The organism is Ralstonia sp. Ralssp135 (assembly GCF_047304345.1).
GTDB lineage: Bacteria > Pseudomonadota > Gammaproteobacteria > Burkholderiales > Burkholderiaceae > Ralstonia > Ralstonia chuxiongensis.
Genome location: NZ_JBGLYZ010000028.1, coordinates 1 through 56815 on the forward strand (window position 1 = coordinate 1; position 56815 = coordinate 56815).

Genomic DNA, 56815 nt, shown 5'->3' on the forward strand with positions numbered 1-56815 from the left:
CCCCCACCCCCCGCCCCCCAACCCACCCCGCCGCCCCCCCCCCCCAAAAAAAAATCGCGCCACTCTCTTGGCCGCTTTTTTTTTTCCCCCACGCTCTGCCTTCAAAGCTGATGCGCGAACGTGCGGATGCCCTTGAGCAGCATCTCCACCGAGATCGCCACCAGAATCAACCCCATCAGCCGCTCGAACGCCATCACCGTGCGCTCACCCACGAGGCGCTGGATGTGCGTGGCGCTCAGCAGCACCACGGCGCACACGGCCATCGTCGCGCATAGCGAGCCGACCCACGTCCACATGCGCCCGGGCGCCTGTGACACCAGCAGCATCACCGTGGCCATCGCAGACGGCCCCGCGATGGCCGGAATCGCCAGCGGCACGATGAAGGGCTCGCCGGTGGGCTGCGACTCGGCAGCCCCCTCACGCGGGAAGATCATCCGCAGTGCGATGAGGAACAGCACGATGCCGCCCGCAATCTGCAGTGACATGTCGGTCAGGCTCATCATGCGCAGGAAGCTCTCGCCAAAGAACATGAAGACGAGCAGCAGCATGAACGCAATACCGACCTCGCGCAGCACGACGCGGTTGCGGCGTTCGGGCGCCACCGGCCGCAGCGCCGAGATGAAGATGGGAATGTTGCCGAGCGGATCGGTGATCAGCACCAGCAGGACGGTTGCGGAGAGGAACGTGTATTCCATCGCCTAACGTCGATCAGGCGCCGCGACGGTATGGGCGTTCACGCAGCCATTTGGTGGCGATCCACTTCTCACCGCGCTCGACCGGCAGCCCGGCATGCAGCGTGTCTTCGTCCAGGGTGCCGTCGGGGCGTTTGTAGACGAAGAAGACCGCATTGCCCTTGACCGGCGCCACCTCTAGCCCGAGCTTCGGAAAGCCCGTCGCGCCGCCGGCCTGCACGCTGTTCAGGTAGATGACCATGGTGGCCACGCGCTGGCCGCCGATTTCAAGCTGGCGCGCCTCGCCGCTGCGGCCCGGGTTGAAGAAGTCGAAGTGCGGCTGGTATTCGCCGCCGGGCTGGTAGTTCAGCACCTGGAAGCCTTCGCCGTGTTCGACCGGCACGCCCACGGCCTGCGCGATGCGTGCCTCGATCTTGGCGATCAAGGGATGCTCGCCCACCTGGAACATCCCGCCCTGGCTGGTGCGTGCCGAAATGAGATTTTCCTCGCCCGTATCGGGATTCACCACGGGCGAACGTTTGAGGCGGTTGCGCCCGATCGCGATCAGTTCGTCACACTCGGCGTCCGACAGAAAGTGCTGGAACAGCACGATGCGCGGCGTTTCGATCGCAAACAGGATGGGGATGTCGCCATCGGCGGTATGCACGGCGTTGCTGTTTTCGACCGCCTGATCGGCGACGGGTGTCGGCGCGGGCGCGGCAATCGGGGCAGGCGCGCGGGCCGTCAGCGCCTCATCGACGACACGGCGCGCGAAGGCGCGGTCGTAGCCGGATTGCACCATCGACGCCACCAGGGATTCGGCTTCGAAACCTTCGGTCACGTGACGCTGCAGCCAGTCGCGCAGCGCGTCAGACATCGTCGCGTACGGTTGGGTGGTGGACATGCGGGATGGAGATGCGGGCGAGCGAGAGATGGCCCTATTGTAGGCCCACCGTTCGCCGACAGAAGATCACGAACCGCCGGCGGGACCGCCAGCAATACGCAGCGGCGAGAACGGATTGCGCGCTGGCACTTCCGGCAACGCCTTGGCTCGCGGGGCGGGCCGAAGGGGCTCGGCAGGAACCGGTGCAGACACCGTCATCGCGCTCGATTCCTGATACTGCCAGCGCTTCCAGGCAGCCAGCACGGCATTCGGATATTGCGGCTGCCCGCGGCTGCCGTTGTAGCGGCCCAGCGCCAGGTACAGATTGCCGCCTTCCATGTCGAGGTAATGCCGCAGGATCGTGCAGCCATAGCGCAGGTTGCTCTGCAGGTGGAAGAGCTTGCGCGCGTCGTTGTCGCCGATGCTGCGTGTCCAGAACGGCATCACCTGCATCAGCCCCATCGCACCGGCACTGCTCATGGCGTACTTGCGGAAACCGCTTTCCACTTGGATCAGGCCGAGCACCAGCGCCGGGTCGAGGCCCGCACGCTTGGCTTCGTAATACGCCGTCTCGATCAACTCGACACGCACCGATGCCTGAGGAATCTTGCCCGACATGCGCACCGACATCTCGGCCAGCCAGCGCAGGTAGCCGAGTTGCTCGTCGTTGCTGGCAAATACCGGGCGCAGCGGGCGGCTGTCGGCCACCGCGGCAGACAGCGCGCTGCGCACGGAATCCGCCAGGTACTCCTCTTTCTGGGCACCCGCCCACGCCGCCTGCGTGCCCGCGAGCAACGTCCCTGCGCACAGCGCAGTGGCGATCAGGTGGGCGGAGAACAAGCGGGGCATGCGTGGCGGGTCCTGTCGTTGTGTTATTGCGCGAGACGCGCCTTCAGCGTAGCCAGCACGTCGGCCGGTGCCACGGCGGTGGCAGCTTCGTCGCGGCGGCCCTGGAATTCCAGCTTGCCTTCCTTCAGGCCACGGTCGCCCACCACCACGCGGAACGGCACGCCGATCAGCTCCCAGTCGGCGAACATTGCGCCGGGGCGCTCGCCGCGATCGTCCAGCATCACGTCGATACCGGCGGCAACCAGTTCGGCGTGCAGGCGGTCGGCTTCTTCGCGCACGGCGTCGGAGCGGTCGTAACCCACCGGGCAGATCACCACCTGGAACGGCGCGATCGACGCCGGCCAGATGATCCCGCGCGCATCGTAGTTCTGCTCGATGGCCGCACCCAGGATCCGCGTGATGCCGATGCCGTAGCAGCCCATCACCATCGGCTGAGTCTTGCCGTTTTCATCAAGGAACGTCGCGTTCATCGCCTCGGAGTAACGCGTGCCCAGCATGAAAACGTGGCCAACTTCGATGCCGCGGCAGATCGCCAGCGTGCCCTTGCCATCCGGCGACGGATCGCCCGCCACCACGTTACGCAGGTCGTAGACCTCGGGCTCGGGCAGATCGCGGCCCCAGTTCACGCCGGTGAAGTGGTAATCCTCTTCGTTGGCGCCGACCACGAAATCGCTCATGGCGGCTGCGGTACGGTCTGCCACCACCTTCACCGACAGCTTCGTGCCGATCGGGCCGAGATAGCCTGGGCGCGTGCCGAACGCACGCAGGATTTCGCCTTCGGTGGCAAAACGGAAGTCAGCCAGGCCAGGCACCTTCAATGCCTTGACCTCGTTGAGTTCATGATCGCCGCGCAGCAGCAGCAGCCAGATCTGAGGCTCTCCGCCCTCGACTTCGGTGGCCAGCACGATGGATTTGATCGTGCGCTGCAGCGCAATACCCAATTGTTCGGCCACGGCCTCGCACTTGGCGCGGCCTGGCGTATGCGTCTTGGTAAGCGCCTCGGTGGCTGCCCCACGCGGTGCAGCCGGGGCCAGGGCTTCGGCGGCCTCGATGTTGGCGGCGTAGTCCGAATCCGGGCAATAGATGATGGCGTCTTCGCCCGTGTCGGCAATCACGTGGAATTCGTGCGAGCCGGACCCACCGATGGCGCCGTTATCGGCCGCCACGGCGCGGAATTCCAGGCCGAAGCGCTGGAAGATGCGCGTGTAAGCGTCGTACATCTTCTGGTACGACACCTTCAGGCCCTCGGCGTCGCGGTCGAAGGAGTACGCGTCCTTCATCGTGAACTCGCGGCCGCGCATGATGCCGAAACGCGGCCGGCGCTCGTCACGGAACTTGGTCTGGATCTGGTAGAAATTGACCGGCAGTTGCTTGTACGAGCGGATTTCGGTGCGAGCGATATCGGTCACCACCTCTTCCGACGTCGGCTGCATGACGAAGTCGCGCTCGTGGCGATCCTTGAAGCGCAGCAGTTCGTCGCCCATCTTGTCCCAGCGGCCGGTCTCCTGCCACAGCTCGCCCGGCTGCACCACCGGCATCAGCACTTCCACCGCGCCGGCGGCATTCATTTCCTCACGCACGATCTGCTCGACCTTGCGGATCACACGCAGCCCCACGGGCATGTACGTATAGAGGCCCGCGCCAAGCTTCTTGATCATGCCGGCACGCATCATCAACTTGTGCGAGACGATCTCCGCGTCGGCGGGCGCTTCCTTGAGCGTGGAAATGAAGAATTGGGACGCTTTCATGCGACTGACAATAAGGGATGACGCGGCTAACCAAAGCCGCGAGAACAAGGGCAAAAGCCACCGGAATCAGGAGATGAGACGAGGCGCCTAGCGCACATTCGCGCAATCGACGCCCCTCCCCCAGGAGGCGCGAGTGAGCGGCAACATTTCGGCGTCTGTGACAGCCGAGCGACGGGCCGCTCTATAATCGGCGTAATTCTAAAGTATTCGAGGTGCAGTCATGCTCGATCGTGAAGGCTTCCGCCCGAACGTCGGCATCATCCTCATCAACGCAAGAAACGAGGTGTTCTGGGGCAAGCGCATTGGCGAGCACTCCTGGCAGTTTCCACAAGGCGGCATCAAGTACGGCGAGACGCCCGAACAAGCGATGTTCCGCGAACTGCACGAAGAAGTCGGCCTGTTGCCAGAACACGTCCGGATCGTCGGTCGCACGCGCGACTGGCTGCGGTATGAGGTGCCGGACAAGTTCATCCGCCGCGAGATACGCGGCCATTACCGGGGCCAGAAACAGATCTGGTTCCTGCTGCGCATGGTCGGTCGCGACTGCGACATCCAACTGCGCGCCACCGAGCATCCGGAATTCGATGCGTGGCGGTGGAGCCAGTACTGGGTGCCGCTCGAGGCCGTCATCGAGTTCAAACGCGAGGTGTATCAGCTGGCGCTGTCGGAGCTTTCGCGCTTCGTGCAGCGGCAGACTCGCGCACCGCTCTCGCCCTACGGGCGCGGCGGGCAGCACCGTGAGCGCGACGGACGTGATGCGCGCGATCACCGTGAACGTTCCGGCGGCCAGAGCGGCCGGAACGAGCCGTACGCCCAGCCGGCCCTGACCGTCACCACCACGACCGTCATCGTCGAAACGGTGAGCGTATCCGCACCTGCCCCCTCCTCTCCAAACCCTGACGACACGGCTCCCAAGGACAATTCGTGAATTTGATGACGACGACACGTGGAGCGCGCCGCGCTCTCGTGCCGCTCGCGCTGGCGGCTGCGCTGGCGTTGACGGCATGTAGCCATAACCGCACCGGCGACCTCGAAGACAAGCTGTTGATGGACCCGTTCAACGACAAGCCCTTCAAGGAAGACGCTGTGACCTTCCCGGCCCCGCCGGTCGATCGCGATGCCGTACCGTTCGACGTGGGTGGCCGCACTGATTCGCCGCTGCGTTTTGCCATCGATCCGAAATCGGTGTCGATCGGCAAGGACAACGTGGTGCGCTACACCGTGCTGATCACCAGCAAGACCGGCGCGCGCAACGTGAACTACGAAGGCCTGCGCTGCGACACGGCCGAGCGACGCATCTATGCGACGCTGCGCAATGACTCCAACCAGTGGGTCGGGAACCGCGCGGTCGACATGAACGAAACCGCGAATGCTGAATCCGCCAGCATGAACGCCTACAAGCCAGCCACCGATTGGCAGCGCGTGGGCAATGGCGGGCCCACGGACTATGCGTCGGCGCTGATGCGCTCTTACTTCTGCGACGTGCGCTCAGTAGCGGGAGATGGAAAGGCTTCTACGCTCGTGCAACGGTTGGGCGGCAGCGGGCGCTATTTCGGGCCGTAAAGGCCTGGAGATTTGGATTGGGCCTTCGTGGCCCATCCTCCCTTCGCCCCTAACGGGCCGAAGGGAGCGCGCCACCAACGCGCCTACTCAGAGCAAGACCAAATTATCGCGGTGCACCAACTCCGCAGCGCTTACGTACCCCAGCACCGCTTCGATCTCCGAAGACGACTTCCGCGCAATCAAGCGGGCCTCAGCTGACGAATAGTTCGTCAGCCCGCGGGCAACTTCCAACCCTGCAGCGTCCACGCAAGAAATCACTTCGCCGCGCGCAAACTCGCCCTGCACTTCGGTCACGCCAATCGGCAGCAACGACTTGCCACCGGCCGTGAGTTTTTCCACTGCGCCGGCATCCAGCACCACGCGACCGCGCAGCTGCAGGTGATCGATCATCCATTGCTTGCGTGCCGCCAACCGACCAGTCGGCGCGCGAAGTTGCGTGCCGATGGCCTCGCCATTCGCCAGCCGCGCAAGCACGTCGGGCTCGCGACCCGAAGCAATGATGGTGTGCGCACCCGATTTGGCCGCACGCTTGGCCGCCAGAATCTTCGTCAGCATGCCGCCCTTGCCGATACTCGAACCGGCGCCGCCGGCCATCTGCTCAAGGTCGGGTGTGCCGGCTTGAGCCTCGTCGACAAAGCGGGCGTCCGGGTCCTTGCGCGGGTCAGCGGTATACAGGCCGCGCTGGTCTGTCAGGATAATCAGCGCATCGCCTTCGATCAGATTGGTGACAAGCGCGCCCAGCGTATCGTTGTCGCCAAACTTGATCTCATCGGTGACGACCGTGTCGTTCTCGTTGATGATCGGCACGACACCGAGGCTCAGCAGCGTGAGCAGCGTGGAGCGCGCGTTGAGGTAGCGCTCGCGATCGGCCAAATCGCCATGCGTGAGCAGCACCTGCGCCGTGCGGATGCTGTGCCGCGCGAACTCAGATTCGTACACCTGCGCCAGCCCCATCTGCCCGACGGCAGCGGCAGCCTGCAACTCATGAATTTCCTTCGGACGCTTGGCCCAGCCCAACCGCTGCATGCCCTCGGCGATGGCGCCGGAGCTGACCAGCACGACTTCCTTGCCCGCCGCCCGTAGCGCCGCGATCTGCGCGGCCCAGCGGGCAATGGCTGCCTGGTCGAGGCCACGGCCATCGTTGGTAACCAGGCTGGAACCGACCTTGACGACAAGGCGGCGCGCATCGGCAATCAGCGAATGCAGGGCCATGGTGGACGTGTCTCCGAAGGATGTTGTGTTTAGGCTTGACCGTCGTGGTCGACGTTGTGCAGTGTCGGGTCCAGACGCTGATCGGGCGCGGCCGCTGCGGCGTCCTCTTCGGCGCGCAGCTCGTCGAGGTATTCCTGGATCGCGTGGACAAGCGCCTGCGTGCCATCGTGCGTCAACGCAGAAATGCGGTGCACCGGACCCTTCCACTTGAAGCGCTTCACGAAGTCTTTCACGCGCGCTTCGCGTTCGTCCTCGGGCACCATGTCGAGCTTGTTGAGTACGAGCCAGCGCGGCTTGTCGAAGAGCTCAGCGTCGTACTTCTTCAGCTCGCCGACAATCGCCTTGGCTTCGGCCACCGGGTCGACGTTGTCGTCGAACGGGGCGAGATCCACCACGTGCAACAACACGCGCGTGCGCTGCAGGTGGCGCAAGAACTGGTGGCCCAGACCGGCCCCCTCCGCTGCACCTTCGATCAGGCCGGGAATGTCTGCCACCACGAACGACTTCGATGGGCCACTCCGGACCACACCCAGGTTCGGGTGCAGCGTCGTGAACGGGTAGTCGGCAATCTTCGGGCGCGCATTGGAAATGGCGGTGATCAGCGTCGATTTGCCCGCATTGGGCATGCCGAGCAAGCCCACGTCGGCCAGCACCTTTAACTCGAGGCGCAGGTTGCGACGCTCACCGGCCTTGCCGTCGGTCTTCTGGCGCGGCGCGCGGTTGGTGCTCGACTTGAAGTGGATGTTGCCCCAGCCGCCCTCACCGCCCTGCGCCAGGCACAGGCGCTGGCCGTCGATCGTCAAGTCGGCAATCAGCTCTTCCGTGTCGGCATCGTAAATGGCCGTGCCCACGGGCATGCGCAGCGTGATGTCATCGCCAGCAGCGCCATAGCAGTCGGCACCTCGGCCGTTTTCGCCGTTGCGCGCGAGATGCTTCTTGGCAAAGCGGTAGTCGATCAGGGTGTTGATGTTGCGGTCAGCAACAGCCCACACGCTGCCGCCACGCCCACCGTCGCCGCCGTCCGGTCCGCCAAACGGGACGAATTTCTCGCGGCGCATCGAGGCGCTGCCGTTGCCGCCGTCACCAGCGATCACTTCAATCCGGGCTTCGTCGATGAACTTCATGGAGGTCTCCGCCCGTGCGGCGTACGCACGGCAGGTAAAAAGAAATCGGCGCCACTCGCGCCATCGCTAACAGAACGCGCCTGGAATCGTGCGCCAAGAAGCAGCGTACCGCCCAGGATCAGGGTCGCGTTTTGTTAGCGGCCAGAAACGAAAAAGCCCCGCACGGGTGCGGGGCCTTTCTACTACAAGGCTGAATCAGGCCGCCGGAACAACGTCGACGAACTGCTTCTTGCCTTCGCCGCGATTGGCGAACTTCACGTGGCCATCGACCAGCGCGAAGAGGGTGTGGTCCTTGCCCATGCCCACGTTCACGCCAGCGTGCGTGCGGGTGCCGCGTTGGCGAATGATGATGCCGCCAGCGTTGATGGCTTGGCCACCGTACACCTTCACGCCCAGGCGCTTCGACTCGGAATCGCGGCCGTTCCGTGTGGAACCGCCGCCTTTTTTCTGTGCCATGACTGAACTCCTATCCGGTTACGTAGACGACGCAGCCTTAGGCCACGATCGAGTCGATACGCAACTCGGTGTAATTTTGACGATGCCCTTGGCGCTTTTGATAGTGCTTACGACGGCGCATCTTGAAGATGTGCACTTTGTCGTGACGACCGTGGGAGATGACGGTGGCTTTGACGGCAGCCCCGCTCACCAGCGGCGCACCAACCTTGAGTTGGTCGCCGGCGCCCACTGCGAGCACCTGGTCAAGCGTGATTTCTGCGCCAACGTCCGCCGGTATCTGTTCTACTTTAAGTTTTTCGCCAGCAGCAACCTTGTATTGCTTACCGCCGGTTTTTACGACCGCGTACATTGTCGGACCTCGATAAAAGAACTAAAACATGACTCTTGCGCCACTTGTCGACCGCATGCGCAGACAACGGACACAGAGAACTCACAACTATACAAGAAAAACTCAAGCAAATCAAAGGCCAATCGCCTAATCGGGTGCTGCGCCCGCGCAACGGGCCGCCACGTCAAGCCTGGGGCGCCACGCCATCGGGCAAACCGCCTGGTTGCTCTATAATCTCGCGGTTTTTTGCGCGGCATCGTTCCCGCGCAAGTCGACCATTAGCCACACGCCTTCTGTCGGAATTCGCCTTGACTCAGACCTCCGCCTCCGTCCTGCTCGCTCCTGTCGCTGAAGACATGCGCGCCGTCGATGCCGTGATCCGCCGCCGCCTAGGCTCGGAGGTGGTACTGATCAATCAGATTGGCGAATACATCATCAGCGCCGGCGGCAAGCGACTGCGCCCGGTGATCCTGCTGCTGGTGGCAAATGCACTCGGCTACAAGGGCGAGCATCAGCACGAGCTGGCCGCCGTGGTCGAGTTCATCCACACGGCCACGCTGCTGCACGACGATGTGGTCGACGAATCCGACTTGCGCCGCGGCCGAAAGACCGCCAACGCCGTGTTCGGCAACGCGGCCAGCGTGCTGGTGGGCGACTTCCTGTATTCGCGCGCCTTCCAGATGATGGTGCAGGCCAACAGCATGCGCATCATGCAGATCCTGGCCGACGCAACCAACGTCATTTCCGAAGGCGAGGTTCTGCAACTGCTGAACATGCACGACCCGGACGTGACGGAGGAACGCTACCTGCAGGTCATTCGCTACAAGACCGCCAAGCTGTTCGAGGCAGCTGCCCAGATCGGCGCGGTGCTCTCAGGCGCGGACGCTGCCACTGAAGAAGCCGCCGCCGAATACGGCCGCCGCATCGGCACCGCGTTCCAGATCGTCGATGATCTGCTCGACTACACGTCCACCGCTGATCAAATGGGCAAGAACGCCGGCGACGACCTGCGCGAAGGCAAGCCGACCCTGCCCCTCATCCATCTGCTATCGAATGGCACGGAAGAACAGCGCGCACTGGTGCGCCAAGCCATCGAGCAAGGCGGCACGGAACATTTCGATGCAATCTTCGCCGCCATTCAGGCTTCCGGCGCGCTCGAGTACACGCGCCAAGCTGCCGAGCGCGAAGCCGCTGCTGCCGAATCAGCAGCAAACGCATTACCCCCTTCCCTTTTCCGCCAGACGCTGATAGACTTGTGTGCTTTCTCGCTGCAACGTCAGTCCTGACATGCACGAGATCTGCGAAGAAGCATCGGGGTGTAGCTTAGCCTGGTAGAGCGCTACGTTCGGGACGTAGAGGCCGGAGGTTCGAATCCTCTCACCCCGACCAGTTTCTCGTATTCAAGTCATCCCTGCGGTACGGTTTTCAGCATCGCCGCACAGTAGTTCCCACGCATTTTCCGCACCGTCCGCTTAATCCAGCGGGGTGTTGCGCTGTCCGCGCGACCAATGGCGATGTGCGCAGAAGCGGCAAACCCCTCTGTTATAGTGGGCGCTTCGCCGTCCCTCCCCTCCCGCTTTGGACTCTTGGCCGCTCTGGGCACAAATTGGCGCCGTCGTGCTGCTGTTGTGCTGCTCCGCCTTCTTCTCGATTTCCGAAACCGCGATGATGGCGCTCAACCGCCATCGCCTGCGGCATCTTGCCAAGTCCAACGTATCGGGCGCGCGCAATACGCAGCAGTTGCTCGGACAGACCGACAAGCTGCTCTCGCTCATCCTGATCGGCAACAACCTGATCAACACCGCCGTGCCGGTGCTGATTACGACGCTGGCCATCCATTACTTCGGCAACAACGGAACAACGCTGTCAATCGCTACGGCCATCGTCGCGTTTCTCATCATCGTATTCGCCGAGATTGCCCCCAAGATCGTGGGCGCGACCTACCCAGAACGCGTTGCTTTCCCGGCCAGCTTCATCATCAAGCCGCTGCTGCAGATTTCGACGCCGCTGGTCGCGGTGGTCAACGCGTTTGCCATGGGTGTACTGCGATTGGTGCGTATCAACACGCGCAAGGCGCCTGAGCAGCGCATGTCGACCGAGGAACTGCGCACGCTGGTGCTGGAATCAGGCAACTTCATTCCGCACAAGCACCGCAGCATCCTGCTCAACCTGTTCGATCTTGACGCCATCACCGTGGACGACGTGATGACGCCGCGCGCGCGGGTTGAATCGCTCGATTTGTCGCGCCCGATTGAAGAGGTCGTCCAGCAGCTCGAGACCTGCTATCACAACAAGCTGCCGGTGTTCGAGCAGGACAGCGATCAGGTAATCGGCATCCTGCATGTGCGCAAGGCCCTGTCACTGCTGGGGCACACTGAACTCACACACGACGATTTCCGCGGCCTGCTGGCCGAGCCGTATTTCGTACCGAGTGGCACGCCCGTTTTCCGCCAGTTGCAGTACTTCCAGGAAAATCGCCGCCGCATCGGCCTGATCGTCAATGAATACGGCGACATGCTGGGGCTGGTGACGCTGGAAGACATCATCGAAGAGATGATCGGCGAGTTCACCACCACGCTACCCAACGCCGGCAAGCTGGCCTGGGACAAGGAAGGCACTTATCTTGCGGATGCGGGAATGTCGTTGCGCGATTTGAACCGGCGCCTGGGCCTGAGCCTGCCAACCGACGGCCCGAAGACGCTCAACGGGTTGCTACTGGAAGTGCTGGAAGAGATTCCCGAGGCGACGGTCAGCGTGAAGATTGCGGGCTGCGTGATGGACATCGTCCAGATGGACAGCCAGTCGATCCGCACGGTGCGGCTGCATCAGCCACCGCAGCCAAAGCGCAGTTGACGCCACACTAGAGAGCAAGCGCTTCAGTTAGAAGCGTTTTCTGCCGATGTGGCACAAATGCAAGCTGCGCTTTGATGCGTGCTTTACAAATGCAGGGGCGGTCGGCAAACTGCCCCGGTTCCGGGCACCACCCCCCACGAATGGGTGGGGTACCGGCTGCAGAACATAAAACAATCGCCTTGGGGGGCGAGCGCACGCTTGAGGCGGTGGGGCCCGGCGCGCGCTGAAATGGTCAGCTTCAGCCTGACGGACTGGACTCATGACACTCGGACTCGCTCTAGCGCAGAGCCGGCGGATCGCGCCCACGCTACTCACCCAGCTCGAACAGAGCGCGCGTGAAAAACGCACGCAACTGATCGACGAACTGGTAGGCAGCGGGATCATGAGTGCGCACGACCTCGCCGTGTTCGTCGCCGGCAAGTACCAGATGCCGCTGCTGGACTTGGCCCAGTACAAGCTCGATACCGTGCCGGCCGTGCTGTCGGCCAATAAGCACTTCGCGCAGTTGCGTCTGTTGCCGCTGGGCCGTCGCGAAAACCGTCTCATCCTCGCCACGTCCGACCCGAGCGATCCGAAGCCAATCGAAGAGCTGCGTCAAAAGATGAACGTGGCTATCGAAACGGTCATCGTCGAGCACGACAAGCTGGTACGCCAACTGAGCCTTGCCAACGAGGCCCCGGCCGAGATCAAGTCGCTCTTCCCCAAGCAGGAAGCCACGCAGATCGAGTACGACCCGGGCGCTGCCGCCGCCACGCGCCGCACCACCACCGACGGCATCGACGATGCCCCCGTGGTTCGCTTCCTGCAGAAGCTCTTTACCGAAGCGCTGCTGCGCGGCGCGTCGGACTTGCACTTCGAGCCGTTTGAAACGTTTTACCGTGTGCGTTTCCGCATCGACGGCATCCTGGCGCAGGTCGCGCAGCCGCCGCTGGACATCCGCGACAAGATCGCGACCCGGATCAAGGTGCTCTCGCGCCTGGATATCTCGGAAAAGCGCGTGCCGCAAGACGGCCGCATGAAGCTGCTCATCACCGTTCCGAAAGACCGCAAGGACAAAGACAACAAAGAGACGATCGAGCGCGCCATCGACTTCCGGGTATCGACGCTGCCGACGCTGTTCGGCGAGAAGATCGTGATCCGGATTCTGGAGTCGTCCACCGAGCGGCTCGATATCGACCAGCTCGGCTACGAGCCCGAGCAAAAGCAGTTGCTGCTCGACGTGATCAAGCGCCCGTACGGCATGGTGCTCGTGACAGGGCCAACCGGCTCGGGTAAGACGGTGTCGCTGTACACCTTCCTGAACAGACTGAATCAGGGCGACATCAATATCTCTACCGCAGAAGACCCGGCGGAAATCCAGTTGCCCGGCATCAACCAGGTCAACGTGAACGACAAGGCGGGGCTGACCTTTGCGGCGGCGCTGAAGTCGTTCCTGCGGCAGGATCCGGACATCATCATGGTGGGCGAAATCCGGGATCTGGAAACGGCCGATATCTCGATCAAGGCCGCGCAGACCGGTCACTTGGTGTTCTCCACGCTGCACACCAACGACGCCCCGACCACGCTGACCCGCCTGATGAACATGGGGGTGGCGCCGTTCAACATCGCGTCGTCGGTGCTGCTGATTACGGCGCAGCGTCTGGCACGCCGGTTGTGCAAGGATTGCAAGAAGCCGGGGCCGCTGCCCAAGGAAACGCTGCTCGACGCGGGCTTTACCGAAGCGGACGTCGACGGCTCCTGGCAGCCGTATCACCCGGTCGGTTGCGAGACCTGCAACGGCAGTGGCTACAAGGGCCGGGTCGGCATCTACCAAGTCATGCCGATCACCGAAGCGATCCAGGAGATCATCCTTACGCATGGCACTGCGCTGCAGATCGCCGAGCAGGCGCGTAAAGAGGGCGTACTGTCGCTGCGCGAATCGGGCTTGCGGAAAGTGAAGCAGGGGCTGACTTCCCTTGAGGAAGTGCTGGCCACAACGAACCAATAACCTTCTCGATCAATCGTTCCCATACCGGGGGGTAGGAACCAACCATGGCCACACGAGCACCTGCCGCGAATCGCGCGGCCGCCGCGCCAGCGCGAAAGACCGCCAAGACAAAGGCGCCCACGCAGTACATCTTCGAGTGGGAAGGCAAAGATCGCAAAGGCAAGATCTTCAAGGGCGAGATGCGCGCCGAGAGCATCACCGAGGTGAATGCCGTCCTGCGCAAGCAAGGCTTGTCGATCACCAAGTCCAAGCGCCGTCGTGCGGCCCGCGGCAAGAAGATCACGCCGAAGGACATCGCCTACTTCACACGCCAGCTCTCGACCATGTTGAAGGCCGGCGTCCCGCTGCTTCAGTCGGTCGACATCATCGCGAAGGGCCACGCCAATCCGAATTTCACGCAACTGCTGACGGAAATCCGTTTCGATATCGAGTCGGGCAGCAGCATGGCGCAGGCCTTCCGCCGTCATCCGCAGTACTTCGACACGCTGTACTGCAACCTAATCGACGCTGGTGAGCAGGGCGGTATTCTCGATGCCCTGCTCGAGCGGCTTTCGCTGTACATGGAGAAGTCGATCGCGCTGAAGGCGCAGATCAAGTCGGCGATGATCTATCCGATCTCGGTGCTGACGGTGGCCTTCTTGGTGACGGTTGTGCTGATGATTTTTGTGGTGCCGGCGTTCAAGGGCGTGTTTTCCAGCTTCGGTGCTACGCTGCCGGCCCCGACGCTGGTTGTGATGGGCATTTCCGACTTCTTCGTGCAATGGTGGTACATCATCGTTTTTGCTCCCATCATCGGCATCGTGCTGTTCACGCGGGCGTTCAAGCGCTCGGAGAACGTGCAGCGCTCCACGCACCGATGGATTCTGCGCATGCCGATCTTCGGCAGCATCATCCGCAAGGCCACCATCGCCCGCTGGACGCGCACCCTGGCCACCATGTTCGCCGCCGGCACGCCGCTCGTGGAATCGATGGAATCGGTGGCTGGCGCAGCCGGTAACTGGATCTATCACGACGCTACGATCGAGATCCAACAATCCGTGCGCATCGGTACCAGCCTGACCAACGCCATGCAGGCAACGCATGTATTCGACAACATGGTGTTGCAGATGACCCAGATCGGTGAAGAATCCGGTGCTCTCGACAGTATGCTGCTCAAGGTGGCCGAGTTTTACGAGCGTGAGGTGGACGATGCGGTGGCCAACATCTCGGCGCTGATCGAGCCACTCATCATCGTGATCCTCGGCGTGCTGATCGGCGGCATGGTCGTGGCGATGTATCTGCCAATCTTCAAGCTGGGTCAGGTGGTCTGATGCCCGAGTTGTTTGTCATTCCCACGCTGGCGCAACTGCCGGCGTGGTTTGTCATTGCGGCCGGCGCGCTGGTGGGCTTGCTGGTCGGCAGCTTCCTCAACGTGGTGATCCACCGCCTGCCGCGCATGATCGAGCGAGAGGAAGCCAACTACATCGCCGAACTGCGCGAAGAGCCGTTGCCCCATCCCGACGCATACAACCTGATCGTGCCGCGCTCGGCGTGCCCGTCGTGCGGCCATCAGATCAAGGCGATCGAGAACATCCCCGTGTTGAGCTGGCTTGCGCTGCGCGGCCGGTGCAGTGCGTGCAAAACGCCCATCTCGTGGCGCTATCCTGCTGTGGAACTGGTCACCGGCCTGCTGACGGCGGCCTGCCTATGGCACTTCGGCCCGACGTGGGTGGCAGTCGCATCGGCGGTGCTGCTGTGGTTCCTGATCGCCGGCACGATGATCGACGCCGACACGCAACTGTTGCCCGACGCCATCACCCAGCCGCTGCTTTGGCTTGGGCTGGGCGTGAACCTGTTCGGCATGTTCACGCACCTACACGACGCGGTGATTGGCGCGATGGCCGGCTACCTGTTCCTGTGGTCAATCTACTGGGCCTACAAGCTGCTGCGCGGGCGTGAAGGCATGGGTTACGGCGACTTCAAGCTGATGGCCGCACTCGGCGCATGGTTCGGCTGGCAGGCGCTGCCTCTGCTGGTGCTGCTCTCGTCGGTCGTGGGACTGGTGTTTGGGCTCGTGCGCATTGCGCGCGGCGCGACCAGCGAATCGCCGTTCTCGTTCGGGCCATTCATTGCCGGGGCCGGCGTGATCGCACTGCTGGCCGGGCCGCAATTGCTCATGATGGCTGGCTTCGGCCCCCTGCTTGCACCATAAGGTCATGGCCAGCATGCGTGTGATCGGCCTGACCGGCGGCATCGGCAGCGGCAAGAGCTACGTGGCAGACCGCTTGGCGGAGCGCGGTGCCGCCATTGTCGACACGGACGCCATCGCCCACGAGATCACCGCACCGGGCGGTGCCGCCATCCCCAAGCTGGTCGAGACGTTCGGCGCCGGTATCCTGCGCGCCGACGGCGCGATGGACCGCGATGCCATGCGCGCTCTCGCCTTCTCCGATGCCACTGCCAAATCGCGGTTGGAGCAGATCACGCATCCGCTCATCCGCGAGATTGCGCTATCGCGTGGCGCAGCGGCGCGGGCGTCAGACGTGCATCCGTACCTTGTCTACGTGGTCCCCCTGTTGGTGGAGTCCCTCGCCGGGCATCACAGCTGGCGCACGCTGGTCGACCGCATTCTGGTGGTCGACTGCCCGGTTGAGACGCAGATCGCCCGCGTGATGGCCCGTAACGGGCTGCCGCGCGCGCAGGTGGAAGCCATCATCGCGCGCCAGGCTTCACGCGAAGCTCGCCTTGCCGCAGCCGACGACGTGATCGACAACAGCGGTACGCTGGCCGACCTCCTGCCGCAGATCGACCATCTGGACCTAACCTACAGGGCGAACTGAAACGGTCTGAAAGCGGTCGTCACAGCCCTTTGCATTGTGATGAACGAGGGTCTCGCATAGAATGCGGGCAGATCGAGGCCAAATGGGCTTCGGGGCCGCATATGCCAGCGGGCCAGCACACCGGGCACCCAAGTTTTGATCCTGTACGAATATCCCTTCAACGAACGCATTCGGACGCTGCTGCGCCTCGAAGACCTGTTCGAGCGGCTGGATTTCTTTCTCGTGCAGGAACATCCTCTGCAGCACCATGTAGCGCTGACCACCCTGTTCGAGGTGGTGGACGTAGCCGGGCGAGCCGACCTCAAGTCCGATCTCCTGAAAGAACTCGATCGCCAGCGCCAGACGCTCACCGCGCTGCGCGCCAACCCGCAAATCGATCAGGACGCGCTCGACGCCGTCATCAGCGAGCTGGAAACCGCCTCGGGCAATCTCACTGCCACACATGGCAAGGCGGGCCAGCTCATCGCCGATAACGAGTGGCTGACGAGCATCCGCAGCCGCGCGATCATTCCGGGTGGTACGTGCGAGTTTGATCTGCCAGCGTATTTTGCTTGGCAGCATCACCCCGCCGAGCGCCGCCGCGCCGACATCATCAAATGGGCCCAACCGCTGGTGCCGCTGCGCGACGCCACGATGATTGTGCTGCGCCTGCTGCGCGAGTCGGGCCAGAGTGGCAAGGTGATTGCTAACGCTGGCAGCTATCAGCAGATGCTGTCGGGCCGCGTGTACCAGCTGATGCAGGTGCGCCTGGATGAGTCGGCGCTGGGGTTCATTCCCGAGATCAGCGCCAACAAGTACATGCTCTGGGTGCGCTTTACCCAGCAGGATGGCGACCTGCGACCCAAGCCGGTCGATGCGGATATCCCGTTCCAGCTGAAGCTCTGTAATTTCTGAGCCGCACCATGAATGTGAAGACCGTCAAATGCCCCAGCTGCGGCAAGCCCGTGCCTTGGGTGCCTGAGAGCCGCTACCGCCCTTTCTGCTCCGAACGCTGCAAGCAGATCGACCTGGGTGCCTGGGCCGCCGAGCAGTACACCATCCCCGTGGTCGAAGAAGACGACCTGCCCGACGCACCTGACAACGATACGAGCGGCAAGCTCAACTAGTCGTCGCTTCCTCCCGCATCCATTCGAAGACGGGCAACGTTGCCGGCAGCACCGGATCAACGTTGATCGGCAGCGTCTGCCAGGCAAAATCCTGGCCTTCCAGCGCGCGCAATGTCCCATCCCACGCCGTTACCTTGCAGAAGTGCAGGCGCACGTACGCGTGCGGGTAGTCGTGCTCGATGGTGTGCCAGGGCACGCAGGTGCGTAGCGTGACGTCCAGCTCTTCCTTCAGCTCACGCGTGAGCGCAGCTTCGACCGATTCGCCCGCTTCAAGCTTGCCGCCAGGGAATTCCCAGTAGCCCGCATACGGCTTGCCCTCGGGGCGCTGCGCCAGCAAGAACTGGCCGTCCGGCTGCACCAGTACGCCAACGGCCACTTCGGTGATCTTGCGGCCGTCGGGCGTGTGCGTGGGTGGCACTTGCGTCAGATTGTCAGTCGACATGTCGCCGCCCATGCTTGCCGCCCCAGTCGCGGGCGAACTGCCATGCCACGCGGCCCGAACGCGAGCCACGCTCGAGCGCCCAGACCAGCGCGTCGCCACGTGCAGCGGCGATGTCCCCCTCGCTGCAGCCGAAATGCCGGAGCCAGTGGCCGACGATGGTCAGATATTCGTCCTGCTTGGGCGGATAGAACGACAGCCACAGCCCGAAACGCTCCGACAGCGATATCTTCTCTTCCACCACCTCGCCCGGATGGATTTCGCCATCCGATGTGTGCTGATAGGTCTCGTTGTCCTTCATGTATTCCGGCAGCAAATGGCGTCGGTTGGACGTCGCGTAGATCAGCACGTTGTCTGACTGCGTTGCCACCGAGCCGTCCAGCGCAGACTTCAGCGCCTTGTAGCCCGATTCGCCCTCTTCGAACGAAAGGTCATCGCAGAAGATCGCGAAGCGCTCCGAACGCGTCGACAGTTGCTCAACGATATCGCCCAGGTCTGCCAGATCATCCTTGTCGACTTCGACAAGGCGCAGCCCTTCCTTCACGAATTCGTTCAGACACGCCTTGATGAGCGATGACTTGCCGGTGCCACGTGCGCCCGTGAGCAGCACATTGTTGGCCGGCAACTTGCGCACGAACTGGCGCGTGTTAGCGACGATGGCGTCTTTCTGGCGCTCGATGTTGTGCAGATCGCTCAGGTGGATCGGCGGCAGTTGGCGGATCGGCGCGAGATAGCCAATGTTGCCGAACAGGCTCTGACGTTTGCGCCAGCGGAAGGCAACGGCCTCGTTCCAATCTGCCTCGGTCAGTTCGGGGGGAAGCCATTGCTCAAGCCGCCCAAGAAAGCGGTCGAGCCGTGCGGAAAGGTCGGACGACATGGCGGCGGACTCCGGATTACGAACGATAGTCCGCGTTGATCGAAACGTAGTCGTGCGAGAAGTCACACGTCCACACGGTGGCGGTGGCGTCGCCGCGGCCGAGCGCGATGCGCACGGTGATCTCCGCCTGCTTCATCACACGCTGGCCGTCTTCTTCACGGTATTCGGGGTTGCGGCCACCGTCACGCGCGACCCATACGTCGTCGAGCCACAGGTTGACGCCGTTCACGTCGAGATCCGTCACGCCGGCATAGCCGACGGCGGCCAGGATGCGGCCGAGGTTGGGGTCCGAAGCGTAGAACGCGGTCTTGACCAGCGGCGAGTGTGCAACCGCATAGGCGATCAGTCGGCACTCCTCAACGTTGCGGCCGCCCTCAACCTGGATAGCCATGAACTTGGTCGCACCCTCGCCGTCGCGCACGATCTTCTGCGCAAGCTCTTGTGCGAGGCCCGTCAGCGCATCGCGCAGCGCGGCGTAGTCGGGGTGCGATTCGGAATCGATGCGCGGTGTGCCGGCGCGACCCGTGGCGATGACGACGAACGAGTCGTTGGTCGACGTATCGCCGTCCACCGTCACGCTGTTGAACGAATGATCGGCGGCGTAGCGCACCAAACCTTGCAGGACGGCTTCGCCCACATTGGCATCGGTGGCGATGAAGCCCAGCATCGTCGCCATGTTCGGACGGATCATGCCCGCCCCCTTGCTGATGCCCGACATGCGCACGGTCTTGCCCGACAGCGTGCACGTGGCGGACGCTGCTTTGGGTACGGTGTCGGTGGTCATGATGGCCTCGGCGGCGGCCAGCCAGTTGTCAGGCTTAGCGTTGGCCTGGGCAGCCGGCAACCCTGCGACGATGCGGTCTACGGGCAGCGGCTCCAGAATCACGCCCGTGGAGAACGGCAGCACCTGCTCCGCCGACACGCCCAGCAGCTTGGCCACGGCATCGCAGGTCTGGCGTGCGTGCGCAAGGCCAGGTGCGCCCGTACCGGCATTCGCGTTGCCCGTATTCACGACGATCGCGCGCGCGCCCTTGCCGCTCGCCAGATGCTCGCGGCACACCTGCACAGGTGCCGCGCAGAAACGGTTCTGCGTGAATACACCGGCCACCGTCGAACCCTCGGCGATACGAACCAGCAGCACGTCCTTGCGATTGGCCTTGCGCACACCGGCCTCGGCCCAGCCGAGGTCCACACCGTCGATCGGCAACAGGGTGTCAGCGGCGGGCGCGACGAGATTCACAGCCATGGAGCACACCTTTCAAAATGAGGATGCCCGCATTGCGGGCATCGTGAATCAACAGAAAACAGGTCTAAACAGCGTCAGGCAAGTTTGCCGTGGCACTGCTTGTACTTCTTGCCCGAACCACATGGGCACGGATCGTTGCGGCCAACTTTCGGCACTTCGCCAGCCAGTGCGGCAGCAGCGGCAGATGCCGCCGAACGCGGTGCGGCCATGGCCGGCGTTGCGCCGTGAATCTCCGCATCGCCCGCGGCCACTTCGGCCAGTTCGCTGAATTCGTCGTGCTTGTACTGCAGGTTGCTCAGCGCAGAAAGATCTTCTTCGATCTGCTCGGATGCCTGCTCCAGCTCTTCCTGCGACTGGATGCGCACCGTGAAGACAATACGCGTGACTTCGTTGCGGATGGTATCGAGCAGGCGGCCGAACAGTTCGAACGACTCGCGCTTGTATTCCTGCTTCGGGTCCTTCTGCGCATAGCCGCGCAGGTGGATGCCCTGGCGCAGCATGTCGAGCGCAGCCAAGTGCTCACGCCAGTGCGTATCGAGGCTTTGCAGCATCACCGAACGCTCAAAGCCGGCGAAGGATTCGCGGCCAACCTGCGCCACCTTGCCTTCGTACACCGCTTCGGCGGCGTCCAGCACCATCTTCAGCAGATCTTCGTCTTCGATCGACTGCGCATCTTCCAGCGTCTTCACCAGCGGCTGATCGACGCCCCAGTCTTCACGCAGGGCCTTCTCCAGACCGGCGACATCCCACTGCTCTTCCATGGTCTCGGCCGGCACATAGGTGCGGAACAGCTCGATGAACACGGATTCGCGCAGGTTCTTGACCAGATCGCCCACGTCCTGCGCTTCGAGAATCTCGTTACGCAGTTTGTAGAGTTCCTTGCGCTGATCGTTGGAGACGTCGTCGTATTGCAGCAGTTGCTTGCGGATATCGAAGTTGCGGCCTTCGACCTTGCGCTGCGCCGATTCGATCGAGCGCGTGACGATGCCGGCTTCGATCGGCTCGCCCTCGGGCATCTTCAGGCGGTCCATGATCGCGCGCACGCGATCGCCCGCGAAGATGCGCAGCAGTTGGTCATCCAGCGACAGATAAAAACGCGACGAACCCGGATCGCCCTGACGGCCGGCACGGCCACGCAGCTGGTTGTCGATCCGGCGCGATTCATGGCGCTCGGTGCCAACGATGTGCAGACCACCCGCAGCCTTCACCTGCTCGTGCAGCGATTGCCATTCGTCCTGCAACGTCTTCACGCGCGAGGCCTTCTCAGCGTCGGAGAGCGACTCGTCGGCCATCACAAAGCCGGATTGCTTCTCCACATTGCCGCCCAGCACGATGTCGGTACCGCGGCCGGCCATATTGGTGGCAATGGTGATCATCTTCGGACGACCGGCCTGCGCGATGATCTCGGCTTCACGTTCGTGCTGCTTCGCGTTGAGCACCTGGTGCGGCAGCTTCGCCTGGTCCAGCAGATTCGACAGCAGCTCGGAGTTTTCGATGGACGTCGTGCCCACCAGCACCGGCTGGCCACGCTCGTAGCAATCGCGAATATCGCGAATGACAGCGTCGTAGCGCTCCTTCGAAGTCTTGTAGATCTGATCCTGCAAGTCCTTGCGCTGCGGCGTGCGGTTGGTCGGGATCACCACGGTTTCCAGGCCGTAGATCTCCTGGAATTCATACGCTTCCGTGTCCGCCGTGCCGGTCATGCCCGACAGCTTGTTGTACATGCGGAAGTAGTTCTGGAACGTGATGGTCGCCAGCGTCTGGTTTTCCTGCTGGATCTGCACACCTTCCTTGGCTTCTACGGCTTGGTGCAGACCGTCGGACCAACGGCGGCCCGACATCAGGCGGCCGGTGAATTCATCGACGATCACCACTTCACCGTTCTGCACCACGTAGTGCTGATCGCGGAAGAACAGGCTGTGCGCACGCAGGGCGGCGTACAGGTGGTGCATCAGCGTGATGTTCTGCGGCGCGTAGAGCGATTCGCCCTCGCCGATCAAGCCGGCTTGCAGCATGATCTGCTCGGCTTTCTCGTGCCCCGATTCGGTCAGGTAGACCTGGTGCGATTTTTCGTCGACGTAGTAATCGCCCGGCTTCTCGACGCCCGTGCCATCCGACTTCTCTTCGCCGATCTGGCGCGTAAGCTGCGCCGGGATGCCGTTCATGCGGCGGTACAGGTCGGTGTGATCTTCGGCCTGACCGGAAATGATCAGCGGGGTGCGCGCTTCGTCGATCAGGATCGAGTCGACTTCATCGACGATCGCGTAGTTCAGCGGACGCTGCACGCGCTGGCCGGCGTCGTACACCATGTTGTCGCGCAGGTAGTCGAAACCGAACTCGTTGTTGGTGCCGTAGGTGATGTCAGACGCGTAGGCGGCCTGCTTCTGGTCGTGGTCCATGGTGGTCAAGTTGACCCCCACCGACAGGCCCAGCCAGTTGTACAGGCGGCCCATCCACTCGGCGTCGCGCTGGGCAAGGTAATCGTTGACCGTCACCACGTGCACGCCCTGACCCGAAATGGCGTTCAGATACACAGCCAGCGTTGCGGTCAGCGTCTTGCCTTCACCCGTGCGCATTTCGGCGATCTTGCCGTCGTGCAGGACCATGCCGCCGACAAGCTGCACGTCGAAGTGCCGCATCTTCATCACGCGCTTGCTGGCCTCGCGGCACACGGCGAACGCTTCGGGCAACAGCGCGTCCAGCGTCTCGCCCTTGGCAAAGCGTTGGCGGAATTCTTCAGTCTTGGCCTGCAGCTCGGCATCGGAGAGCGCTTCGAACTTGGGCTCGAGCGCATTGATCTGCGCCACCTTGCGGCGGTACTGTTTGATCAGCCGTTCATTACGGCTGCCGAAAATCTTCTTGAGAAGGCCCGTGATCATCGATGGCTAGGGCTGGTGAGCCACCCGGAAAACGCGTCGGAGAGACCGCGAAACATAGGCAGCACAACGGCCCAGAAAGGGTTGGCGCAAAGGCGGGAGTTTAGCATGTGCAAAACACCCGCTTGATGGCAGCAGAACCGCCGGATGTGGCAGGAACGCCGCACTTTAGGGCCGCACGAACGTCGTCCGGGCGGCTACACACTCACGCTGAACTGGGGACGGGCGCCCCGATTGCAACCCGCGCTAGATCAATGGCCGGCTGCCGCCATGCTCCTTCCGATATCGGCCGCCGCAATCTTCGGCGCCTGGGCCTTATTGGCTGCCATCTTGGGCTGGCCGGCGTTCTCCAGGAAGGCCACCGGATTCTGCGGGACGTCGTTGACGTGCACCTCGAAGTGCAGATGTGGGCCGGTGGCGCGGCCGGTGCGGCCGATTAACGCGATGCGCTCGCCCGCCTTCACGATGTCGCCAACCTTCACAAACACCTTGGACGCATGCGCATAGCGCGTCTTCAGGCCGTTGCCATGGTCGATGTCGATCATGTTGCCGTATTCGTGGTGGAATTCACTGGCCACCACCACACCACCGGCAGCCGCCACGATGGGCGTGCCAACCGGACCGACAAAGTCGACACCGTCGTGCTGCGTGCGCCGGCCCGTGAACGGATCGATTCGCGTGCCAAAGCCCGAAGAATCGTAGCCCGTGGCCACCGGGCGTACGGTGGGCATCATCTTGGCGTGGATCTGCCGATCCATCAGGGTGCTCTCGAGCACGCTGAGATAATCGTTGCGTTGGTCTGCCGAGCGCGTCAGGCGATTCAGCTCAGACTGAATTTCCGGCATCGACATCGGCCGCGAGAATGCACCCTCCGGGCCGCCCCGGCTCGGTTGCGATTTGAAATCGAACTCGCGGGGCTGCACACCCGCCAGGCCCGACACACGGGCGCCCAGCGCGTCAAGGCGCGCGATCTGCGCCTGCATTTCGCCAATGCGCGCGGCCATCAGGTTGAGGTTTTCGCGGGTGACACGCTGGTCTGCGCCGGCAACCGCGGAAGCGGCCGCCCCCGGCAGCAGGCCTTGCTTGGCCGCCAGCCATGTACCGCCGACGGACAGGGTTGCCACGGCCAGCAGCGCCGCGCCGATAGCCACGAAGACGCCGCGTCGCGACAGGTGCGTCGCTCCGGCCTTGCGTGGGTGAATCAGGATGATCTGCATCGCTCGTTTTCCGGACAAAAAAGCCGCCCACCGGCACGAAAGCGCGATGAAGCGCCCTACAATGCCGGCATGCGAATCTTTGTTCATCCCGCTCTCAAGACGCCTGTGGCAAAACCCGTCCAGGACTGGCTCTCGGGTGCCGGTTCGATCGGCCCGCTGATGCAGGCGGCCAGGCAATTGGCGTCGTTGGAAGCGGAGGTGTTGTCGCTGTTACCGCCCGGCTTGGGCGGCGGCGTGGCAATCGGTGGCATCAAGAACGATGCGCGCGATAGCCGGGAAGCGACTCTAGTGTTGCTCGCCGCACATAGTGCAGCTGCGGCGCGCTTACGGCAGGTGGTACCCACCTTGCTGGAGCGTCTGCAGCGCCGGGGATCGCAGATTACCGCAATTCGTGTACGGGTACAACCGCAAGGCGGGAGCGACAGTTTATGGCCACAAGAGACCGAAAAGCCGCCTAAACGCGCCAAGATGACAGCAGTTGGTGTCAACAGTCTGGCGGCGCTCGCCAACGAACTGCCCGATTCCCCGCTGCGCCAAGCGTTGGCGGAAATGATTGCCCGGCACGTTCCACCTGTCGCCGGACCTAAATAAAAAGCGCCCCGCGGGGCGCTTTTTTCATGCAGACGACCGCGTCAGCCGGTCAAGAAAACGCAGGTTGCAACTGGGGCAGGAATGCGCGCGGGGCCTCTTCCGCCTTCTCGAACGTCACGATCTCATAGGCCGTTTCGTCCGCCAGCAGCGCGCGCAGCAGCGCGTTGTTCAGGCCGTGGCCTGACTTGTGCGCCGTGTACGCGGCAATCAGCGGATGGCCGACCACGTACAGATCGCCGATCGCGTCGAGGATCTTGTGACGGACGAACTCATCGCCGTAGCGCAGTTCGTCGTTGTTCAGCATGCGGTGCTCGTCGAGCACGATGGCGTTGTCGAGGCTGCCGCCGCGTGCCAAGCCGACCTCGCGCAGCATTTCAACTTCATGCGCGAAACCGAACGTACGGGCGCGGGCGATTTCGCGCGTGTAGCTGGTGTCAGCAAAGTCGATTTCGAACGTCTGGCCGGTCTTGTCGACCGCCGGGTGGCGGAATTCGATCGTGAACGAAAGCTTGAAGCCGAAGTATGGGTCGAGGCGGGCAAGCTTGTCGCCCTCGCGGATTTCCACCGGCTTGATCACGCGGATGAACTGCTTGGCCGCGCCCTGCTCTTCGATGCCCGCCGATTGCAGCAGAAATACGAACGAGGCCGCGCTGCCATCCATGATGGGGATTTCTTCGGCGTCGACGTCGACATAGAGATTGTCGATGCCAAGGCCCGCGCAAGCCGACATCAAATGTTCGACAGTCGACACGCGGGCGCCGTCCTTCTGCAGCACGGACGCCAGGCGGGTGTCGCCGATGGCGCTGGCGGTGGCGGGAATCTCGACGGCCGGGTCGAGGTCAACGCGCGTGAAGACGATGCCAGTGCCTGCGGCTGCCGGGCGCAACGTCAACGTCACCTTACGGCCCGAGTGCAACCCGATGCCGACGGTCTTGACGAGGGACTTGATGGTGCGTTGTTTCAACATGGCCGCCCTCAACTCACGAAATTTCTACGATTGTTTTTATCTATGCGGTCTGCATAGGTGATAACCCTAATCATACCATTTTCACGTCCCTGCCTTCAAAACGACTTTTGTATCGGGATGTTAGGGGTGCTCACACTCTGCTCAACCTTAGTGCACGCAGATTCGGCGCCACAGTCTCGTCGGCTTTGAGGCGGGGCGGGATAGCGGGCGGTACTCCGCCATTTGGGGGAGCCGCTGGCGTGGCGTCAGAGTATCGCCAGGATCGATTCGGCGCTGCTGACGGCGAACTGCCCGGGCGCTTCCACCTGTAGCGCTGTTACCACACCGTCCTTCACGACCATCGCGTAGCGCTGCGAGCGTACGCCCATGCCGCGCTTGGAGAGGTCCTGGTCAAGGCCGAGCTTGCTGGTGAACTCTGCGCTGCCGTCACCCAGCATGCGGATTTTGTCGTCGGTGCCTTGCGCGCGAGCCCAGGCGCCCATCACGAAGGCATCGTTGACGGACACACACCAGATCTCGTCGACACCCTTGGCGCGCAGCGCGTCGAAGTGGGCGAGGTAGCCGGGCACATGCCGCGCCGAGCAGGTCGGCGTGAACGCACCGGGCAGCCCAAAGATGACGATCGTCTTGCCCTCGGCCAGATGCTGGACGGAAAAAGCATTGGGGCCGAGCGCGCAGCCATCCTTTTCCACTTCAAAGAACTCGTAGAGCGTTGCGTCGGGAAGCGGTTGACCAGGCTGGATCATGATCGTCAGGGAGCGTGCGCGGATATCGCGATCATAGAACTTGCCGCGCGACCGCGCAGCCGGTTCGTAAAACGAGACCGCCCGCGTTAACGAATCCCGGGGGCGGTCTTGGGAGACAACACCATCAGGCCGCTTGGGTCGGAACGCACCGCGCGCGGCACAACGAACGGATACACCCGCCGGGCGGGGTGAACCCTTCCGGGGAGGCGGCCAGAGGCCAACCTGCCCGGCGGCAACGACTGTGTCCGGTTCGTCGAGCGCTGTCGACTCGCGAGCGGCGGGCCATCACACCACGGCGATCACGGGAGGGGAGCCGTGAATCGCGCGCGGCGTGTGGTGCCGCAGGCAGTCGGACGTGCGCGAGCGCTATCGAACCAACGCAGGCCCGATCAGTCCGCCTGCTTGCGCAGGAATGCCGGAATGTCGTACGTGTCGACGCCCTTCTCTTGGAGTGCTGCCACGTGAGCCGATGCCGACTCACGCGAGCTGCGCCACACGGCGGGGGTATCGAAATTGCTGTAGTCCGGCGCAGCTGCCACCGAGTGACCGGCGCTACCGCCGAAAGCCACCGGCTGGTTGTCGGTACCGGTCTTCAGCAGCGTCATCGTCTGTTGCTGTTGTTGCTTGTTGCGAGCAGCGCGGCCCAGGCCCGTGGCAACCACCGTCACGCGCAGTGCGTCGCCCATGGCGTCGTCGTAGACCGTACCGAAAATGACAGTGGCATCTTCCGCGGCATAGCTGCGGATGGTGTTCATCACTTCCTTGGTCTCGGACAGCTTCAGCGAGCGGCTGGCCGTGATGTTGACCAGCACGCCACGCGCGCCCGACAGGTCCACGCCTTCCAGCAGCGGGCTTGCCACGGCTTGCTCAGCGGCCAGACGTGCACGGTCGACGCCGGACACGGTGGCCGTGCCCATCATCGCCTTGCCTTGTTCGCCCATCACGGTCTTCACGTCTTCGAAGTCGACGTTCACCAGACCATCGACGTTGATGATTTCCGCAATGCCGGCAACCGCGTTGTGCAGCACGTCGTCGGCGCACTGGAAGCACTTGTCCATCTCGGCATCATCGCCCATGACTTCGAAGAGCTTTTCGTTGAGCACGACGATCAGCGAATCGACGTTGCCTTCGAGGTCGTTCGCGCCATGCTCGCCAACCTTCGAGCGGCGTGCACCTTCGAATTCGAACGGCTTGGACACCACGCCCACGGTCAGGATGCCCATTTCCTTGGCGACCTGTGCAACCACCGGTGCTGCACCGGTGCCCGTACCGCCGCCCATGCCGGCAGTGATGAAGACCATGTGCGCGCCGCGCAGTGCGTCGGCGATCTGCTCACGGGCCTCCTCTGCGCAGTGCTTGCCCACTTCGGGCTTGGCGCCAGCGCCAAGGCCCGTGCTGCCGAGCTGCAGCACGCGCGATGCGGTCGAGCGCTTGAGCGCCTGCGCATCGGTGTTCATGCAGATGAATTCCACGCCTTGCACGCCGCGGTTGATCATGTGCTGCACGGCATTACCGCCCGCGCCGCCGACACCGACCACCTTGATGATGGTGCCGTCCTGCATTTCCGTTTCAATCATGTCGAAGTCCATCATTGCCTCCAGAAGTGATCAGTCCCAGACGATGCAGCCTCCCCGCCGCAACTCCTGGTTCCTGAACAAAAAACATCAAAACAAGAAACTCAACTTGCTCCCCCCAGGGAGCACATCGTCAACACCCAGCACACACGTGCTTAGAAGTTGCCGATGAACCATTCCTTCATGCGCGTCCAGATCTGCTTGGCCGATCCGGACTGCACCACGACCTTGCGCCCGCGCACGCGCTGCACGCGACCTTCCTGCAGCAAGCCCATCACCGTGGCGTAACGCGGGCTCTTCACCACCTCGTGCAGGTTGCCGCGGTACTCAGGCACGCCCACGCGCACGGGCTTCAAGAACATGTCTTCACCCAGTTCGACCATGCCCGGCATCATTGCGGTACCGCCGGTGAGGACCACGCCGCTGGAGAGCAGTTCCTCATAGCCGGATTCGCGCACCACCTGATGCACGAGCGAGAACAGCTCCTCCACGCGCGGCTCGATCACGGCGGCCAGCGCCTGGCGCGAGAGCGTGCGCGGGCCGCGGTCACCGACGCCCGGCACATCGATCATCTCGTCCGGGTCGGCCAGCACTTGCTTGGCGATGCCGTACTGAATCTTGATGTCTTCAGCATCCGGCGTTGGCGTGCGCAGAGCCATGGCGATGTCGTTGGTGATCTGGTCACCGGCGATGGGGATCACGGCCGTGTGGCGGATCGCGCCTTCGCTGAAGATGGCGATGTCGGTCGTGCCGCTGCCGATGTCGACCAGCACCACGCCGAGTTCCTTTTCGTCTTCGGTCAGCACCGCCAGGCTCGATGCCAGCGGCTGCAGAATCAGGTCGTGCACTTCCAGCCCGCAGCGGCGCACGCACTTGACGATGTTCTGCGCCGCGCTCACGGCCCCCGTCACGATGTGCACCTTCACCTCAAGCCGGATGCCGCTCATGCCGATCGGCTCGCGCACGTCTTCCTGGCCATCGATGATGAATTCCTGCGTGAGGATATGCAGAATCTGCTGATCGGTCGGGATGTTGACGGCCTTGGCGGTCTCGATCACGCGCGCGACGTCGGTGGAGGTGACCTCCTTGTCCTTGATCGCCACCATGCCGCTGGAGTTGAAGCTGCGGATGTGGCTGCCCGCGATGCCGGTGAAGACCTCGCTGATCTTGCAGTCGGCCATCAGCTCCGCTTCTTCGAGCGCTTTCTGGATCGACTGGACGGTCGCCTCGATGTTGACGACCACGCCCTTTTTCAGCCCCTTCGATTCGGTCTGGCCCATGCCGATGACCTCGTAGGCGCCGTCAGGACGCAGCTCGGCCACCACCGCCACCACCTTGGAGGTGCCGATGTCCAGCCCGACCAGAAGATCCTTGTATTCCTTGCTCATCGCGTTTTCTCTGTGCTTCGCGTTGCTTTGTTGTTGGCCGCCGGCTTACCCCCCAGCGTGGCTTTCGGCTTTGCAGCACTGCTGGTGCCATTCGCGGTGCCAGGCAGCTTGCCCCCCTTGGCCAGCACCGCGGCCTGCGCATCGGTCAGGAAGCGCACACCCGCCGCCCGAACTGCGAATCCGTTGGGATACCGCAGATCGGCGTATTCGATCTGACCGCCCCAGCGCTTCGTCACCTCGGGCCACGCACGCACAAAGCGGCGGGCACGCGCGGCCAGCGCTGTGCGGTCATCGTCATTCAATTCGCGGCCCAGCTCGATGACCGTGCCGTTGGACAACCGCGCGCGCCAAGCGTAGCGGTCGGTAAGCGTCACGCTCAGCGGCTCGACATTCATCGGCTTGAACCACTCGGTCATGGTCTCCAGCTTGTCGACCACGTCCTGCTCGGTTCCTTCGGGGCCAGCCAGCGCAACCAGGTCGGTGTCGTCTTCCGCTTCGGCCAGGTTGGCCACGAAGACTTCGCCATACGTATTGACCAGCTTGCCGGACTCATTACCGCCCCAGGTGCCCAGGGCTTCGTGTTCCTGCACTTCCACCAGCAGCCCGTTGGGCCACACGCGGCGCACGCTCGCACGTCGCACCCACGGCACGGATTCGAACGCGGCACGCGCATCGTCCAGATTCAGCGAGAAGAAATTGCCGCGCAGCTTGGTCAGCGCGTTGGCGCGCAGACTGGGCACATTCACGTGGCGCAACTCGCTGCCGGGCATCGGCATCACCCGCACCTGCTGCAGCTGGAACATCGGTCGCTGCATCAGCCAGACCGTCCCAACGCCCAACGCGCCAAGCGCGAGCAGCGCATAGAGCGCACTCGCGACGGCGTTGAGGAGACGGGTGTTGTGCCACATAACGTTGTGTTGTCCGGTTTCGCTGACGTTGCGTTGATTACTCAGGTTTCCAATCGGTGCTCGCGTGCAGCTCCAGCGATGCACTCGCCGCCAGTTGCAACACGAAATCTTCATAGCTGATGCCGGCAGCGCGTGCGCCCATCGGCACCAGCGAATGACCAGTCATGCCCGGCGACGTGTTCATCTCCAGCAGGAACGGCGCGTTGTCAGACTTGCGCAGCATGATGTCGGCGCGGCCCCAGCCACGGCAGCCCAGCCCGCGATACGCCTGCACCACCAGCGCCTGCACGCGGGCGGCCACGTCGGCGGGAATCGGTGCCGGGCATTCGTAGCGCGTGTCGTCGGTGAAGTACTTGTTCTGGTAGTCGTAGTTGGCCTGCGGCGCGACGATGCGGATGAGCGGCAATGCCGTGGCGCTCTCGCCCTCGCCGATGATCGGGCAGGTCAGCTCGTCGCCTTCGATGAACTGCTCGGCCATCACGTCGCGGTCCAGGCGCGCAGCCTTTTCGTAGGCGGCGGGCAGCTCGGCGGCGCTCGTGACCTTGGTCAGACCAATCGACGAACCTTCGCGCGCCGGCTTGACGATCAGCGGCAGGCCAAGACGGTCGGCCACGGCTTGCCAGTCGGCACCGGCATGCAACATCACGAAGTCGGGCGTGGGCAGGCCGTGGGTCTGCCATTGGCGCTTGGTAGCTTCCTTGTCCATTGCCAGCGCAGACGCGAGTACGCCGCTGCCGGTGTACGGAATGCCGAATTGCTCCAGCAGGCCCTGGATCGTGCCGTCTTCACCAAAGCGGCCGTGCAGCGAGATCACCACGCGGTCGAACCCTTGCTTGGCCAGATCAGCCACGGCCTGCAGGCCCGGGTCGAACGGGTGCGCATCGACGCCGCGCGCGCGCAGCGCAGCCAACACGCCGTTGCCGGACATCAGCGAGATTTCGCGCTCGGCGGAACGGCCGCCCATGAGCACGCCCACCTTGCCGAGGGACTTCGGATCGATCGTCGGATTTGGAACAAACGGTCCGGTCGTCATGCTGCGGCGCCTCCGTTCAGATCCACGACATTTGCCGTGCGCGCCTCCGCCTGCAACGCAACCACTTGACCGGGCACCTGCCCGATCGATCCCGCACCCATGGTGATCACCACGTCGCCGTCCTGCGCAGCATCCAGAATCGCTTGCGGCATGTCTTCGATCTGCTCCACGAATACCGGCTCGATCTTGTTGGCCACGCGCAGCGCTCGCGTGAGCGCACGGCCGTCAGCAGCGACGATGGGCGGTTCACCGGCGGCGTACACCTCCGCCAGCAGCAGCGCATCTACGGTGCCGAGCACCTTCACAAAATCTTCGAAGCAATCGCGCGTGCGGGTAAAGCGGTGCGGCTGGAACGACAGCACGAGCCGGCGACCGGGGAACGCACCGCGCGCTGCGGCCAGCGTGGCGGCCATCTCGACGGGGTGGTGGCCGTAGTCGTCGATGAGCGTGAAGCGGCCCTTGCCGTCAGCGGTCGGCACTTCGCCGTAGCGCTGGAAGCGACGGCCCACGCCGTTGAACTCGGCCAGCGCCTTGACGATGGCCTCGTCCGGCACTTCCAGTTCGGTGGCGATGGCAATGGCGGCCAGCGCGTTCTGCACGTTGTGCATGCCCGGCAGGTTGAGCGTGATCGACAGCGGCGGCTCGGCATGACCGTTGAGCTGGCGGATCACGGTGAATTCCATGCGGCCATCGACGGCGCGCGCATTGACGGCGCGCACTTGCGCATCTTCGGCAAAGCCGTAGCGCACGATAGGCTTGGAGACGAACGGCAGAATTTCGCGCACGTTCGGGTCGTCCACGCACAGCACGGCAATGCCGTAGAACGGCAGCCGCTGCGTGAACTCGATGAAGGCCTGCTTCAGGCGCGCGAAGTCGTGCCCGTAGGTGTCCATGTGATCGGCATCGATATTGGTGATGACCTCGATCACGGGGAACAGGTTGAGGAACGACGCGTCGGATTCGTCTGCCTCGGCGACGATGAAATCGCCTGTGCCGAGCCGCGCGTTTGCTCCGGCCGAGTTCAGGCGACCGCCGATCACGAAGGTCGGGTCCAGGCCGCCTTCGGCCAGCACAGACGCGACCAAGCTGGTGGTCGTCGTCTTGCCGTGCGTGCCGGCAATGGCGATGCCCTGCTTCAGGCGCATCAGCTCGGCCAGCATCACCGCACGCGGCACGATGGGGATGCGCTTGGCGCGCGCGGCCAGCACTTCCGGGTTGTCGCCGCGCACTGCGGTGGAGACCACCACGGCATTGGCGCCGATTACGTGCTCCGGCGCATGGCCCTGCATGATCGTCGCGCCGAGCGTTGCCAGGCGCTGCGTGGTTGCGCTGCTGCCCAGATCCGAGCCTGTGACGCGGTAGCCGAGGTTCAGCAGCACCTCGGCGATGCCGCTCATGCCGGCGCCGCCGATGCCTACAAAATGGATGTTCTTGACGATGTGCTTCATATCGATTCGATTCCCTATGCCCGTGCCACCGCTACACACACGTCGGCGACACGCTCGGCCGCTTCGGGCCGAGCCTGCTCACGTGCTTTAGCCGCCATATCGGCCAATTGCGCACGCGTCAGGGACGCGAGTGTATCTGCCAGCGATGCCGGACCCAGTTCCTGCTGCGACACCAACAGCGCCGCCCCGCGCTCGGAGAGGAAGCGCGCGTTGGTGGTCTGGTGATCGTCCACGGCATGCGGGAACGGCACGAACAGCGCCGCGACACCCGCCGCGGCCACTTCTGAAACAGTCATTGCGCCCGCACGGCAGATCACGAGATCGGCGTGCGCATACGCAGCTGCCATGTCGTCGATGAAGGGCACCGGCTGCGCCTGGGCATCGTCAATGCCGGCGGCGGCATAGTTGGCGCGCAGCGTGTCGATCTGCTTGGCGCCTGCCTGGTGGATGACGATCGGGCGCGTGTGGGCCGGCAGCAACGCCAGCGCCTTGGGCACCACATCGTTGAGCGCCGCCGCGCCCAGGCTGCCGCCCACGACCAGCACGCGCAGCGGGCCGGTTCGCTCGGCGTAGCGCGCTTGCGGCGAAGCCAGCATGGTCAGATCGGCGCGGATCGGGTTGCCAACCCACTCGGCGCCGGACAGCGCATTCGGAAACGCACAGAGCACGCGATCGGCCACGCGCGCGAGCACGCGGTTGGCCAGACCTGCGATGGAATTCTGTTCGTGCAGTACCAGCGGGCGCCCCAACAGCACGCTCATCATGCCGCCCGGGAACGTGATATAGCCGCCCATGCCCAGCACCACGTTCGGACGCACGCGACGCACCACACCGAGGCTCTGCCAGAACGCGCGCAACAGGTTGAGCGGCAGCAGAAACTTGGTGACGAGGCCCTTGCCGCGCAGGCCACCAAACTGCACCGACTCCAGCGGAAAGCCGTGCTTGGGTACGAGTTGGCCTTCCATGCCATTGGCGTTACCAAGCCACACCACCCTCCAGCCGCGCCCGGCCAGCAGCTTGGCCACCGACAGCGCGGGGAAGATGTGACCGCCCGTACCGCCGGCCATGACGAGGAGCGTGCGCGGCGTCAGATCGGCCGAAACGCGTGCCGTCATACCTTGCCCCCACGCATCAGCACGCGGTTTTCATAGTCGATGCGCAGCAACAGCGCGAGCGCCACGCAGTTCATCAAGATGCCCGAGCCACCGTAGCTGACCATCGGCAGCGTCAGACCCTTGGTCGGCAGCAGGCCGAGGTTCACACCCATGTTGATGAAGGCCTGCCAGCCGAGCCAGATACCCAGGCCCTTCGCGACCAGGCCGGCGAACGTGCGGTCTAGCTGCAGCGCGGTACGGCCGATCTCGAACGAGCGACGCACCATCCAGTAGAACAGCAGGATCACGATCAGCACGCCGACAAAGCCCAGCTCCTCGCCGATCACGGCCAGGATGAAGTCGGTATGCGCCTCGGGCAGGTAGTGCAGCTTCTCGATGCTTCCGCCCAGGCCAACGCCGGTCCACTCGCCACGGCCGAAGGCGATGAGCGAGTGCGTGAGCTGGTACGCCTTGCCTTGTGCGTATTCCTCTTGCCACGGGTTGAGGTACGCGAAGATCCGCTCGCGCCGCCAGGGCGATGCCACGATCAGCAGCGAGAAGGTCGAAATTGCCGTCAGCACCAGTCCGCCGAACAGCTTGCCGTTCACGCCGCCCAGGAACAGGATGCCCATGGCCACAGCCGCGATCACCAGGAACGCGCCCATGTCCGGCTCCAACAGCAGCAGCGAGCCGACAAACGCCACGGCCACGCCCATCGGCAGGAAGCCCTTGCGCACGCTCTGCATCCAGTCCTGCTTGCGCACGGTGTAGTTGGCGGCGTACAGCACCACCGCCAGCTTCATCAGCTCGGACGGCTGGAAGTTCATAACGCCCAGCGGCAGCCAGCGCCGTGCACCATTCACGCCCTTGCCCACGTGAGGTACCAGCACGATCACCAGCAGCACCAGCGCGATGATGAAAAGCTTCGGTGCGTACTTGTCCCAGAACTTGACCGGAATCTGGAATGCGACGATTGCGCCGATGAGCCCGATCACCAGCGAGAAAATGTGGCGAATCAGGAAGTGCCCGTTGCTGTAGTTGGCGTACTTGGGCGAATCCGGCAACGCGATCGACGCCGAATACACCATCACCAGCCCCAGGCCGAGCAGCACGATCGCTACCCACATCAGCGGCTGGTCGTACTCCATCATCTTCGAGCGCGTGGGCTTGACGCCCGAAACCGCATCGCGCAGACCCTCCCACGCATTGCCGATGGTCGCGCCGATGAAGCCGCTGCGCTTGATCTGGGTGTCGCTCATAGGAGGACTCCTCGGTCTGCCGCCAATGCGGCCACGGCCTCGTGGAACACCTGGGCGCGGTGTTCGTAGTTGCGGAACATGTCAAAGCTGGCACATGCCGGCGACAACAGCACGGCATCGCCGGGTTGCGCGTGTGCGGCGGCTTCCTGCACGGCGGCTTCCAGCGTCGGGGCATCGACCAGCGTGACGCCCGTATTGGACAGCGCCTCGCGAATCAGCGGCGCATCGCGGCCGATGAGCACCACGGCACGCGCGTATTGCCCGACCGGCTCGGCGAGCGGCGAGAAGTCCTGTCCCTTGCCTTCACCGCCGGCGATCAGCACAACATGCTTGGACAAGCCTGAGAGTGCAGCCACCGTCGCGCCGACGTTGGTGCCCTTGCTATCGTCGAAGAATTCGATGTCGTCAAATGCGGCGATCAGCTCGACGCGGTGCGGCTCACCGGCGTAGTCGCGCAGGCCGTGCAGCAGCGCGCTCACCGGCAGGCCGATCGCGCGGCACAGTGCCAGCGCAGCCATCGCGTTGGTCGCGTTGTGCAAGCCCCGGATGCGCAGTGCGTCAGCGGGCATCAGGCGTTTGAGGCGCACAGCCACCGGCGCGGCCGGCACGTTGTCGCTTTTCTTGCGGCGCGTGGGCTTGGGCAGATCGTCCTCATCGGCTTCGGCCAATACGATCCAGGGCATGCCGCCATCGCGCAGCAGGCCGAGCGCATCGGGCGTGCCCGGCTCGTCGATGCCGAACGTGATATCGCCGCCCTTCTTGCTGGCGAATGCCATCACGCCGGCGTCCTGACGGTTCAGCACACGCACGGTGTTGGCGCCGAAGATCCGGCCCTTGGCCGCGGCATAGGCGTCCATCGTGCCGTGCCAGTCGAGGTGGTCCTGCGTGATGTTCAGGACGGTGGCGGCATCGGCGTCCAGTGTGTGCGTGGTTTCGAGTTGGAAGCTGGAAAGCTCGAGCACCCACACATCAGGCAGCGTGCCTGCGTCAACGCATTCGCCGAGCTTATCGAGCGCCGACGGGCTGATGTTGCCCGCCACGCCGACGGTCTTGCCGGCGCGCTCCACCAAGGCGCCCGTGAGCGCCGTGGTGGTTGTCTTGCCGTTGGTCCCGGTGATGGCCAGCACGCGCGGCGTGTAGCCTTGCGCGGCCTTGAGACCCGCCAACGCGCGCGCAAACAATTCGATCTCGCCCCACGCCGGCACGCTGCGCTCACTGGCGGCGTTCAGCAGCGCGGCGACGTTGGCATCCAGAGGCGACAGGCCGGGGCTGATCGCCACCAGCGTCACGCCGTTCAGCAGCGACACGGCGAAAGGGCCGCTCACGAACTCGGCGTCCGGCACGTGCGCACGCAGCGTCGGCAGGTTGGCCGGCGCCTCGCGCGTATCGGCCACACGCACTTGCGCGCCATGACGGGCACACCAGCGCGCCATTGCCAGGCCGGACTCACCAAGGCCGAGCACCAACACCACCGGCGCGTCGAACTCGCCGAACATGCGCGGCTCCTGCGCGGTTTCAGCGGCGGGCATCGGCTCGGCGGAATCGAGCGTCGCAACAACGGCGTCCACGGCCGCTTCCGGCTGCGTGGCATCCATGTCGTCCGGGCTGATCGATTCGGTCATGTCGGTCATATCCGTGCTCACCGCAGCTTCAGGGTCGACAGGCCAATCAGCACCAGCATCATGGTGATGACCCAGAAGCGCACGACCACTTGCGTTTCCTTCCAGCCGGAGAGCTCGAAATGGTGATGCAGCGGCGCCATGCGGAACAGGCGCCGGCCTTCGCCATAACGCTTCTTGGTGAACTTGAACCACGTCACCTGCAGCATCACCGAGACGGTCTCGGCCACGAAGATGCCGCCCATGATGAAGAGCACGATTTCCTGACGCACGATCACGGCGATGGTGCCCAGCGCACCGCCCAACGCCAGCGCGCCGACGTCACCCATGAACACCTGCGCCGGATGCGCGTTGAACCACAGGAAGGCAAGCCCCGCCCCGGCCATCGCCGAGCAGAAGATCAGCAGCTCACCTGCGCCCGGAATGTGCGGGAACAGCAGGTACTTGCTATAGACGGCGCTGCCCATCACGTAGGCAAACACGCCCAGCGCGCTACCCACCAGCACGACCGGCATGATGACCAGGCCATCGAGGCCATCGGTCAGGTTCACGGCATTGCTGGAACCGACGATCACGAGGTACGTCAGGATGATGAAACCGAACACGCCCAGCGGGTAGCTGATCTCTTTGAAGAACGGCACGATCAGGTGCGACTTGGCCGGCAGGTTCAGTGACAGACCGCTGCGCACCCAATCCATGAACAGCTCAAGCACGCGCATGTTGCTCGTCTCGGACACCGAGAACGCCAGGTATGCCGCCGCAAACAGGCCGATCACGGTCTGCCAGAAAAATTTCTCGCGCGAAGACATGCCCTTCGGATCACGGTGCACGACCTTGCGGTAGTCATCCACCCAACCGATCGCGCCGTAGCCGAGCGTCACAAGCAGCACGATCCAGATGAAGCGGTTGCCCCAGTCGGCCCACAGCAGCGTCGACACGGCAATGCCGATGAGCACCAGTACACCGCCCATGGTGGGCGTGCCGGCCTTGACCAGGTGCGTCTGCGGACCATAGCTGCGCACAGCCTGGCCGACTTTCAGTTCCGTCAGGCGACGGATCACAAACGGCCCGAACCCGAGGCCGATCACCAGCGCCGTGAGAGATGCCATCACGGCGCGGAACGTCAGATAGTTGAAGACGCGCAGGAAGCCGTAATCGTTCTGCAACCATTGCGCCAATGCCAATAACATGGGTTCTTGCTTCCCTTAATGCTGCTGTTGTGTGCTGGAACCGGCCGACAAATCCGCTACCGGGTCTTTCAAGACCAGCGCTTCCACAATGCGTTCCATCCGCATGAAGCGCGAGCCCTTCACCAATACCGTCGCGGCCGGCGCAATGGCGGGCACGCCGTGTTCAATCAAGTCCTCCGCCGACGCAAAATGCTGCGCCCCTGCGCCGAATGCGTCGACCGTGTGGCGCGCAAGCTCGCCGGTTGCCAGCACCGCGTCGATGCCGTGCTCGCGCGCATAAGCGCCGATTTCTTCGTGGAATGCCGGACCCTGCGTGCCAACCTCGCCCATGTCACCCAGCACCAAGCAGCGCGGCGCCGGCAGCGTGACGAGCGCGTCGATCGCCGCGCGCATCGAATCGGGGTTCGCGTTGTACGTGTCGTCGATGACGAGGCCGCCGTGCGCGCCCTGCTTGCGCTGCAGCCGCCCCTTGACCGGAGCGAAGTTGCCCAGCGCTTGTGCGATCACCTCCGGGGCAACACCGGCGGCCAGCGCGCATGCCGTTGCGGCCAGCGCATTGCGTGCGTTATGCAGACCCAGCAGCGGCAAGGTGATGACGAAGCGCTGGCCAGGGGCCTGCACATCGATGCGTTGACCGTCGGCGGTGTCCACCACCGTGCCCGTCACAGCCCCGGCCTCGATACCGAAATCGAGCACGCGGCGCGCACCGGCCGCGGCTTGCCACACCGGCGCATATTCGCCACCGTTGGCCGCATCACGCGGAAACACCGCCACGCCATCGGCCGGCAACGCGGCCAGCACGGCGGCGTGTTCTTCAGCCACCGCTTCCACGCTGACCATGAACTCTTGGTGCTCGCGCTGGGCGTTGTTGATCATCGCCACGGTGGGCTGGGCAATGGCAGCCAGTACAGCCGTCTCGCCCGGATGGTTCATGCCGAGTTCGAGCACGGCCAGCTTGTGTTGCGCGTTCAAGCGGAACAGCGTGAGCGGCAGGCCGATGTCGTTGTTGAAGTTGCCGGCGGTCGCCAGGCGGGCGTCTTCACCGACGGCCTGCGCGAAGATCGCCGAGATCATTTCCTTGACCGTCGTCTTGCCGTTGCTGCCCGTCACGGCAACGACCGGAATCGGGAACTGACGGCGCCAGCCGGCGGCAAGTTGACCCAGGCCGATGCGCGTATCGGCAACGGTCAGCACGGCCACCTTCGTCATATCCAGCGTGGCAGGCGGCGCGCGCGACACCAGCACGGCGGCAGCGCCACGCGCCACCACCTCGGGCAGGAAATCGTGCGCGTCGAAACGCTCGCCGATCAGCGCGACGAACAGGTCGCCGGGCTGCACTGCGCGGCTGTCGGTTGTCACGCGCAAAATGGCCGCGTCGGGGCCCGCCAGATGGGCGCCCGCCATCCAGGCAGCGGCGTCGGTGGCGTGCATCATCACGGTCGGGGCGATCATGCGTTCACCCCGCGGGCTGCAAGCGCCAGACGCACATGTTCCTGATCGGAGAATGGTCGCTTGCGACCAGCAATCTCCTGCGTCGATTCGTGCCCCTTGCCCGCCACGACGATCACGTCATGCGCATCGGCGTGTCGCACGGCATGCAGGATGGCGGCCGCACGGTCTTCGATCTGGGTGGCAGCGCGCGGGTTATCCATGCCGTCGGCGATCTCGTCGAGGATGTGCTGCGGATCTTCGCTGCGCGGGTTGTCGGAGGTCAGCACAACGTGCGGCGCCAACCGCTCGGCGATGGCGCCCATCTGCGGACGCTTGCCGGGGTCGCGGTCGCCGCCGCAGCCGAACACGGCCCACAGCTTGCCGCCGCGCGCTTCGGTAATCGGCGCGAGTGCGCACAGGGTCTGCTCCAGCGCGTCCGGCGTGTGGGCGTAATCGACCACCACCAACGGACCGTCTTCGCCGCCGAAACGCTCCATGCGGCCGCTCACGGGCTGCAGTTTTTCCAGGCGCGCGATGGCGTCCTGCCACGGCACGCCGGCCGCCAGCAGTGCGCCCAGCACACCGAGGAGATTCGATACGTTGAACAGGCCGACGGTAGGCGCATGGACGGTCGCGTGGCCAAAGCTGCCATCTACGTCGAATGTCGTTCCGGTGCGATGCGCGCGCACGTTGCTGGCGCGCAGCCATTGCTTGGCACCGTGCTGCGCAACGGCTTCGCCGTCGATGCCGTATTCGATGGTTTCGACATCGGCGCGGGCGTTCTGCAACAAGCGCACACCGGCCGCGTCGTCGCGGTTGATGACGGCTGCCCGCAGGCCCGGCCAGCCGAACAGGCGCGCCTTGGCGAGTTCGTACTCGGCCATCGTGCCGTGGTAGTCGAGGTGATCCTGCGTGAGGTTGGTGAACACCGCGATGTCAAAGCAGGTGCCATCGACGCGGCCTTGCTCCAGACCATGCGACGACACTTCCATGGCGATGGCGCGGGCACCTGCGCGGTGCAGATCGGCGAGGCTGTGCTGCAGCTGGATGGCATCCGGCGTGGTAAAGCCGGTAATGGCCAGCGCATCGACAAACCCAGTGCCAAGCGTACCCACCACTGCGCAACGCTGGCCGTGTTTGGTCAGCGCCTGCGCAATCCATTGCGAACACGAAGTCTTTCCGTTGGTGCCCGTCACGCCAATCACACGCAAGGCGTCCGGGCCCGGCACGCCGTACCACTGCGCCGCCAGCGGCCCGGCCAGTTCAGCCAGGCCGTCCACGGGCAGGATGCGCACGGGCGCGTCTGCGGGCATTGCGTAGCCATGGGCTTCGGCCAGCACGGCGGAAGCGCCAGCTTCGATCGCCTGCGGAATATGCGGACGGCCATCGCCACGCTGGCGCATATTTCCGAGCACGTAGGCGACGAACACATCGCCGGTCTTGAGCTTGCGCGTGTCGCTGGTGAGGTCGGCACCTGCCGGCGCCTGGGCGCGCAGCCAGCCCACCACGGGCGCAAGACGCGCGGCGATGGTCGGGCGGTCAGAAGTGGGCTTAGCTGTCATTGCAGCCCCCCTACCGGCTCTTCCGGCACGTCTGGGGTCATCACGAGCTGCCGCACCGGCGAATCCGGCGGCACGTTCAGCGCCCGCAGGGTGCCGCCCGCGATTTGAGAGAACACGGGGCCGGCCGCGCCGCCGCCATAGCGGTTACCCACGGTCGGCTCGTCCACGCTCACCGCCACGATGATGCGCGGGTTCGACATGGGCGCCAGACCAATAAACGAGGCGCGATACTTGGAGCGGTCATAGCCGCGCGCGGTGTGCTTCCACGCCGTGCCGGTCTTCCCGCCGACGCGGTAGCCCATCACCTGCGCCTGCGGTGCGGTGCCGCCGGGGGCCGTCACTGTCTCGAGCATCTGACGGACCTGCCGTGCCACCTCCGGCGAGATCACGCGCTCGCCCTGCGGCGGCTGGCCGTCGGTGCGGTACATCGTGATCGGAATCAGTTCGCCATCGTGCGCGAAGATGGTGTACGCATGTGCAATCTGGAACAGCGACACCGACAGGCCGTAGCCGTACGACATGGTCGCCTGCTCGATGCGGCGCCATTTGTTTGCCGGGCGCAGCCGCCCTGCCACCGCGCCCGGGAAGCCGATCTTCGGCGCCTGCCCCAAGCCAACGCTGGTGAACATGTCCCACATTTCCTGCGGCTTGAGCATCATCGCGATCTTGGTCGTGCCGATGTTGCTGGAGTGCTGGATCACCTGGGCGACCGTCAGCGTGCCGTAGTTGCCGGTATCGGAAATGGTCGCGCCTTCAAAGCTGTATTTGCCGTTGGTCTGCACCAGCGTGGTGGGCGTCACGCGCTTGAGCTGTAGAGCCAGGCTGATCGTGATCGGCTTCATCATCGAGCCGGGCTCGAAGGTGTCGGTGAGCACGCGATTGCGCAGTTGCTCGCCCGAGAGGCGGCTGCGGTCGTTCGGGTTGTAGGTCGGGTAGTTGGCGAGCGCCAGCACCTCGCCGGTCTGGGCATCCAGCACGATCGCACTGGCGGCCTTTGCGCGGGTACGCTCAATGGCGGCCTTCAACTCGTTGAAGGTCAGGTACTGGATCTTGGCGTCGATTGACAGCGTCTGATCATGCCCATCACGTGGGGCCTTGAGCACGCCAACGTCTTCCACCACGCGGCCCAGCCGATCCTTGATCACCTGACGCTGGCCGGCGGCACCCGCGAGGTCGGACTCACGCGCCAGCTCCATGCCTTCCTGGCCTTTGTCCTCGACGTTGGTGAACCCGACGATGTGCGCCATCGCCTCGCCTTCCGGGTAGAAGCGCTTGTACTCACGCGTCTGATAGATGCCTTCGATCTTCAGCGCGGCGATCTGGTCGGCCACCTCGGGCAGCACCTGGCGCTTGAGATACACGAAGCCCTTGTCTTCGCCCAGCTTGCCCGAAAGCTCCTTGTCGCTCATGCCGAGCAGCTTGCCGAGCTTCTTCATGTCTTCGCCAGGCACGTTGTTGGGCACGTCTTCGGGCACGGCCCAGATGGCCTTCACGGGCAGGCTCGTGGCCAGCACCAAGCCATTGCGATCGAGAATCTTGCCGCGCGTGGCCGGCAGCTCCAGCGTGCGCTGGAAGCGCTTCTTGCCCTCGGCCTCATAAAAGCGGTTGCCAGGACCTTGAATCCACAGCGCACGGCCGATCAGCGCCAGGAACGCTGCGAACATCAGGAACACGACCAGCTTCGAGCGCCACATCGGCAAGCGCAGGCCCAGCACCGGGCTGGCGGAGAACTGGCCCAGGCGCGCGCGCGCCGTGGTGCCGTTGGATTTGCGTGCGCCACTCATGGCTGTACTCCGGAAGCCGTGGGCGCGCTGGCCGCCGCCGAGGAAGCCCCGGAGGGCGTCCCTGCTGCCGGCAAATCGGCAAACCCCTGCAGATACTGTGTGCGCCCTGCTTGCGCGGGCGACATCTTCAATTGCTTGCTCGCGATGTCGGCAATGCGAGCGCTCTTGCCCAGCGCGCTCTGCTCATATTGCAGGCGCGACCAGTCCGTGTTGAGTTGCTTCTCTTCCGCCTGCGCGCGATCCAGCTCGACAAACAGTTGCCGTGCCTGATGTTGTGCGTTGACCAGCGACAGCGCGCACAGCACCAGCGCAGTCAGCAGGAACATGTTCAGGCGGTTCATGGCGTGCGTCTCCGTCGGCTCAGCAACGCTCGGCCACGCGCATGATGGCCGAGCGCGCACGCGGGTTGGCCGACACCTCGGCCTCCGACGGCTTCACGCGGCCAAGCAGGCGCAACTGCGGCGCCGGCAGCTCATGCGCACGCAGCGGCGCCCGACGCAGTTCCGGCGCGGCGGATTGCTCCGGGCGCGCCAGGGCCTGCATGAAGCGCTTGACGATGCGGTCTTCCAGCGAATGGAAGCTGATCACGACGAGACGTCCCCCCTGCTCCAGGCGTTCAAAGGCGGCCTTCAGACCGGTTTCGAGGTCCGCAAGCTCTTGATTGACGTGAATCCGTAAAGCTTGAAAGGTGCGGGTCGCAGGGTCTTGGCCCTTCTCGCGTGTTTTGACGGCTTGCGCCACGAGCGCGGCAAGCTCGGATGTGCGATCGAGAGGACCTCGATCCCCGGATTGGCTCCGGCGAGCAACAATCGCCTTTGCAATCTGTACAGCAAACCGTTCTTCCCCATAGTCCCGTATCACCCTCGCAATGTCGCGCTCATCAGCCTCGGCCAGCCATTGGGCTGCGGTGATGCCGCGCGTGGTGTCCATCCGCATGTCGAGCGGGCCATCCATCCGGAACGAGAAGCCACGTGCGCCTTCGTCGATCTGCGGCGAGCTGATGCCGAGATCGAGCAGCACGCCGGCCACCCGTTCAATGCCGCGCGCATCCAGAGCCGAGGCCATCTGCGCGAAGCTGTCATGCTCAATAGCGAAGCGGGCATCCTCTACGGTGCCCGCTTCGGTGATTGCTGCTGGGTCCTTGTCGAAGGCGACAAGTCTGCCGCCGGGCCCCAGCCGTTCCAGGATGAGCCGGCTGTGCCCGCCTCTCCCGAAGGTTCCATCGATATAGATGCCGTCGTCGCGCCAGATGAGCGCATCGACCGCTTCGTCTAAGAGCACCGTCTGATGGCGCAGTCCCGCACTGGCTTGGGTTGTCATCGAGCGTCATCAAAAGGAGAAATTCTTGAGGGCGTCGGGCATGCCTTGCGCCATGGCGGCTTGCTCCTTCGCGGTGTACGTAGCGGCGTCCCAGACTTCGAAGTGGCTGCCCATGCCGAGCAGCATCACGTCACGTTCAAGGGAGGCAGCCGTGCGCAGTTCTGGGGTGATGAGGACGCGGCCGGCGGTATCGAGTTCGACATCGGCGGCGCTGCCTAGAAAGATCCGTTTCCACCAGTGGGCTTCCATCGGCAGCGCAGCGATGCGCTCGCGAAAGCGTTCCCACTCGGGGCGCGGAAACAGCATGAGGCAACCGTCCGGGTGCTTGGTCACAGTCACCCGGCCTTCGGCCTGCAGCTGGAGCGCTTCGCGGTGCCGCGACGGAATGGACATCCGCCCTTTGGCATCCAGCGTCAGCGCCGACGCACCCTGGAACACGTTGGTTTCTCTCTCCGTGCGGCGACTTGATCGCCACTTACCTTGCCGTCAACTGGCCCCGAAAACGGCCTCTTTGAACCACAAAACCACACTTTCTGACACTGTTTCCCACTTTAGAGGAACGACTTTAGGCGGTCAAGGCTTGCGGAGGCCTGGGAGACGGAAAATTTGCAATCAGAACAATGACTTAGCGCACCCCGCCAGAGGAGTCATGTCACTTTTCCCAATCAAATGAAGGAGATAGCGTGGTTTATGTAGAAACCACGTGAGAGAACGGCGAGCGACAGCGCCCCGGTTCGAGGCGCAGACCGCAGGCGGCAGAGGTCGGGCGAATGGGGGAGCGTGCGCCGTGTCGTCGTCGGGCCGATCGACCCGCGCGACACGCGACACGCCCATCAGATGCGGTAGGCGGCGGTGGTCATGACGCGTGACGCGGCACGCATGGCTTGGCGGATCGGCGCAGGCAGATCAATGCCACCAGCCTGGCGCGCGTTGTCGCCGTGGCGGATTTCGTCGTCGCGCATCTGGGCAACGATGGCGCGCGAGCGGGTGTCCTGTTCGGGCAATGTATCGAGATGGCTGTCGAGGTGATGCTCGACCTGGCGCTCGGTCTCGGCGACGAAGCCAAGGCTGATCTTGTCGCCGAGGCGTCCGGCCACCGCGCCGATGGCGAAAGCGCCGGCATACCACAGCGGATTGAGCAGACTCGGGCGGTCGTTCAATTCCTGCAGGCGCTGGGCGCACCAGGCGAGATGGTCTTCTTCTTCACGCGCGGCTTCGTCGAGCTGGACCCGGATGGCCGGATCCCGGGCAAACAGCGCCTGCCCCTGGTACAGGGCCTGGGCGCAGACCTCGCCGACATGGTTCACGCGCATCAGGCCGGCAGCATGGCGGCGGTCGGCCTCGGAAAGCTTGGTCGCGTTGTCGGCCCTATCGGCAGAGGTGGACACGATAACGGCGTCAGCAGGGTTCGGTCGGCTGGCGCGGGTGACGCCTGCCACAGCGCGCAGGGCGCGGTCGAATTCGGGGATGAAGCGGTCGAGCATAGGTACGAGCACCGCCGACAATGGCGTGCGGCGCGATCGTCATTGTAAGGCCGACACCGAGCGGGACATTGCGTTCGATCAGAGCCCGGCCGACCAAACACTACTGTACGGGATAACCCTGTTGGCGCGCGGATCGCATCTAAATCCGCAAGGAATCGAGCATGCCCATCGGCGATCTATTTCAAAATCGGAAACAGCCTGTTGCCGGGATCAGACAGCAAACGCGCGTTTACGAACATTCGTTCGCAAATTTCGACCGAGCCCAGTACCGCGTTGCTACATTAGTCAGCGACTTCGTTTGAAAGTCATGGGGCGGGAAGACGGGAACGGAGGGTCTGCCTGCCACTGAACTCAAAATTAAAGATCTGGAGACCGACCGATGAAGAAATCGCTGCTGGCATTGGCAGTGCTGGGCACGTTTGCGGGTGTTGCGCAGGCTCAGTCGAGTGTGACGCTGTACGGCGTGGTCGACGCGAACGTCGAATACGTCAACCATGAGCAGGCCGTGACTGCGGCGGGGGTGGCCATTCCGGGCAGCAGCGGATCGCGCCTTGCGATGCAGGCGGGCGGCCTGTCTTCAAACCGCTGGGGCTTGCGTGGCGTTGAAGACATCGGCGGCGGGCTCAAGGGCCTGTTCGTGCTGGAATCGGGCTTCGGCATGGACACCGGCACGCTGCAGCAAGGTGGCCGTCTGTTCGGCCGGCAGGCGTTTGTGGGCCTGCAGGGCAACTGGGGCAAGATCACGCTGGGTCGTCAGTACACGACGATCTTCGACATGATGGCGAACTTCTCGCCGAGCGGTTATGCCACGCAGTGGGAGCCGGTGGTCGGCCTGCTGGGTGCGAACTTCCGCGAAGACAACATGATCAAGTATGGCGCTGCATTCGGTCCGCTGACGGTCGAAGCCCACTGGGCGTTCGGCGAGCGTACGGGCAGCAACACGGCCAACTCGGCCTACGGCGCCGGCGCGAACTACTTCGCTGGCCCGTTTGGCTTGGGCGTCGCGTATGACGAAGTGAAGGTGCTGACGGCCGCAGAAGCGCTGGGTCTGTCGGGCGGCAACGAATATGCCCGCGACAAGCGCGCTGCCATTGCAGCCAGCTACACCACGGGCCCCGTCAAGGTGATGGCAGGCTTCCGCTATGGCAACACCGAAGCGCCCTCCAGCGGCGCCACTGCAGCACTGACGCCGCACCGCGACGACCTGTACTGGCTGGGTGTGAACTACCAGGCCACCCCGGCACTGGGCCTGACGCTGTCGTACTACTACGACAACATCAAGGAAGCGACCATCGGCGGCGCCACGATCAACCCGCGCAACCCGCAGCAGTGGAACTTCATTGCCGATTACAACTTCTCGAAGCGTACCGACGTGTACCTGACGGCAGCGTATTCGCGCAATGGTTCGCTGAACTGGGATTCGATCGGCTACGCGACCAACCCGGCAACGGGTGCACAAACGTCGGTGGGCTATCTGCCGGCTGCATCGCAGACGTACTTCATCACACCGAACTCGGATAACCAGGTTGGTGTGGCAGTGGGTGTGCGCCACAAGTTCTGACGCACGCTTTGGTTTTTGCCCGCCGCCCCTCTCCTTGGCGGGCGCAGAAAGGCACCTTCGGGTGCCTTTTTGCATGGCCGCGCGCTATGCTCCTGCGACCGAGCCCGCCGCCGGCCAGCAGAACATCGGCACAACAACGAGCGGCACTTCATAACGACAACAACGCCAACCTAACCGGAGACCCGCATGTCCTCTTCGACATCTCCAACCATGGCGCCCGCCGCCCCCGGCGCGGCCGCCGACGCCAGCCGCTCGCGCATCGTCTTTGCGAGCTTCATCGGCACGGCCATCGAGTTCTACGATTTCTATGTCTACGCGACAGCCGCGGCACTGGTCATTGGGCCGGTGTTCTTTCCGCATGGCTCTGCCGCCGCACAAGCGCTGTCGGCGTTCGTCACATTCGGCATCGCCTTTATTGCGCGGCCAATCGGCTCGTTCCTGTTCGGCCACTTTGGCGATCGCATCGGGCGCAAGTCGACGCTGGTGGCGTCGCTGCTGGTGATGGGCATTTCGACCACGCTGATCGGGCTGGTGCCGGGGTACGACAGCATCGGCACCCTTGCACCGATCCTGCTGTGTGTGCTGCGCTTTGGCCAGGGCATTGGCTTGGGCGGTGAATGGGGCGGCGCGGCGCTGCTGGCAACTGAGAATGCACCGGCCGGCAAACGCGCCTGGTTCGGCATGTTTCCTCAGCTCGGCCCGTCGGTCGGATTCCTGGCATCGAACGGCCTCTTCTTCGGACTGGCGATCGCACTGTCGGACGAGCAGTTCCGCAGTTGGGGCTGGCGCGTGCCGTTCCTGGTCAGCGCAGTGCTCGTAGCGCTGGGCCTGTATGTGCGATTGAAGATCGCCGAGACCCCGGCCTTCCAAGCCGCCATCGACCGGCAGGAGCGCGTGAAGGTGCCGGTCGCCACGCTGCTGGCGCACCACTGGTGGCCGACGCTGCTGGGTGCGCTGGCCATGGTGGTCTGCTACACCTTGTTCTATATCTCGACGGTGTTCTCGCTGTCGTACGGCGTGGGCACGCTGCATTTCTCGCGCCCGAGCTTCCTGGGGCTGCTGTGCCTGGCGGTGGTGTTCATGGGGCTGGCGACGCCGCTGTCGGCGTGGGCGTCGGACCGCTTCGGGCGCAAGCCGGTGCTTATGGTCGGCATCATCGCGGCCATCCTGTCGGGCTTTACGATGGCGCCACTGCTGGGTAGTGGGCAGACGCCGCTGGTGGCGCTGTTCCTCATCATCGAGTTGTTCCTGATGGGCGTGACCTTCGCGCCGATGGGCGCGCTGCTGCCAGAACTGTTTCCGACCAACGTGCGCTACACAGGCGCCGGCGTGTCGTACAACCTGGGCGGCATTCTGGGCGCGTCGATTGCGCCGTATATCGCGCAGAAGCTGGCCGAGCAAGGCGGCCTGAGCTGGGTAGGCATGTATGTGTCGGCCGCCGCGGTAGTCAGCCTGATCGGCGTGCTGTGCATGCGCGAGACGCGCGATACCCGGCTGATGTAAGGACCCCGCATCGCAACGCGCTTAATCCCACGAGTGGCGGCCCGAGCGACCACGCTTGACGTCGCCACGCGCGCGCTTGCCTTCCAGACGGCGCGTCTTGGAAGCGCGCGTAGGCTTGGTGGCGATGCGCGACTTCGGCACCGAAAGCCCCGTCGCAATGAATGCGGCCAGACGTTCACGGGCGTCCTGGCGATTGCGGTCCTGCGTGCGAAACCGTTGCGCATCGATCACAATCACGCCTTCATCGGTCAAGCGCCGGTCGCGCTTTCCCAACAGGCGAGTCCGCAATGCCTCCGGCAACGACGGCGATTGGGCGATGTCAAAGCGCAACTCCACCGCCGTCGATACCTTGTTGATGTTTTGCCCCCCCGCCCCGCTTGCGCGCACAAAGCGCTCGACCAGCTCGGACTCCGGAATGGACAATTGGGGAGTGATTTTGAGATCGGTGCCGGGCATTGGGGCATTGTAGGAAGAACCGGGTTTTTCTGGAGATCAGCGCATGTATCACGGAGAACGTTTCAACGGCTTCAGCCACCTGGCCGGAGCCATCCTTGCCGCCGGGGGTATGGCCGTTCTGGTAACGTCATCCGCACTGCACCACGACGCGTGGAAGGTCGTTAGCTCCGTGGTGTACGGCACCACGCTCGTCCTGCTCTACACAATTTCCACGCTGTATCACAGCCTGCGCGGCCCCGCCAAAAGCATCTTCCAGCGGCTGGACTATTGCGCCATCTACCTGTTGATCGCCGGTAGCTACACACCGTTTGCGCTAGTGACGCTGCGCGGCCCCTGGGGCTGGGCGCTGTTCGGCATCAACTGGGCGCTGGCAGCCATCGGCATTGCACAGGAACTCTGGATCGGCCACCGCACGCGCCTGTTCTCACTGCTGATTTACGTGGTGATGGGCTGGCTGGTGCTGATTGCCATGGGGCCACTGGCGGCCGCGTTGCCTGCGCCGGGCCTGTGGTGGCTGGTAGCGGGCGGCGCGCTTTATACGGCTGGCATCGGCTTCTTTCTCTTTGACGAGAAGGTGCGGCACTTCCACGGCATCTGGCATCTGTTTGTGCTGGCAGGCAGCGCTTGTCAGTTCGTCAGCATCCTCCTGTACGTGGGCTGACCGGCCCCGCCTTCCTAGTACCGGACTAAAGAAAAAGCCGCGACGAATCGCGGCTTTTTCTTTGCGGCTACGCAGACTCAGGCACGCTTCTTCATCGCCTCGTCGCGCAGTTCGCGGCGCAGGATCTTGCCGACGTTGGTCTTCGGCAGCTCGTTGCGGAACTCGATGAACTTCGGGCGCTTGTAGCCGGTGAGCTGTTCCTTACAGAACTCCTGCAGCTTCTGCTCCGTGAGCGTCGGATCGCGGCGCACCACGAACAGCTTCACCACTTCGCCGGAATGCACGTCGGGCACGCCCACGGCGGCCACTTCCAGCACGCCCGGGCACATCGCCACCACGCCTTCGATCTCGTTCGGGTACACGTTGAAGCCCGACACCAGGATCATGTCCTTCTTGCGATCGACGATCTTGGTGTAACCGCGCTCGTCCATCACGCCCACGTCGCCGGTCTTGAAGAAACCGTCGGCGTACATGACCTTGGCGGTCTCGTCCGGGCGCTTCCAGTAACCGGCCATGACCTGCGGGCCGCGGATGCAGATTTCGCCCGGCTGGCCGATCGGCTGATCGCGGCCTTCGTCGTCGCGAATGGCGATTTCAGTGCCCGGAATCGGCAACCCCACGGTGCCCGAAAACTTGTCGGTATCGGTCGGGTTGCAAATGGCCGACGGCGAGGTTTCCGACAGACCATAGCCTTCGATGATCGGGCAGCCGGTCACTTCGAGCCACTTCTTGGCAACAGCTTCCTGCACCGCCATGCCGCCGCCGTTGGCCACGCGCAGGTTCGAGCAGTCGACATCCTTGAACTCGGGGTTGTTCAGCAGCGCGTTGTACAGCGTGTTCACGGCCGGGAACATGTGGAAGCGGTACTGCTTGAGCACCTTGATGAAGCCGGGGATGTCGCGCGGGTTCGGAATCAACACCGCCAGCCCGCCCTTGCGCATCGACAGCAGACAGCACACCGTCAGCGCGAAGATGTGATACAGCGGCAGCGCGGTGATCGTGATGATCTCTTCGTCGGGGGCCAGCATGCGGCCGTCGCGGCCGGGCTTGGTGAGCGCCGGGTTCATCCAGGCTTCGGACTGGAGCACGTTGGCGACGATGTTCCGATGCAGCAGCGTCGCGCCCTTCGATACGCCGGTCGTCCCACCCGTGTATTGCAGGAAGGCCACGTCGTCGGGGCCCACGGAGGTGGGCTTGAGCGTCTGCTTGGCGCCCGCTTGCAGCGCGGTGTTGAAGCGGATGCAGCTGGGCAGTTCCCACGCCGGCACCATCTTCTTGACGCTGCGCACGACGAAATTGACCAGCATGCCCTTGAGCCCGCCAAGCATGTCGCCCATGCTGGCCACCACGATGTGCTTGATCGGTGTATTGGGCAGCACCTGCTGCAGCGTCGTCGCGAAGTTCTCCAGGATGATGATGGCTTCCGCGCCGCTGTCCTTGAGCTGGTGTTCCAGTTCGCGCGGGGTATAGAGCGGATTGACGTTGACGACCACATAGCCGGCGCGCAGCACGGCGGCCAGCGCCACCGGGTACTGCAGCACGTTCGGCATCATCAGCGCGACGCGCGCGCCCGGTGCCAGACCGCGCGATTGCAGCCACGCCGCCAGTTGGCGCGAAAGCGTATCCAGCTCGCCGTAGGTCAGCACCTTGCCCATGCATTCAAATGCACGGCGGTTGCGGTTCTTCTGGAAAGAATCCTCAAGCAGATGGGCCAGCGATCGATACTGCGATGCATCGATCTCGGCCGGCACCCCAGCGGGGTACTGCTTCAGCCACGGCTTATCCATGGGTGTGTCTCCTGGCGATTGTCGATTTTTTCGAATGGTCGTTCGTTTTTTTCGGCATCCTACGCGGATGTCTGTGTCAAAACAATAACTTAGACAGTTCCCTCAGCCGGTCCAGGCTGCTTGAAACTGGTGCGGAAAACGATCTTGGCATCACTTTTGCGTGATGCCCTCCGACTTGGCCATCGCCGCAGGCGCGAGCACCCGCAGTGCTACCTCGCGCTGTTGTTTCGATTCGCTCGCCATGGCTTTGACGTCGGCATAGAAGCGCGCCCAGTCGCCACCGTCGCGGTGGTATAGCGCCGTGAACGCCGGCACCCATTCCAGGTAGCTCGCGACTGCCCCCAGATGCGCGTTCGACAGCGGCTGCGCAAACCAGCGGTCGTAACCGGTATAACCGCCCCAGCTTGCTTTGAGCTTGGCGTAATCGGCCTGCAGGCTCGCGAAGATGGCGCGTTTTCCGGAGCGCTTCTCATCGTCCGAGACGGGGCTCGCATACAGCGCCTCGAGCCGGTTGCGGTACGCCAGCAGCAGGGCGCGGAATTGTACGCGCCGGGCGTCGTACGTGGCGTATTCCGCGCGAATTTCCGGCGTGGCAGCATCGGCCAGCCAGCGTTCGACGCCAATGGTTTCCACCGTGGTGGCAAACGATTCGTTGAACGCCGTATCGCCCTTTGCGTAGACGACCTGATGCGCCAGCTCATGAAAAATCAGCCGCGCCAGCTCGCCCTCGGGCAGGCCGACGAAGGTATTGAGCAGCGGGTCGTCGAAATAACCCAGTGTGGAATACGCAGGAATGCCGGCCACATCCACGTCCAGGCCTTGGGCGCGCAAGGTATCGGCGTAGGCCATGGCGGCGTTGCGGTCGTAATACCCGCGATAGGTCACGCAGCCGACGACGAGGAAACACCATTCCTTGAGCTTGACCGACAGCTCGGGCGCGGCAAATACGTTCCATACCGCAAAGGGGCGCTTGAGATTGGCGTAGACGCGATAGCTGCCGTTGTCAGGCAAGCCCAGCTCGCGCGAGGCATAGATGCGAATGCTGCGCGCATCTTCCAGGCGCTTGGCGAGCTTGTCGTTGTGGGCCTGCCGCGCGTTGTCGATGGCTTGGTCGATCGACTCCCGCTGCGCCATCAGCGAAAGATGTCCGCTGACCGACTGATAGTAATAGCCGACCGTGTCGCAGCCGGCCAGCAAGGCCGAACCGGCAAGCGACAGCGCAAGGCACAGCGCGCGGGCGGCACGCATGACGGCCCCGTCAGGCGGCCTGTGCCAACGGCGCGACCTCGACCAGGCAATCATAGAAGGTAGGCGCACGCCCCATGTCGGTCAGCCGCTGGCTGGTCAGCTCGTTCGCGTTGGTGCCATCGGGCGCGAGCTTCTTCCACCAGATCGACAGGCCGACGACCACGCCGCGCCGCGCACGGTCGGTCACGCGGGCGCGCGCCTGCATGGTGCCGCGATCGTTGAAGATGCGGACCAGTTCGCCATCGACGACACCGCGTGCCTTTGCATCGTCGGGGTGGATGTCGAGATGCGGCTCGCCTTCGGTGTTGCGCAGGCTGTCGACGTTGACGAAAGTGGAGTTCAGGAAGTTGCGCGCCGGCGGCGAGATCATCGACAGCGGATAGCGCTTGGCCAGCTCTGGCGTGCTGATGGCCGACTCATGCGGCGGCACATAGCCGGGAAGCGGGTCGAGTCCGTCTTTGGCCATCTGTTCGGAATAGAACTCGCAGCGGCCGGACGGCGTGCGATAGCCGCCACGTGCCAGCGGCGCGGCCGGGTGCGCCAGCTTCTGCCAACCCTCACGCTTGAGCGTGGCCCAGTCGATGTGCGCGGCGGCCGGGTCGTCACGGCGCACGGCCTGGGCGGCGATGTCGTCGTCGGAATCGGCAAAACACGCATCCGTGAGGCCCATGCGCTGCGCAATACGGCGGAAGATCTCCGTGTTCGGCAGCGACTGGCCCATCGGCGCAATGGCAGCATTGTTAGCCAGCACGTAGGTGTGGCCATAAGCCTTGTGCACATCGACGTGTTCGAGCTGCGTGGTCGCGGGCAGCAGGATGTCGGCGTAGTCGGCCGTGTCGGTCTGGAAATGCTCCAGCACCACGGTGAAGAGATCTTCGCGTGCAAATCCGGCGGCGACCTTGCGCGAGTCCGGCGCCACCGCCACGGGGTTGCTGTTGTAGACGACCACCGCCTCGACCTTCGGCCCGAACGACGCATCGCCCGCATGCAGCAGCGCATCGCCGATGGTGCTCATGTTGATCGTGCGCGGCATGCGGGGCCACGTCGGCAGCAAGTCAGGGCGCTGCAGCTTCGCGTTGTCGATGGGGAAGAAACCGGACGTCGACAGTTGCAGGCCACCCGCCGCATCGCGCCACGCGCCCACCAGCGACGGCAGGCATGCGACCGCGCGCACGCCCTGCCCGCCGCCATGCGCGCGCTGCATGCCGTAATTCAGGCGAATGGCCGCCGGCTGCTTGTCACGCACGACGGTCGTGCCGTACAGCTTGGCGAGCCACTCGATATCCGCCGCGTCCACCCCGCACAGCGTGGCCGCATATTCCGGCGTGTATTGCTGCGCGCGTTCACGCAGCGCATCGAAGCCCAGCGTATGGTTGGCGATGTACTCGTGGTCGAGCAGGTCATCACGGATCAACACGTGGATCATCGCCAGCGCAAGCGCCGCATCGGTACCGGGGCGCACCGCCAGATGGCGATGGCACTTCTCGGCCGTCAGCGAGCGATACGGGTCGATGGCGACGAGTGTGGCGCCGCGCCGTTTGGCTTCTTGCGCGCGTGTCCAGAAATGCAGGTTCGACGCGATCGGATTGGCGCCCCAGATCAGGATCAGCTTGGCGTCCTGCACGTGCTCGATGTCCATGCCGAGGCTAGCGCCGTAGGTGTAGCGCAGCGCCGTCGCGCCGGCCGATGCGCAGATCGTGCGATCGAGCAGCGATGCCCCGAGCTTATGGAAGAAGCGCGCAGCCATGCTCTCGCCCTGCACTAGGCCCATCGTGCCGGCATAGCTGTACGGAAGGATGGCCTCCGGATTGCGCGCAGCAATGTCGCCCAGGCGTGTGGCGATGGTGTCGATGGCCTCGTCCCACGAAATCGGTTCGAACTTGCCCTCGCCCTTGGCGCCCACGCGCTTCATCGGCGTCAGCAGGCGGTTCGGGTGGTACGTGCGCTCTGCATACCGATTGACCTTGGTGCACAGCACGCCGGCCGTCGTCGGGTGGTCCGGATCGCCCTGCACGCGGGTGGCGCGGCCGTCCTCGACGGTGACGAGCAAGGCGCAGGTGTCGGGGCAGTCGTGCGGGCAGGCGGCACGGATGACTTGGGTGGACATCAAGGGGCTCCGGATTGGGTGGCGGCTGGCGCATGTTGGTGTCATCGCCCAGCCGCAGGTATCCGGAAATTGTAATCGCCTGCTAGGGGCTTCGCAGCGGTGTGGAGCCGCGCGTGACGAGTCGCCCCGTGAGCAGCACGCGACGCGTCGGCAAGGCCGGCTGGGCGAGGCGGTCCTGCAGCATTGCCATGGCCATGCGGCCAATGTCGTAGACCGGCTGTTCGATCACGGTGATGCCCGGGCCGGCGAGTTCCGTCCAAGGCTCGTTGTCAAAGCCCGCCACGGCGATGTCGCGAGGCACGTCCAGCGAAAGCTTGCGCAACGCACGCAGCACGCCAAGCAGCGATTGCGCGTTACTCGCAACCAGCGCGTCGGGCCGCTCACGTTGTGCGCCGGACAGCCATGCCAGCGTCTCGGCCTCCGCCGCCTCGGCAGTGGGCAGGATGAAGCGTGCCTCCAGCGTCATGCCGTGGCGCGCCAGCGCCGTCGCAAATCCGGCCTGGCGTTCAGCGCCCGTGCTACTTGTCCGCCCGAACAAGCCGCCGATACGCCGGTAGCCTTGCGCAGCGAGATGCTCAGCCAGCGCTTGCGCGGCCTGCTGGTTGTCGAGGACCACAGCATCGGTCCCACAGGCCGGGCCCGCACGGTCGATCAGCACGACCGGATAGCCGAGATGCACCGGTTGCTGCGCTTCGGCAATGCCGCGCGTCGGCGAGAGGATCACGCCGGTCACGCGCTCCTCCTCCATCAGACGCAGGTACATCGCCTCCTTCTCAGGGTCTTCGTCGGAATTGCAAAGGATGACGCGCAGGCCGGCGGCGTAGGCCGCGTCTTCCACCGCCCGGCTGACGCTGGTGAAGAACGGGTTGCGGATGTCGGACACGATCAGCCCGACGGTCTGCGCCTGCTGCGAGCGCAGCCGCCGCGCCGACAGGTTCGGCCGATACCCGGACGCTGCCACCGCCGCATCGACGCGCCGGCGCAGTTCTGCGCTCACGGGGCCGCCGGCAAGCGCGCGTGACACCGTTGCCACCGACACCCCCGCTGCCGCCGCTACGTCCTTGATTCGAACCGTCATATTGAAATCGTTTCCAAAGAATGCGTCATCATAGCGAATGACCGCCTTGCCTCCAATGTTCCAACCTCCTAGGGAAACCCCGTAAATACTGGAATAGCCGTCACTTTGTGCCGCGCCGCACATTGACACTCGCACTGTAATCGATTTCAATTCGCGATCATCGACGACACGCATGCCGGGCCTTGGAGCACGGCAGCTGCAGGAGACCCCGCCGCATGGCTTCCGCCCTGATCTGCGCCGAACGCATCCGTCTGCAACAACGCGCCACCGACAAGGAAAGCGCCATCCGCGCCGCCGGCCAATTGCTGGCCGACGCCGGCTGCATCGACCCCGCCTATATCGACAGCCTGCTGCGCCGAGAGACCGTGGCCAACACGTTCCTCGGTCACGGCGTCGCCATTCCGCATGGCATGGGCGAGGACCGCCACCTGATCCGCCAGACGGGCATTGCGGTGCTGCAATTTCCCGAGGGGCTGGAGTGGCACCCGGGGCAGACCACGCACCTGGTGTTTGCCATCGCCGCGCAGTCGGACGAGCACATCACCTTGCTGCGCCGGCTGACGCGGCTGCTGAATGACGACGCACGCCTGCGGCAGCTCTTCACCACGCAGAACGCCGAAGAGCTTGTCGCCGCGCTCTCTAGCGACGCACCCGCGCCCGCCACCAGCACGGCCGGCGCCGACCTCGCCGAGCAGCGCACCTTGACACTGGAATACCCGAGTGGCCTGCACGCCCGCCCGGCCGCGCAGTGGGTGGAAGCCG

The 56815-nt window shown here is 64.1% G+C and carries 51 protein-coding genes and 1 tRNA gene (1 of these 52 cut by a window edge); 16 read left to right on the forward strand and 36 right to left on the reverse strand.

Annotated features, from left to right (window positions below; all coding sequences use genetic code 11):
• Positions 1–101: 101 nt before the first annotated feature.
• The 4 genes from ACCD03_RS18070 to ACCD03_RS18085 all read right to left on the reverse strand — a co-directional run bounded on the left by ACCD03_RS18070 (position 102) and on the right by ACCD03_RS18085 (position 4151).
• Positions 102–695, reverse strand: coding sequence for a MarC family protein (locus tag ACCD03_RS18070; RefSeq protein WP_325649628.1), 594 nt, complete (start codon positions 693–695; stop codon positions 102–104).
• A 13-nt stretch (positions 696–708) separates the two neighbouring features.
• Positions 709–1575 (reverse strand): 2OG-Fe(II) oxygenase, encoded by an 867-nt coding sequence (locus tag ACCD03_RS18075; protein WP_253542999.1) that lies wholly within the window; start codon positions 1573–1575, stop codon positions 709–711.
• 66 nt (positions 1576–1641) lie between these two features.
• Entirely contained in the window at positions 1642–2403 is a 762-nt protein-coding gene (locus tag ACCD03_RS18080) for a lytic transglycosylase domain-containing protein (RefSeq protein ID WP_325649631.1), read from the reverse strand.
• A gap of 23 nt (positions 2404–2426) precedes the next feature.
• Positions 2427–4151, reverse strand: coding sequence for a proline--tRNA ligase (locus ACCD03_RS18085; protein WP_325649633.1), 1725 nt, complete (start codon positions 4149–4151; stop codon positions 2427–2429).
• Between the two features lie 220 nt (positions 4152–4371).
• On the opposite strand from ACCD03_RS18085, the gene ACCD03_RS18090 reads away from it, so the two are divergent.
• Together ACCD03_RS18090 and ACCD03_RS18095 are read left to right on the forward strand one after the other, a co-directional pair.
• Positions 4372–5079, forward strand: coding sequence for an RNA pyrophosphohydrolase (locus ACCD03_RS18090; protein ID WP_325649635.1), 708 nt, complete (start codon positions 4372–4374; stop codon positions 5077–5079).
• 5 nt (positions 5080–5084) lie between these two features.
• Positions 5085–5714, forward strand: coding sequence for a CNP1-like family protein (locus tag ACCD03_RS18095; RefSeq protein ID WP_325649637.1), 630 nt, complete (start codon positions 5085–5087; stop codon positions 5712–5714).
• Between the two features lie 87 nt (positions 5715–5801).
• Here ACCD03_RS18095 and proB read toward each other — a convergent pair whose 3' ends face one another.
• The 4 genes from proB to rplU all read right to left on the reverse strand — a co-directional run bounded on the left by proB (position 5802) and on the right by rplU (position 8855).
• On the reverse strand, positions 5802–6926 hold the full coding sequence (proB, locus tag ACCD03_RS18100) for a glutamate 5-kinase (protein WP_253542991.1): 1125 nt from the start codon (positions 6924–6926) through the stop codon (positions 5802–5804).
• A 29-nt stretch (positions 6927–6955) separates the two neighbouring features.
• The gene (gene obgE / locus ACCD03_RS18105; protein WP_045204779.1) at positions 6956–8050 is read right to left on the reverse strand and encodes a GTPase ObgE; all 1095 of its coding nucleotides are present in this window, start codon (positions 8048–8050) and stop codon (positions 6956–6958) included.
• A gap of 195 nt (positions 8051–8245) precedes the next feature.
• Positions 8246–8506 carry a 50S ribosomal protein L27 gene (gene rpmA / locus ACCD03_RS18110; RefSeq protein WP_020747472.1) on the reverse strand — a complete coding sequence of 87 codons (261 nt, stop codon included), beginning with the start codon at positions 8504–8506 and terminating at the stop codon, positions 8246–8248.
• Positions 8507–8543: 37 nt separating this feature from the next.
• On the reverse strand, positions 8544–8855 hold the full coding sequence (gene rplU, locus ACCD03_RS18115; RefSeq protein WP_004633023.1) for a 50S ribosomal protein L21: 312 nt from the start codon (positions 8853–8855) through the stop codon (positions 8544–8546).
• A gap of 335 nt (positions 8856–9190) precedes the next feature.
• Between rplU and ispB the strand changes: the two genes are divergently transcribed.
• The 9 genes from ispB to ACCD03_RS18160 all read left to right on the forward strand — a co-directional run bounded on the left by ispB (position 9191) and on the right by ACCD03_RS18160 (position 17599).
• Positions 9191–10120 (forward strand): octaprenyl diphosphate synthase, encoded by a 930-nt coding sequence (gene ispB / locus ACCD03_RS18120; protein WP_253543022.1) that lies wholly within the window; start codon positions 9191–9193, stop codon positions 10118–10120.
• A 26-nt stretch (positions 10121–10146) separates the two neighbouring features.
• A tRNA-Pro gene (locus ACCD03_RS18125) sits at positions 10147–10223 on the forward strand.
• A 189-nt stretch (positions 10224–10412) separates the two neighbouring features.
• Positions 10413–11687, forward strand: coding sequence for an HlyC/CorC family transporter (locus ACCD03_RS18130; RefSeq protein WP_045204777.1), 1275 nt, complete (start codon positions 10413–10415; stop codon positions 11685–11687).
• A 259-nt stretch (positions 11688–11946) separates the two neighbouring features.
• Positions 11947–13674: a type IV-A pilus assembly ATPase PilB gene (gene pilB, locus ACCD03_RS18135; RefSeq protein WP_316671664.1), complete on the forward strand. Its 1728-nt coding sequence runs from the start codon at positions 11947–11949 to the stop codon at positions 13672–13674.
• A 44-nt stretch (positions 13675–13718) separates the two neighbouring features.
• Positions 13719–14984, forward strand: a complete 1266-nt coding sequence (locus ACCD03_RS18140) for a type II secretion system F family protein (protein WP_325649644.1) — start codon at positions 13719–13721, stop codon at positions 14982–14984.
• Positions 14984–15865: a prepilin peptidase gene (locus tag ACCD03_RS18145; RefSeq protein WP_253542986.1), complete on the forward strand. Its 882-nt coding sequence runs from the start codon at positions 14984–14986 to the stop codon at positions 15863–15865. Before ACCD03_RS18140 ends, ACCD03_RS18145 begins: the two co-directional genes overlap by 1 nt.
• A 13-nt stretch (positions 15866–15878) precedes the next feature.
• The gene (gene coaE / locus ACCD03_RS18150; protein ID WP_253543020.1) at positions 15879–16493 is read left to right on the forward strand and encodes a dephospho-CoA kinase; all 615 of its coding nucleotides are present in this window, start codon (positions 15879–15881) and stop codon (positions 16491–16493) included.
• Between the two features lie 135 nt (positions 16494–16628).
• Entirely contained in the window at positions 16629–17387 is a 759-nt protein-coding gene (gene zapD, locus ACCD03_RS18155; protein ID WP_004633038.1) for a cell division protein ZapD, read from the forward strand.
• A gap of 8 nt (positions 17388–17395) precedes the next feature.
• Positions 17396–17599, forward strand: coding sequence for a DNA gyrase inhibitor YacG (locus ACCD03_RS18160; RefSeq protein WP_413412466.1), 204 nt, complete (start codon positions 17396–17398; stop codon positions 17597–17599).
• On the opposite strand, the gene ACCD03_RS18165 is transcribed toward ACCD03_RS18160, so the two are convergent.
• From ACCD03_RS18165 to ACCD03_RS18185, 5 genes are all read right to left on the reverse strand, one after another.
• Positions 17592–18041 (reverse strand): NUDIX domain-containing protein, encoded by a 450-nt coding sequence (locus ACCD03_RS18165; protein WP_413412467.1) that lies wholly within the window; start codon positions 18039–18041, stop codon positions 17592–17594. The genes ACCD03_RS18160 and ACCD03_RS18165 overlap by 8 nt on opposite strands.
• Positions 18031–18915, reverse strand: coding sequence for an ATP-binding protein (locus ACCD03_RS18170; protein WP_413412468.1), 885 nt, complete (start codon positions 18913–18915; stop codon positions 18031–18033). Before ACCD03_RS18170 ends, ACCD03_RS18165 begins: the two co-directional genes overlap by 11 nt.
• Before the next feature lie 16 nt (positions 18916–18931).
• Positions 18932–20161: a bifunctional glutamate N-acetyltransferase/amino-acid acetyltransferase ArgJ gene (gene argJ / locus ACCD03_RS18175; protein WP_413412469.1), complete on the reverse strand. Its 1230-nt coding sequence runs from the start codon at positions 20159–20161 to the stop codon at positions 18932–18934.
• 74 nt (positions 20162–20235) lie between these two features.
• Positions 20236–23040, reverse strand: a complete 2805-nt coding sequence (gene secA, locus ACCD03_RS18180) for a preprotein translocase subunit SecA (RefSeq protein WP_316671669.1) — start codon at positions 23038–23040, stop codon at positions 20236–20238.
• 248 nt (positions 23041–23288) lie between these two features.
• Positions 23289–24254 (reverse strand): M23 family metallopeptidase, encoded by a 966-nt coding sequence (locus ACCD03_RS18185; RefSeq protein ID WP_413412470.1) that lies wholly within the window; start codon positions 24252–24254, stop codon positions 23289–23291.
• A gap of 69 nt (positions 24255–24323) precedes the next feature.
• On the opposite strand from ACCD03_RS18185, the gene ACCD03_RS18190 reads away from it, so the two are divergent.
• Complete coding sequence (locus tag ACCD03_RS18190; RefSeq protein ID WP_413412482.1) at positions 24324–24845, forward strand: DciA family protein; 522 nt, start codon at positions 24324–24326, stop codon at positions 24843–24845.
• Positions 24846–24894: 49 nt separating this feature from the next.
• On the opposite strand, the gene lpxC is transcribed toward ACCD03_RS18190, so the two are convergent.
• The 18 genes from lpxC to coq7 all read right to left on the reverse strand — a co-directional run bounded on the left by lpxC (position 24895) and on the right by coq7 (position 45652).
• Positions 24895–25812: a UDP-3-O-acyl-N-acetylglucosamine deacetylase gene (gene lpxC / locus ACCD03_RS18195; RefSeq protein ID WP_045204767.1), complete on the reverse strand. Its 918-nt coding sequence runs from the start codon at positions 25810–25812 to the stop codon at positions 24895–24897.
• Positions 25813–26057: 245 nt separating this feature from the next.
• Positions 26058–26558 carry a peroxiredoxin gene (locus ACCD03_RS18200; RefSeq protein ID WP_253542978.1) on the reverse strand — a complete coding sequence of 167 codons (501 nt, stop codon included), beginning with the start codon at positions 26556–26558 and terminating at the stop codon, positions 26058–26060.
• A gap of 389 nt (positions 26559–26947) precedes the next feature.
• Positions 26948–28147: a cell division protein FtsZ gene (ftsZ, locus tag ACCD03_RS18205; protein WP_024979177.1), complete on the reverse strand. Its 1200-nt coding sequence runs from the start codon at positions 28145–28147 to the stop codon at positions 26948–26950.
• Between the two features lie 140 nt (positions 28148–28287).
• Positions 28288–29520 carry a cell division protein FtsA gene (gene ftsA / locus ACCD03_RS18210; protein ID WP_024979178.1) on the reverse strand — a complete coding sequence of 411 codons (1233 nt, stop codon included), beginning with the start codon at positions 29518–29520 and terminating at the stop codon, positions 28288–28290.
• Entirely contained in the window at positions 29517–30428 is a 912-nt protein-coding gene (locus tag ACCD03_RS18215; RefSeq protein WP_253542976.1) for a cell division protein FtsQ/DivIB, read from the reverse strand. The genes ftsA and ACCD03_RS18215 overlap by 4 nt, the downstream gene beginning before the upstream one ends.
• Before the next feature lie 37 nt (positions 30429–30465).
• On the reverse strand, positions 30466–31461 hold the full coding sequence (locus ACCD03_RS18220; protein WP_045204764.1) for a D-alanine--D-alanine ligase: 996 nt from the start codon (positions 31459–31461) through the stop codon (positions 30466–30468).
• A complete protein-coding gene (gene murC / locus ACCD03_RS18225) occupies positions 31458–32909 on the reverse strand; it encodes a UDP-N-acetylmuramate--L-alanine ligase (protein ID WP_413412471.1) in 1452 nt (483 codons plus the stop codon). Before murC ends, ACCD03_RS18220 begins: the two co-directional genes overlap by 4 nt.
• 14 nt (positions 32910–32923) lie before the next feature.
• Positions 32924–34024, reverse strand: coding sequence for an undecaprenyldiphospho-muramoylpentapeptide beta-N-acetylglucosaminyltransferase (gene murG, locus ACCD03_RS18230; protein WP_325649660.1), 1101 nt, complete (start codon positions 34022–34024; stop codon positions 32924–32926).
• Positions 34021–35262 (reverse strand): putative lipid II flippase FtsW, encoded by a 1242-nt coding sequence (gene ftsW / locus ACCD03_RS18235; protein WP_232041084.1) that lies wholly within the window; start codon positions 35260–35262, stop codon positions 34021–34023. The genes murG and ftsW overlap by 4 nt, the downstream gene beginning before the upstream one ends.
• On the reverse strand, positions 35259–36758 hold the full coding sequence (murD, locus tag ACCD03_RS18240; protein ID WP_325649685.1) for a UDP-N-acetylmuramoyl-L-alanine--D-glutamate ligase: 1500 nt from the start codon (positions 36756–36758) through the stop codon (positions 35259–35261). The genes ftsW and murD overlap by 4 nt, the downstream gene beginning before the upstream one ends.
• 143 nt (positions 36759–36901) lie before the next feature.
• Positions 36902–38071 carry a phospho-N-acetylmuramoyl-pentapeptide-transferase gene (gene mraY / locus ACCD03_RS18245; RefSeq protein WP_024979185.1) on the reverse strand — a complete coding sequence of 390 codons (1170 nt, stop codon included), beginning with the start codon at positions 38069–38071 and terminating at the stop codon, positions 36902–36904.
• 15 nt (positions 38072–38086) lie between these two features.
• Positions 38087–39523 (reverse strand): UDP-N-acetylmuramoyl-tripeptide--D-alanyl-D-alanine ligase, encoded by a 1437-nt coding sequence (locus ACCD03_RS18250; RefSeq protein WP_413412472.1) that lies wholly within the window; start codon positions 39521–39523, stop codon positions 38087–38089.
• Complete coding sequence (locus ACCD03_RS18255; protein WP_413412473.1) at positions 39520–41064, reverse strand: UDP-N-acetylmuramoyl-L-alanyl-D-glutamate--2,6-diaminopimelate ligase; 1545 nt, start codon at positions 41062–41064, stop codon at positions 39520–39522. The genes ACCD03_RS18250 and ACCD03_RS18255 overlap by 4 nt, the downstream gene beginning before the upstream one ends.
• The gene (locus ACCD03_RS18260; protein WP_253542966.1) at positions 41061–42848 is read right to left on the reverse strand and encodes a peptidoglycan D,D-transpeptidase FtsI family protein; all 1788 of its coding nucleotides are present in this window, start codon (positions 42846–42848) and stop codon (positions 41061–41063) included. The genes ACCD03_RS18255 and ACCD03_RS18260 overlap by 4 nt, the downstream gene beginning before the upstream one ends.
• The gene (gene ftsL, locus ACCD03_RS18265; RefSeq protein WP_045204757.1) at positions 42845–43189 is read right to left on the reverse strand and encodes a cell division protein FtsL; all 345 of its coding nucleotides are present in this window, start codon (positions 43187–43189) and stop codon (positions 42845–42847) included. The genes ACCD03_RS18260 and ftsL overlap by 4 nt, the downstream gene beginning before the upstream one ends.
• Before the next feature lie 19 nt (positions 43190–43208).
• Entirely contained in the window at positions 43209–44168 is a 960-nt protein-coding gene (rsmH, locus tag ACCD03_RS18270) for a 16S rRNA (cytosine(1402)-N(4))-methyltransferase RsmH (protein WP_045204756.1), read from the reverse strand.
• Between the two features lie 9 nt (positions 44169–44177).
• Positions 44178–44606 carry a division/cell wall cluster transcriptional repressor MraZ gene (mraZ, locus tag ACCD03_RS18275; RefSeq protein WP_024979191.1) on the reverse strand — a complete coding sequence of 143 codons (429 nt, stop codon included), beginning with the start codon at positions 44604–44606 and terminating at the stop codon, positions 44178–44180.
• A 395-nt stretch (positions 44607–45001) separates the two neighbouring features.
• Positions 45002–45652, reverse strand: coding sequence for a 2-polyprenyl-3-methyl-6-methoxy-1,4-benzoquinone monooxygenase (gene coq7, locus ACCD03_RS18280; RefSeq protein WP_413412474.1), 651 nt, complete (start codon positions 45650–45652; stop codon positions 45002–45004).
• 379 nt (positions 45653–46031) lie between these two features.
• On the opposite strand from coq7, the gene ACCD03_RS18285 reads away from it, so the two are divergent.
• Positions 46032–47213: a porin gene (locus ACCD03_RS18285; protein ID WP_045204754.1), complete on the forward strand. Its 1182-nt coding sequence runs from the start codon at positions 46032–46034 to the stop codon at positions 47211–47213.
• Between the two features lie 186 nt (positions 47214–47399).
• The gene (locus tag ACCD03_RS18290) at positions 47400–48716 is read left to right on the forward strand and encodes an MFS transporter (protein WP_413412475.1); all 1317 of its coding nucleotides are present in this window, start codon (positions 47400–47402) and stop codon (positions 48714–48716) included.
• 21 nt (positions 48717–48737) lie between these two features.
• Here the strand turns inward: ACCD03_RS18290 and arfB are convergent, their stop codons facing one another.
• Positions 48738–49172 (reverse strand): alternative ribosome rescue aminoacyl-tRNA hydrolase ArfB, encoded by a 435-nt coding sequence (gene arfB / locus ACCD03_RS18295; protein ID WP_413412476.1) that lies wholly within the window; start codon positions 49170–49172, stop codon positions 48738–48740.
• Between the two features lie 43 nt (positions 49173–49215).
• On the opposite strand from arfB, the gene trhA reads away from it, so the two are divergent.
• A complete protein-coding gene (trhA, locus tag ACCD03_RS18300; RefSeq protein ID WP_045204752.1) occupies positions 49216–49833 on the forward strand; it encodes a PAQR family membrane homeostasis protein TrhA in 618 nt (205 codons plus the stop codon).
• A gap of 77 nt (positions 49834–49910) precedes the next feature.
• Here the strand turns inward: trhA and ACCD03_RS18305 are convergent, their stop codons facing one another.
• The 4 genes from ACCD03_RS18305 to ACCD03_RS18320 form a co-directional block, all read right to left on the reverse strand.
• Positions 49911–51620: a long-chain fatty acid--CoA ligase gene (locus ACCD03_RS18305; RefSeq protein ID WP_325649676.1), complete on the reverse strand. Its 1710-nt coding sequence runs from the start codon at positions 51618–51620 to the stop codon at positions 49911–49913.
• 150 nt (positions 51621–51770) lie between these two features.
• On the reverse strand, positions 51771–52868 hold the full coding sequence (locus ACCD03_RS18310) for an aminopeptidase (protein ID WP_325649678.1): 1098 nt from the start codon (positions 52866–52868) through the stop codon (positions 51771–51773).
• Positions 52869–52878: 10 nt separating this feature from the next.
• Complete coding sequence (locus ACCD03_RS18315; protein WP_325649680.1) at positions 52879–54975, reverse strand: molybdopterin oxidoreductase family protein; 2097 nt, start codon at positions 54973–54975, stop codon at positions 52879–52881.
• 82 nt (positions 54976–55057) lie between these two features.
• The gene (locus tag ACCD03_RS18320) at positions 55058–56053 is read right to left on the reverse strand and encodes a LacI family DNA-binding transcriptional regulator (protein WP_325649681.1); all 996 of its coding nucleotides are present in this window, start codon (positions 56051–56053) and stop codon (positions 55058–55060) included.
• Positions 56054–56268: 215 nt separating this feature from the next.
• Here ACCD03_RS18320 and ptsP point away from each other — a divergent pair, with 215 nt between their 5' ends.
• Positions 56269–56815, forward strand: partial view of a phosphoenolpyruvate--protein phosphotransferase gene (gene ptsP / locus ACCD03_RS18325; RefSeq protein ID WP_413412477.1) — the 5' portion only. It continues 1994 nt past the right edge of the window; only the first 547 of its 2541 coding nucleotides appear in the window; its start codon is at positions 56269–56271; its stop codon lies off the right edge, out of view.

Bases quoted from the DNA above. Each gene is read 5' to 3' on its own strand.
- argJ (WP_413412469.1), bottom strand. From the start codon at position 20,161: ATGGCTGTGAATCTCGTCGCGCCCGCCGCTGACACCCTGTTGCCGATC.
- ftsW (WP_232041084.1), bottom strand. From the start codon at position 35,262: ATGAGCGACACCCAGATCAAGCGCAGCGGCTTCATCGGCGCGACCATC.
- ACCD03_RS18320 (WP_325649681.1), bottom strand. From the start codon at position 56,053: ATGACGGTTCGAATCAAGGACGTAGCGGCGGCAGCGGGGGTGTCGGTG.
- rsmH (WP_045204756.1), bottom strand. From the start codon at position 44,168: ATGACAACCCAAGCCAGTGCGGGACTGCGCCATCAGACGGTGCTCTTA.
- proB (WP_253542991.1), bottom strand. From the start codon at position 6,926: ATGGCCCTGCATTCGCTGATTGCCGATGCGCGCCGCCTTGTCGTCAAG.
- ACCD03_RS18290 (WP_413412475.1), top strand. From the start codon at position 47,400: ATGTCCTCTTCGACATCTCCAACCATGGCGCCCGCCGCCCCCGGCGCG.
- murG (WP_325649660.1), bottom strand. From the start codon at position 34,024: ATGACGGCACGCGTTTCGGCCGATCTGACGCCGCGCACGCTCCTCGTC.
- ACCD03_RS18140 (WP_325649644.1), top strand. From the start codon at position 13,719: ATGGCCACACGAGCACCTGCCGCGAATCGCGCGGCCGCCGCGCCAGCG.
- coq7 (WP_413412474.1), bottom strand. From the start codon at position 45,652: ATGCTCGACCGCTTCATCCCCGAATTCGACCGCGCCCTGCGCGCTGTG.
- ftsZ (WP_024979177.1), bottom strand. From the start codon at position 28,147: ATGGACTTCGACATGATTGAAACGGAAATGCAGGACGGCACCATCATC.
- ACCD03_RS18315 (WP_325649680.1), bottom strand. From the start codon at position 54,975: ATGTCCACCCAAGTCATCCGTGCCGCCTGCCCGCACGACTGCCCCGAC.
- ACCD03_RS18215 (WP_253542976.1), bottom strand. From the start codon at position 30,428: ATGTGGCACAACACCCGTCTCCTCAACGCCGTCGCGAGTGCGCTCTAT.
- obgE (WP_045204779.1), bottom strand. From the start codon at position 8,050: ATGAAGTTCATCGACGAAGCCCGGATTGAAGTGATCGCTGGTGACGGC.
- ACCD03_RS18095 (WP_325649637.1), top strand. From the start codon at position 5,085: ATGACGACGACACGTGGAGCGCGCCGCGCTCTCGTGCCGCTCGCGCTG.
- murD (WP_325649685.1), bottom strand. From the start codon at position 36,758: ATGTTCGGCGAGTTCGACGCGCCGGTGGTGTTGGTGCTCGGCCTTGGT.
- ispB (WP_253543022.1), top strand. From the start codon at position 9,191: ATGCGCGCCGTCGATGCCGTGATCCGCCGCCGCCTAGGCTCGGAGGTG.
- ACCD03_RS18070 (WP_325649628.1), bottom strand. From the start codon at position 695: ATGGAATACACGTTCCTCTCCGCAACCGTCCTGCTGGTGCTGATCACC.
- ftsL (WP_045204757.1), bottom strand. From the start codon at position 43,189: ATGAACCGCCTGAACATGTTCCTGCTGACTGCGCTGGTGCTGTGCGCG.
- ACCD03_RS18080 (WP_325649631.1), bottom strand. From the start codon at position 2,403: ATGCCCCGCTTGTTCTCCGCCCACCTGATCGCCACTGCGCTGTGCGCA.
- ACCD03_RS18255 (WP_413412473.1), bottom strand. From the start codon at position 41,064: ATGACAGCTAAGCCCACTTCTGACCGCCCGACCATCGCCGCGCGTCTT.
- ACCD03_RS18250 (WP_413412472.1), bottom strand. From the start codon at position 39,523: ATGATCGCCCCGACCGTGATGATGCACGCCACCGACGCCGCTGCCTGG.
- ACCD03_RS18170 (WP_413412468.1), bottom strand. From the start codon at position 18,915: ATGTCGTCCGACCTTTCCGCACGGCTCGACCGCTTTCTTGGGCGGCTT.
- ACCD03_RS18090 (WP_325649635.1), top strand. From the start codon at position 4,372: ATGCTCGATCGTGAAGGCTTCCGCCCGAACGTCGGCATCATCCTCATC.
- rplU (WP_004633023.1), bottom strand. From the start codon at position 8,855: ATGTACGCGGTCGTAAAAACCGGCGGTAAGCAATACAAGGTTGCTGCT.
- murC (WP_413412471.1), bottom strand. From the start codon at position 32,909: ATGAAGCACATCGTCAAGAACATCCATTTTGTAGGCATCGGCGGCGCC.
- ACCD03_RS18285 (WP_045204754.1), top strand. From the start codon at position 46,032: ATGAAGAAATCGCTGCTGGCATTGGCAGTGCTGGGCACGTTTGCGGGT.
- ACCD03_RS18190 (WP_413412482.1), top strand. From the start codon at position 24,324: ATGCGAATCTTTGTTCATCCCGCTCTCAAGACGCCTGTGGCAAAACCC.
- ACCD03_RS18200 (WP_253542978.1), bottom strand. From the start codon at position 26,558: ATGATCCAGCCTGGTCAACCGCTTCCCGACGCAACGCTCTACGAGTTC.
- secA (WP_316671669.1), bottom strand. From the start codon at position 23,040: ATGATCACGGGCCTTCTCAAGAAGATTTTCGGCAGCCGTAATGAACGG.
- ftsA (WP_024979178.1), bottom strand. From the start codon at position 29,520: ATGAGCAAGGAATACAAGGATCTTCTGGTCGGGCTGGACATCGGCACC.
- ACCD03_RS18185 (WP_413412470.1), bottom strand. From the start codon at position 24,254: ATGCAGATCATCCTGATTCACCCACGCAAGGCCGGAGCGACGCACCTG.
- ACCD03_RS18305 (WP_325649676.1), bottom strand. From the start codon at position 51,620: ATGGATAAGCCGTGGCTGAAGCAGTACCCCGCTGGGGTGCCGGCCGAG.
- ACCD03_RS18310 (WP_325649678.1), bottom strand. From the start codon at position 52,868: ATGCGTGCCGCCCGCGCGCTGTGCCTTGCGCTGTCGCTTGCCGGTTCG.
- lpxC (WP_045204767.1), bottom strand. From the start codon at position 25,812: ATGTTGAAACAACGCACCATCAAGTCCCTCGTCAAGACCGTCGGCATC.
- coaE (WP_253543020.1), top strand. From the start codon at position 15,879: ATGCGTGTGATCGGCCTGACCGGCGGCATCGGCAGCGGCAAGAGCTAC.
- trhA (WP_045204752.1), top strand. From the start codon at position 49,216: ATGTATCACGGAGAACGTTTCAACGGCTTCAGCCACCTGGCCGGAGCC.
- ACCD03_RS18075 (WP_253542999.1), bottom strand. From the start codon at position 1,575: ATGTCCACCACCCAACCGTACGCGACGATGTCTGACGCGCTGCGCGAC.
- ACCD03_RS18085 (WP_325649633.1), bottom strand. From the start codon at position 4,151: ATGAAAGCGTCCCAATTCTTCATTTCCACGCTCAAGGAAGCGCCCGCC.
- ACCD03_RS18220 (WP_045204764.1), bottom strand. From the start codon at position 31,461: ATGACGACCGGACCGTTTGTTCCAAATCCGACGATCGATCCGAAGTCC.
- ACCD03_RS18160 (WP_413412466.1), top strand. From the start codon at position 17,396: ATGAATGTGAAGACCGTCAAATGCCCCAGCTGCGGCAAGCCCGTGCCT.
- ACCD03_RS18260 (WP_253542966.1), bottom strand. From the start codon at position 42,848: ATGAGTGGCGCACGCAAATCCAACGGCACCACGGCGCGCGCGCGCCTG.
- arfB (WP_413412476.1), bottom strand. From the start codon at position 49,172: ATGCCCGGCACCGATCTCAAAATCACTCCCCAATTGTCCATTCCGGAG.
- ACCD03_RS18165 (WP_413412467.1), bottom strand. From the start codon at position 18,041: ATGTCGACTGACAATCTGACGCAAGTGCCACCCACGCACACGCCCGAC.
- pilB (WP_316671664.1), top strand. From the start codon at position 11,947: ATGACACTCGGACTCGCTCTAGCGCAGAGCCGGCGGATCGCGCCCACG.
- ACCD03_RS18145 (WP_253542986.1), top strand. From the start codon at position 14,984: ATGCCCGAGTTGTTTGTCATTCCCACGCTGGCGCAACTGCCGGCGTGG.
- mraY (WP_024979185.1), bottom strand. From the start codon at position 38,071: ATGTTATTGGCATTGGCGCAATGGTTGCAGAACGATTACGGCTTCCTG.
- rpmA (WP_020747472.1), bottom strand. From the start codon at position 8,506: ATGGCACAGAAAAAAGGCGGCGGTTCCACACGGAACGGCCGCGATTCC.